The organism is Candidatus Cloacimonadota bacterium (genome assembly GCA_016932035.1).
Classification (GTDB): Bacteria; Cloacimonadota; Cloacimonadia; order JGIOTU-2; family JGIOTU-2; genus Celaenobacter.
Genome location: JAFGDR010000001.1, coordinates 1 through 57671, shown reverse-complemented (window position 1 = coordinate 57671; position 57671 = coordinate 1). Strand labels below are relative to the sequence as shown.

Annotated in this window: 49 protein-coding genes and 4 tRNA genes (1 of these 53 running past the window's edge); 11 read left to right on the top strand and 42 right to left on the bottom strand. The window is 39.4% G+C overall.

Annotated features, from left to right (window positions below):
• The 18 genes from JW794_00265 to JW794_00180 form a co-directional block, all read right to left on the bottom strand.
• Window positions 1-1197, bottom strand: the beginning of a protein-coding gene (locus tag JW794_00265; GenBank protein MBN2016564.1) for a BamA/TamA family outer membrane protein. Its footprint begins 1767 nt before the window's first position; the window shows 1197 of its 2964 coding nt (coding positions 1-1197); the start codon lies at window positions 1195-1197; its stop codon lies beyond the left edge, outside the window.
• A gap of 13 nt (window positions 1198-1210) precedes the next feature.
• Complete coding sequence (locus JW794_00260; GenBank protein ID MBN2016563.1) at window positions 1211-2077, bottom strand: MCE family protein; 867 nt, start codon at window positions 2075-2077, stop codon at window positions 1211-1213.
• A 9-nt stretch (window positions 2078-2086) separates the two neighbouring features.
• The gene (locus JW794_00255; protein MBN2016562.1) at window positions 2087-2806 is read right to left on the bottom strand and encodes an ATP-binding cassette domain-containing protein; all 720 of its coding nucleotides are present in this window, start codon (window positions 2804-2806) and stop codon (window positions 2087-2089) included.
• Complete coding sequence (gene mtaB, locus JW794_00250; protein ID MBN2016561.1) at window positions 2799-4079, bottom strand: tRNA (N(6)-L-threonylcarbamoyladenosine(37)-C(2))-methylthiotransferase MtaB; 1281 nt, start codon at window positions 4077-4079, stop codon at window positions 2799-2801. Before mtaB ends, JW794_00255 begins: the two co-directional genes overlap by 8 nt.
• Before the next feature lie 11 nt (window positions 4080-4090).
• A complete protein-coding gene (locus tag JW794_00245) occupies window positions 4091-4690 on the bottom strand; it encodes a phosphoribosylglycinamide formyltransferase (GenBank protein ID MBN2016560.1) in 600 nt (199 codons plus the stop codon).
• A gap of 6 nt (window positions 4691-4696) precedes the next feature.
• Window positions 4697-5785 carry a bifunctional phosphoglucose/phosphomannose isomerase gene (locus tag JW794_00240; protein MBN2016559.1) on the bottom strand — a complete coding sequence of 363 codons (1089 nt, stop codon included), beginning with the start codon at window positions 5783-5785 and terminating at the stop codon, window positions 4697-4699.
• A gap of 35 nt (window positions 5786-5820) precedes the next feature.
• Window positions 5821-7539: a phosphoenolpyruvate--protein phosphotransferase gene (gene ptsP / locus JW794_00235; GenBank protein ID MBN2016558.1), complete on the bottom strand. Its 1719-nt coding sequence runs from the start codon at window positions 7537-7539 to the stop codon at window positions 5821-5823.
• Entirely contained in the window at window positions 7539-7805 is a 267-nt protein-coding gene (locus JW794_00230; GenBank protein ID MBN2016557.1) for an HPr family phosphocarrier protein, read from the bottom strand. Before JW794_00230 ends, ptsP begins: the two co-directional genes overlap by 1 nt.
• Window positions 7806-8774, bottom strand: coding sequence for an HPr(Ser) kinase/phosphatase (hprK, locus tag JW794_00225; GenBank protein MBN2016556.1), 969 nt, complete (start codon window positions 8772-8774; stop codon window positions 7806-7808). It lies immediately after the preceding gene.
• Between the two features lie 11 nt (window positions 8775-8785).
• Entirely contained in the window at window positions 8786-9295 is a 510-nt protein-coding gene (gene raiA / locus JW794_00220; protein MBN2016555.1) for a ribosome-associated translation inhibitor RaiA, read from the bottom strand.
• A gap of 16 nt (window positions 9296-9311) precedes the next feature.
• On the bottom strand, window positions 9312-10187 hold the full coding sequence (lipA, locus tag JW794_00215; protein ID MBN2016554.1) for a lipoyl synthase: 876 nt from the start codon (window positions 10185-10187) through the stop codon (window positions 9312-9314).
• Window positions 10188-10231: 44 nt separating this feature from the next.
• The gene (gene lptB, locus JW794_00210) at window positions 10232-10978 is read right to left on the bottom strand and encodes an LPS export ABC transporter ATP-binding protein (protein ID MBN2016553.1); all 747 of its coding nucleotides are present in this window, start codon (window positions 10976-10978) and stop codon (window positions 10232-10234) included.
• A gap of 4 nt (window positions 10979-10982) precedes the next feature.
• On the bottom strand, window positions 10983-12080 hold the full coding sequence (locus JW794_00205) for a hypothetical protein (protein MBN2016552.1): 1098 nt from the start codon (window positions 12078-12080) through the stop codon (window positions 10983-10985).
• On the bottom strand, window positions 12058-12594 hold the full coding sequence (gene lptC, locus JW794_00200) for an LPS export ABC transporter periplasmic protein LptC (GenBank protein ID MBN2016551.1): 537 nt from the start codon (window positions 12592-12594) through the stop codon (window positions 12058-12060). The genes JW794_00205 and lptC overlap by 23 nt, the downstream gene beginning before the upstream one ends.
• Window positions 12587-13105, bottom strand: a complete 519-nt coding sequence (locus JW794_00195; protein MBN2016550.1) for an HAD hydrolase family protein — start codon at window positions 13103-13105, stop codon at window positions 12587-12589. The genes lptC and JW794_00195 overlap by 8 nt, the downstream gene beginning before the upstream one ends.
• Before the next feature lie 77 nt (window positions 13106-13182).
• The gene (gene kdsA / locus JW794_00190) at window positions 13183-13974 is read right to left on the bottom strand and encodes a 3-deoxy-8-phosphooctulonate synthase (GenBank protein ID MBN2016549.1); all 792 of its coding nucleotides are present in this window, start codon (window positions 13972-13974) and stop codon (window positions 13183-13185) included.
• Between the two features lie 2 nt (window positions 13975-13976).
• On the bottom strand, window positions 13977-15617 hold the full coding sequence (locus JW794_00185) for a CTP synthase (protein MBN2016548.1): 1641 nt from the start codon (window positions 15615-15617) through the stop codon (window positions 13977-13979).
• 97 nt (window positions 15618-15714) lie between these two features.
• A complete protein-coding gene (locus JW794_00180) occupies window positions 15715-16641 on the bottom strand; it encodes a pseudouridine-5'-phosphate glycosidase (protein ID MBN2016547.1) in 927 nt (308 codons plus the stop codon).
• 184 nt (window positions 16642-16825) lie between these two features.
• On the opposite strand from JW794_00180, the gene JW794_00175 reads away from it, so the two are divergent.
• Window positions 16826-19792: a hypothetical protein gene (locus JW794_00175; protein ID MBN2016546.1), complete on the top strand. Its 2967-nt coding sequence runs from the start codon at window positions 16826-16828 to the stop codon at window positions 19790-19792.
• Here the strand turns inward: JW794_00175 and JW794_00170 are convergent.
• The gene (locus tag JW794_00170; GenBank protein ID MBN2016545.1) at window positions 19783-20550 is read right to left on the bottom strand and encodes a hypothetical protein; all 768 of its coding nucleotides are present in this window, start codon (window positions 20548-20550) and stop codon (window positions 19783-19785) included. The two genes, JW794_00175 and JW794_00170, sit on opposite strands and share 10 nt — an antisense overlap.
• 143 nt (window positions 20551-20693) lie before the next feature.
• Here JW794_00170 and gdhA point away from each other — a divergent pair, with 143 nt between their 5' ends.
• Entirely contained in the window at window positions 20694-22025 is a 1332-nt protein-coding gene (gdhA, locus tag JW794_00165; protein MBN2016544.1) for an NADP-specific glutamate dehydrogenase, read from the top strand.
• 70 nt (window positions 22026-22095) lie between these two features.
• On the opposite strand, the gene JW794_00160 is transcribed toward gdhA, so the two are convergent.
• The 6 genes from JW794_00160 to JW794_00135 all read right to left on the bottom strand — a co-directional run bounded on the left by JW794_00160 (window position 22096) and on the right by JW794_00135 (window position 29921).
• Complete coding sequence (locus tag JW794_00160; GenBank protein MBN2016543.1) at window positions 22096-25626, bottom strand: FAD-dependent oxidoreductase; 3531 nt, start codon at window positions 25624-25626, stop codon at window positions 22096-22098.
• Between the two features lie 9 nt (window positions 25627-25635).
• Window positions 25636-27414, bottom strand: a complete 1779-nt coding sequence (nuoF, locus tag JW794_00155) for an NADH-quinone oxidoreductase subunit NuoF (GenBank protein ID MBN2016542.1) — start codon at window positions 27412-27414, stop codon at window positions 25636-25638.
• Window positions 27415-27453: 39 nt separating this feature from the next.
• Entirely contained in the window at window positions 27454-27912 is a 459-nt protein-coding gene (gene nuoE / locus JW794_00150; protein ID MBN2016541.1) for an NADH-quinone oxidoreductase subunit NuoE, read from the bottom strand.
• Window positions 27913-28037: 125 nt separating this feature from the next.
• Window positions 28038-29108 (bottom strand): hypothetical protein, encoded by a 1071-nt coding sequence (locus JW794_00145; GenBank protein ID MBN2016540.1) that lies wholly within the window; start codon window positions 29106-29108, stop codon window positions 28038-28040.
• Between the two features lie 224 nt (window positions 29109-29332).
• On the bottom strand, window positions 29333-29530 hold the full coding sequence (locus tag JW794_00140; protein MBN2016539.1) for a hypothetical protein: 198 nt from the start codon (window positions 29528-29530) through the stop codon (window positions 29333-29335).
• A 16-nt stretch (window positions 29531-29546) separates the two neighbouring features.
• Window positions 29547-29921 (bottom strand): SDR family NAD(P)-dependent oxidoreductase, encoded by a 375-nt coding sequence (locus tag JW794_00135; protein MBN2016538.1) that lies wholly within the window; start codon window positions 29919-29921, stop codon window positions 29547-29549.
• Between the two features lie 272 nt (window positions 29922-30193).
• Between JW794_00135 and JW794_00130 the strand changes: the two genes are divergently transcribed.
• Window positions 30194-33118: a T9SS type A sorting domain-containing protein gene (locus JW794_00130; protein ID MBN2016537.1), complete on the top strand. Its 2925-nt coding sequence runs from the start codon at window positions 30194-30196 to the stop codon at window positions 33116-33118.
• 112 nt (window positions 33119-33230) lie between these two features.
• Here the strand turns inward: JW794_00130 and JW794_00125 are convergent, their stop codons facing one another.
• From JW794_00125 to JW794_00080, 10 genes are all read right to left on the bottom strand, one after another.
• Entirely contained in the window at window positions 33231-33443 is a 213-nt protein-coding gene (locus JW794_00125; protein ID MBN2016536.1) for a GIY-YIG nuclease family protein, read from the bottom strand.
• A 21-nt stretch (window positions 33444-33464) separates the two neighbouring features.
• Window positions 33465-33539: transfer RNA gene (locus JW794_00120), tRNA-Asn, on the bottom strand.
• Between the two features lie 239 nt (window positions 33540-33778).
• Window positions 33779-35023 carry an ATP-dependent Clp protease ATP-binding subunit ClpX gene (gene clpX, locus JW794_00115; GenBank protein MBN2016535.1) on the bottom strand — a complete coding sequence of 415 codons (1245 nt, stop codon included), beginning with the start codon at window positions 35021-35023 and terminating at the stop codon, window positions 33779-33781.
• Between the two features lies 1 nt (window position 35024).
• Window positions 35025-35609, bottom strand: coding sequence for an ATP-dependent Clp endopeptidase proteolytic subunit ClpP (gene clpP, locus JW794_00110; GenBank protein MBN2016534.1), 585 nt, complete (start codon window positions 35607-35609; stop codon window positions 35025-35027).
• On the bottom strand, window positions 35606-36925 hold the full coding sequence (gene tig, locus JW794_00105; protein ID MBN2016533.1) for a trigger factor: 1320 nt from the start codon (window positions 36923-36925) through the stop codon (window positions 35606-35608). The genes clpP and tig overlap by 4 nt, the downstream gene beginning before the upstream one ends.
• Window positions 36926-36954: 29 nt before the next feature.
• A tRNA-Leu gene (locus tag JW794_00100) sits at window positions 36955-37041 on the bottom strand.
• Between the two features lie 46 nt (window positions 37042-37087).
• Window positions 37088-39748 (bottom strand): valine--tRNA ligase, encoded by a 2661-nt coding sequence (locus JW794_00095; GenBank protein ID MBN2016532.1) that lies wholly within the window; start codon window positions 39746-39748, stop codon window positions 37088-37090.
• Between the two features lie 158 nt (window positions 39749-39906).
• On the bottom strand, window positions 39907-40791 hold the full coding sequence (locus tag JW794_00090; protein MBN2016531.1) for an RNA polymerase sigma factor RpoD/SigA: 885 nt from the start codon (window positions 40789-40791) through the stop codon (window positions 39907-39909).
• 76 nt (window positions 40792-40867) lie between these two features.
• Complete coding sequence (locus JW794_00085; GenBank protein ID MBN2016530.1) at window positions 40868-42328, bottom strand: trypsin-like peptidase domain-containing protein; 1461 nt, start codon at window positions 42326-42328, stop codon at window positions 40868-40870.
• Window positions 42329-42347: 19 nt separating this feature from the next.
• Window positions 42348-42536, bottom strand: coding sequence for a 50S ribosomal protein L28 (locus JW794_00080; protein MBN2016529.1), 189 nt, complete (start codon window positions 42534-42536; stop codon window positions 42348-42350).
• Window positions 42537-42656: 120 nt separating this feature from the next.
• Here JW794_00080 and rimO point away from each other — a divergent pair, with 120 nt between their 5' ends.
• From rimO to JW794_00040, 8 genes are all read left to right on the top strand, one after another.
• Entirely contained in the window at window positions 42657-43964 is a 1308-nt protein-coding gene (gene rimO / locus JW794_00075; protein MBN2016528.1) for a 30S ribosomal protein S12 methylthiotransferase RimO, read from the top strand.
• Entirely contained in the window at window positions 43961-44959 is a 999-nt protein-coding gene (gene trpS, locus JW794_00070; GenBank protein MBN2016527.1) for a tryptophan--tRNA ligase, read from the top strand. Before rimO ends, trpS begins: the two co-directional genes overlap by 4 nt.
• 91 nt (window positions 44960-45050) lie before the next feature.
• Window positions 45051-45425, top strand: coding sequence for a preprotein translocase subunit SecG (gene secG, locus JW794_00065; protein ID MBN2016526.1), 375 nt, complete (start codon window positions 45051-45053; stop codon window positions 45423-45425).
• Between the two features lie 7 nt (window positions 45426-45432).
• A tRNA-Leu gene (locus JW794_00060) sits at window positions 45433-45519 on the top strand.
• Between the two features lie 19 nt (window positions 45520-45538).
• A tRNA-Arg gene (locus JW794_00055) sits at window positions 45539-45612 on the top strand.
• A gap of 96 nt (window positions 45613-45708) precedes the next feature.
• A complete protein-coding gene (locus JW794_00050) occupies window positions 45709-46344 on the top strand; it encodes a hypothetical protein (GenBank protein ID MBN2016525.1) in 636 nt (211 codons plus the stop codon).
• 147 nt (window positions 46345-46491) lie between these two features.
• Window positions 46492-47226 carry a hypothetical protein gene (locus JW794_00045; GenBank protein MBN2016524.1) on the top strand — a complete coding sequence of 245 codons (735 nt, stop codon included), beginning with the start codon at window positions 46492-46494 and terminating at the stop codon, window positions 47224-47226.
• A 28-nt stretch (window positions 47227-47254) separates the two neighbouring features.
• Window positions 47255-47992, top strand: coding sequence for a transporter substrate-binding domain-containing protein (locus JW794_00040; protein MBN2016523.1), 738 nt, complete (start codon window positions 47255-47257; stop codon window positions 47990-47992).
• A gap of 98 nt (window positions 47993-48090) precedes the next feature.
• On the opposite strand, the gene JW794_00035 is transcribed toward JW794_00040, so the two are convergent.
• From JW794_00035 to JW794_00005, 7 genes are all read right to left on the bottom strand, one after another.
• Window positions 48091-48840: a hypothetical protein gene (locus JW794_00035; protein MBN2016522.1), complete on the bottom strand. Its 750-nt coding sequence runs from the start codon at window positions 48838-48840 to the stop codon at window positions 48091-48093.
• 11 nt (window positions 48841-48851) lie between these two features.
• Complete coding sequence (locus JW794_00030) at window positions 48852-49493, bottom strand: hypothetical protein (protein MBN2016521.1); 642 nt, start codon at window positions 49491-49493, stop codon at window positions 48852-48854.
• Window positions 49494-49522: 29 nt separating this feature from the next.
• Complete coding sequence (locus JW794_00025; GenBank protein ID MBN2016520.1) at window positions 49523-50014, bottom strand: metallophosphoesterase family protein; 492 nt, start codon at window positions 50012-50014, stop codon at window positions 49523-49525.
• A gap of 65 nt (window positions 50015-50079) precedes the next feature.
• Window positions 50080-51858 (bottom strand): outer membrane protein assembly factor BamA, encoded by a 1779-nt coding sequence (bamA, locus tag JW794_00020; protein MBN2016519.1) that lies wholly within the window; start codon window positions 51856-51858, stop codon window positions 50080-50082.
• Entirely contained in the window at window positions 51855-55865 is a 4011-nt protein-coding gene (locus tag JW794_00015; GenBank protein ID MBN2016518.1) for a translocation/assembly module TamB, read from the bottom strand. The genes bamA and JW794_00015 overlap by 4 nt, the downstream gene beginning before the upstream one ends.
• A 14-nt stretch (window positions 55866-55879) precedes the next feature.
• Entirely contained in the window at window positions 55880-56719 is an 840-nt protein-coding gene (locus JW794_00010; protein ID MBN2016517.1) for a mechanosensitive ion channel family protein, read from the bottom strand.
• Complete coding sequence (locus tag JW794_00005; GenBank protein ID MBN2016516.1) at window positions 56719-57429, bottom strand: DUF432 domain-containing protein; 711 nt, start codon at window positions 57427-57429, stop codon at window positions 56719-56721. Before JW794_00005 ends, JW794_00010 begins: the two co-directional genes overlap by 1 nt.
• Window positions 57430-57671 lie beyond the last annotated feature (242 nt).

Here is a 57671-nt window from a genome sequence, read left to right as displayed (position 1 = left end):
CGGAGATACATCGATCTCGAAAATACTTTTAAAATCCAGTGTGATCCTCTGCAATTCTTTGCCGTCACTAACTCTTGCTATGACAATATCATCACCGTCTGAGGTCTTTGCTACAAAGGAAAAACGCTCGCCATCAGGAAAATATGAGAGAGAAGTCTTAAGATAGTGAAATCCCTCATAATCATCATTATAGCCGCTTGTAATGATCTTCTTGGGTTTGTATAATCCAAGCGTTGATCGTTTATAAATACCAAGTGTATAATTTTTATTTGAATAATAGAGTATCTGGGTTCCATCTGGAGAAAACACAGGATCCCAATTTGCATTAGATTCGTGAGGATCATGTTTTGTGAGTTGCTGATATTTAATATCCGGAAGAACATTTTCATCAATGATCGTGCTATATTTTTTTTGTAGATAATAGCGCCACTGCTCCTCAAGACTTTTTATCCCGAACCCAAATGTGCGTTTCGCACCTTCATCGATACTTTTATATAACCTGAAATTATAGAGGAGTTCAATGATGCTGTTGGAGCCAAACTTTTCTTCAAGGAATATTAGGAAGGATTCGCCTTCACGATAGGCATAGTAACCTGAAACATATTCGAGGGGAACCAGTTTATCATTTATAATAAGATCTCGGATATACATCTCATTACTGGCTGATCCATGTTCTGATGACCATTCCGGTAATCCTTCCGAAAACCAGAATGGTAATGAATAGAACAGACCGCTCGCAACATTCGCAAAGCTCCCACCCTGCATGCTGAAATACATAAATACATGGCAGAGCTCGTGTACGACTGTTGTTTCAAATATTTTATAGTCACCGTCAAACGGTACGACGACACGGTTTTTGATAAACTCAGTAAAACCCCCAACTCCTTCTTCGATAATCTGATAGAGTATATTTGTTTCTTCAAATTCATTGTGGGAATTATAGATCAGTACGGGAATTTTGTGTGGCAGCGAGTATTCAAACAGGTCCTGAAATCTATAATATGCATTTTCAACGATCACTGTTGTTATCTGACCAACAATGTCGAGTCCCTCTTCATAATAAATATCAAAATGGGTTGTCTTCATGACAGACCATTTCAAGTTTGGAAGATTCGTCTTATTCTTTCCAAAAAAAGCAGCATTCAATGACGAAGTTAATACTATCAGCAAAGTTAGCAGGACAATATATTTTTTCATTAAAAAATTCCTTTTAAAATAACCTAAAATAGTGCTTCGGATTTTCTTTAATATCTGTTACTAATGAATCAAAATGAGCTATCGTCGAATTGATCTTATTATAGAGTGAATCATTTGCTGTAAGTCGTCCAATATCTGTGTCTTCTCTTTCCAGCTTATCAAGCAGAGTTTGCATCTGACTAAGCATACGTTCGATTTGAGGAACTTTGTCATCTGCAAAGGTGAGTATCCTTTCGACTTTTTCATCATTAGAAGAAATAAGTGAATCAAGGTTTGAGATAATGTTGTTGATATGTTCGAAATCTATCGTGAAATCTTCATTATTAATAAAAATCTTGTTCATATTTACCAGGAGTACATCCAAATTTTTTATCACATCCTGGATTGTTTTAGTTTGTGAATCGTCTCCGATAAAATCTTCCAGTTTTTGTGAGAGTTTATTAATGTTCTGAATGGTCACGCCAATTTCTGATATCGTTTCATTAAACCCAACACTATATTGACCTTGTAAAATGCCCGAGACATCCAATTTGTTATGCGAGTTACCGGGATCGATCGATATCTCTCTTTCACCCATCATTCCTCTTTCAGATATAACAATCCTGGCATCTTCTTTCATGGATATTTTCTTATTAATATGAAGCTTTACTACAACTCCATCCTGTTGAAGATCTATATCAGCAACCTTACCTGCACGAACGCCATGGATAAAGACTGAATTTCCAACATCCAGTCCCCCGATCTGTGGGAACTGTACGGTTATCTCCGTAATTTCAGATCTCTCCTGAGTTCCAGAGATTATTACTTTTCCAACAATCACGATCAAAACCGCAATAATAATAATAAAACCGACGATAAATTCACTTTTTTTCGTTTTCATACTATTTTCTCATCTTGAAATAAATTTTTTTATATATGTATTTTCTACATTCCCGAGTTCTTCGACCGAGCCCTGGAAAATGATCCTGCCTTCTTTCATCAAAGCCACCTTGTCAGCAATCCTAAAAACAATACTGATGTCATGAGACACGATAAGCGATGTTGTATGATATACTTTTTTGAAGGTGGAGAACAGTTCGATGATATTATTTGCTATGATGGGATCAAGTCCGGTTGTAGGTTCGTCGTAAAGTATGTATTCAGGATTGATGACCATAGCCCGTGCAAGACTCACTCTTTTCTGCATACCAAAGCTCAGATCTGCCGGCATCTTCTGTTCCTCACCAGACATACCCACCATTTCCAATTTTTCTTTCACCTGATTGACGATTTCGTTTTCTGGAAGACCATTCTGTTCACGAAGTGGAAGCGCAACATTATCATAAACACTCAGCCAATCAAAGAGAGCAGAGTTCTGGAAAACCATTGTCATCTTTCGTCTAATGTCATTCCAACCTTTCCATGAAAGGGTATCGATTCGCTCTCCGTCACAAAAAATTTCACCTTCATCCGGTGTATAGAATCCAATAATGTGTTTGAGTAATACTGTTTTCCCGCAGCCGCTTTCGCCGATCACGACTGTGGTTTTATTCTTATCAATAATTAGGTCTATACCCTTAAGGATAGGGACGCCATCGAGTTCTTTTTTAAGATTCCTGATCTCAATCATGATATGCTTCGACGATCAATCCCTCGTTATCGGGCGACATACTTTTTGCAATGACGGTTTTCAACATTCCGTTTGAAAAACCTTTATCATCTTCTAAAAAAATACGAAGATAGTGATCTGAAACCGAGGACCAATACTTCTGTTCCCTGGTTTCAAGTACAGCTCTCATTGGAACCTTCTTTTCAATGATATATTTTGAATAATCACTTTTCTTACATTGCCCCAATTTTTGCAAGCTTTGCATTCTTTTTTTGCTGACACTCCCGTCAACGTGTCGTTTCATCTTATACGCTTTTGTAAACTCTCGAGGAGAATATCGAAACACATGAAGATATGCTATCGGCAATTTTTCGATAAAATCATAAGTGGCATTAAAATCATCCTCCGATTCTCCGGGGAAGCCAACAATGACATCACATCCGATTGCTGCATCAGGAATTGCTTCTTTTACATTATGGATTATCTTATCAAACTCATCTCTTGTATAAGTTCTGTTCATATTAGTAAGTACTTTGTCAGAACCGTTTTGAAGTGGAATATGAAAATGAGGACATATCTTTTTCTGTGATGCAAGGAAACCAATCAAGTCGTCATTAAAGAACATTGGTTCGATCGAACTCAAGCGTATTTGAGAAATATCAGTCCTGACCATTGCTTTCAAGAGTTCGAGCAGAGACACATTTTCCTTATCCACGCCATACAGTCCCAGATTTATTCCTGTAAGAATGATCTCTTTTGTCCCCTTTTCAGCGAGAGTATTAACCTGATTTATGATTGATTCGAGAGAACGGCTTTTCGGTTTGCCGCGAACATACGGTAGAATGCAGTATGCGCAGAAAAAATTGCATCCATCCTGAACCTTTACCGGTACGCGAGTATGCAAATGATAGGAGTCTGTTGACAGATCGAGGAACTCTGGATTTGTATTGTTTGTAGTCTGAGTTATATTTTGAAGAACAAGATGTTTTTGGTCATTGAGAACAAGTAATACGTTTTCCGGTAAAGATTCAAAATATGAACTTCCCTTATTGACATAACAACCCATTACAATAACTTTTCCGTCCGGGGAGATACTCTTGAGCGCTTTTCTGATGGCATAACGTGTTTTATATTCTGCTCGATTCGTAACACAGCAGGTGTTTATGATCGCAATGTCCGGCTGGTCATTGAAGTTACACAAAGTATAACCCTCTTTAATAAACTGGTTAAGAATAGCTTCTGACTCGAACTGGTTCGTTTTGCACCCGAGGGTCACGGTGGCAAGCTTCTTCACGATGTGCTGATCTATTTGTGGTTAGCGAGAAAATCTGCAGCTAATCTCTCGATCACTTCCGGGTAGAGCTCGTGCTCGATCTTGAGTACTTCATGCGCAATCTCATCTGGTGTTTTGCAATGTTCGATAGGTATTCTCCGCTGATCTATGATCTCTCCCTCATCATACCGTTCATTGACATAATGAACCGATGCTCCGGAATATTTTTCGTTCGCAGCGAAAACTGCTTCGTGCACCTTCATCCCATACATTCCTTTACCGCCGTAATTAGGAAGCAATGCCGGATGTATATTGATAATATCTCCAGAAAAATTTGTCAGAAAATTTTCCGATAGTTTTCGCATAAATCCTGCAAGTACGATAAGATGAATATCTTCATTATTTATGTGAATCAGCAACTCATTCTCAAATGATGCATTCTCATCAAGCAGAATATATGGAATTCCAAACATGTCTGCACGGTGAACTATCGGTGCATCAGAACGAGTGATTACAAGAAATTTTACTTTAATCGGTACTTGAGATTTCCGGATATATTTTATGATGGATTCGAAATTTGAACCCCTACTTTTACCAGACGTGAGAAATGCAATGTTGAAAGTTGCTGACATGATGATTTATAGAGATTTCTTCAACATATCGATAAAATTGATCTCGTTCGGATTGACTCTGTTCAAGATTGCAAGATAATAACTGATCATATCACAGAGAAGTATGGTGGAGAACATCTTACCCATCATGGTCTTCCCATCGGTAAATATTTCAAGATATTCGACCTCTTCGTGGGCAGGATTATCCTCTTTTTTCTCTTCTTCGGACAATCGTAAAATATCTTTGAATACCTGCATACGTTTAAGATATTCCTTTTTCTCCTCGAAATCACTAATGAAAATGGGTACGAGCGGAAGATTATAATCACTCTCCCAGCCCTCGATTTCATTATGATTCATTTCTGAGAAAGTGTTACAAAATGCATGGCATTTCGCATTTTCATTGATCTGGCATTTGAACCTGTATGCAAGAGGAAAAAGTTTTGGATTGCTACTATAAATGACCGGTATCTTTTTATATATTTTTTGGGCTAATCCCTTCGCCAGATTTTTTGATTCTTCCACATCTCTATTGATGAGCTTTAGTTTGGTCGTTATGTTCAGATGTGTCAGTTTTGCATTGATTGTTTGATCTTCAATCAATCCTAATTCCTCAAGGATCTTCACGATCGAGAAAAACAGGTAACCGATTGCTGCACGGGGCTGGTATCCGACTGGGATCATTTTAATAAGATATCCTTCCTCAGAACCATAATGCTTGAGGATACCGCCTGATGTTATCATGGCGATCTGAGCTCCGGCTTCTTTGAGTGTTTCAAAACACGAAACAGTTTCGGATGTATTTCCTGAATAGCTGCAAACGATCCCCAATGTTGATTCGTCGAGAAACGCCGGAATGTTATAATCTTTGAACACCCGTATCACGAGCTTATCGCCAAAAAGTGTTTTCGCGATATCACCTGCAATTGCAGAACCGCCCATCCCGCAAATATAGATTTTAGAGATGTTCTTGTAGAACCTTGCAATATCACTCTTCTCCTGGTCAAAATAACATTCTTCGATCTGCTGTGGAAGAGAAATGATCTGTTCATACATCTGCTCAGGATCAAATCGATTGAAATTACCAGTATAATCTAAACTTATTGATGAAGACATTACTCTCCTTTCTTCATAAAATATATGAAATATAATTATTTTTTTACAAGCTGTTTATAAGCGTGTTGTAATGTTTCTTGTGATAAATTCTGATGTTTCTTATAAAATGTTTCAAGTTCCGCGATTGAGTATCGGGCAAGTATCTTCTTCACCTGAAGGATGCCGGCGATATTTACACTGAATGACCTTAGTCCTAAACCAATCAACAAGGGTACTGCCATAGGATCACTTGCCATCTCTCCGCACAATTTAACGTCGATATTATGCTTCTTCCCTGCATCGATGGTCATTTTTATGAGCTCAATAACAGCAGGATCAAAATAGGTAAACTCATCGGAAAGAGCTTCGTTATTCCTGTCTGCAGCAAGAACATATTGCGTTAGGTCATTGGTACCGATACTGAAAAAATCTACATGTTGAGCAAATCGGTCAGCTAAGATTGCAGAAGAGGGAATTTCGATCATAATACCGACTTCAATATTTTCATCAAAAGGAACTTTTTTCTTTTTCAGTTTAACTTTTTCCTGTTCTATCAGCTCCTTAACCTCAACCACCTCTTTCATCAACGAGATCATCGGTAGCATGATCTTAAGATTACCAAAAGCAGAAGCCATGAGAATGCCCTGAATTTGTTGTCTGAAAATTTCTTTGTATTTTAAAAGAAATCGTATCCCTCTGCACCCAAGGTTTGGATTAAGTTCTTTTTTAAGTCCGAACTCCCGTTGCAGTTTATCTCCACCAACGTCAAAAGTACGAACATAAATCGGTTTGTCTTTCGGTAAATTTTGAATTACCTGTTTATATACGGCAAATTGCTTTTCAGCAGAGGGAAATGAATTTTCCATGAAATACAGAAATTCCGTTCTGAAAAGTCCCACACCATCAATAAATTGTATTTCCGGAATTTCACACTCCTCAGGAAATTCGATGTTCCCCATGAGTTCAACGCTTACTCCATCCTTGGTTGCTGTCTCTTTTTTAAGTAGTGCGATTTTCTTTTTAAATTCTTCTTTTGCCTTCTTTTCGAATGCTTTATATTCAATAAGACTTTCATCGTCAGGCTCAAGAATTACTTTACCTTCTTTGCCATAAACAATAACAAAATCACCTTCTTTGAACTCATTGAGTGCGTTTTCAATATTAAAGATCACAGGGATACCAATTGATTTTGCTATGATAGCAGAATGCGAATGAGGAGAACCTTTTTCAACAATAACTGCAAGCGGATGAGATTCTTTGATACTCAGCACCATAGATGGGATTATCTCTGAAAGAACGACAACACGCTTCGGTTTCACATAATCATGAATATGGAAATTCTGGTGATGCATGTTGCGGATAAGGCGTAATTTTATATCTTCAAAATCTTCCTGCCTCTGGCTCAGTATTTGATCTTCGATATCAGATAGATGGTCGATCATTTTGTTGAAATAATCCTGAACAGCTCTATCAGCTGGTTTGAGCTCGTTTTTTATGATCTCAGCAATATCCTCAATCAGGACAGCGTCTTTTAGAATTTCCTGGTGGGATTGCAATATCTCTCTTTCCTCTATCGCTCTAGTTTCAAGATAGGTAAGCAAGAGGTCGATCTCATTGATTGAGAGTTGAACTGCCTTTTGAAAACTCCTGATTTGTCCCTTTACTTCTGATGCTTTGATGTGCCCTTTCGAAACCGTGAAGAGATCACCTTCAACAAGGGTGATCTTTCCTGCAATGACACCCGGAGCAATAGGATATCCTCTATATTCTTTCATCATTCTTCTCCAAATTTTTCCTCAAAGAGTTCAACGATCTCTTCCATCATTTCCTGTTCATCAACTCCATCAAAGACAAGTTCAAGAGCCGTATCCTTTCCTGCACCAAGCATCATGATACCCATGACGCTCTTTCCATTTATCTCCATATCATCCTTTCTGATAATGAAACTGGCTTTATATTTGGAAGCAGTTTTAGAAATAAGCGAGGCAGGACGAACGTGTATGCCAAGTTTATTGGTCAGTATAACAATTTTTATGATCATTTATTCTTTATCAGTCTCCAGGTAGGTTCGAATGCGATTTTTTCTTTCTATCTCTTTCTGAACTCGTTCATTAAATACTTCAGCAGCGTTGTGTCCATACACCTTGAGCATGTGGTTCATTGCAATGACTTCGACAATAGCAGCAATACTCTTTCCTGGTGAAACCGGTAAGTATATGATGGGGACCTCAATATCGAGAATGCGATTATAACGCTCTTTTAGCCCGATCCTTTCATAGTCCATATTATGACGCCATGGGATTAGCTCAACTTGTGTCTCAATGCGCTTCTGCATCCTGATAGCTCTAATGCCGAACATTGTTTCGATATCAAGAAGTCCAATGCCACGGATTTCCATAAAATGCCCAAGCTGCATGTTCGCTTCACCCATAATAATATTCATTTTCTTCTTGATATGCACAACATCATCAGAGATTAACCGATGTCCACGCGATACAAGTTCGAGAGCACATTCGCTTTTCCCGATTCCGCTTTGACCGGTAACGAGAATCCCGACACCAAACACATCAACAAGCGTTCCATGAATAGATTTTGACGGTGCGAACCAATCCTGCAGGAAATTTGTAAGAGCATGATACAGATTGATCGTTGTCATACGGGATTGGATAACAGGTATATTATGTTCGTCAGCAAGAAAGACAAGTTCTTTTGTTGGAAAAAGCCCTTTTGATACCACGAAGCAGGGAATTTCAAATTGTGAAAAAAGCTCTTTGATCTTATCATATCTCACCGATGGTTCAAGTGATTTCAAATACTGTACTTCCGTTTCGCCGAGAACCTGGATCCTATCATACGCATAAGTATCTGTAAAACCTGCGAAAGCAAGGCCTGGGCGTGACAATTCGGGTGTTGTAATTTCTTTGGTCAGCCCCTTCTTTTTTGAAATGAGCGTTAGTGTCAGATCTTTCTGCTTGATCTCGAAGAGCTTTCCAACTGTTAATGCATTCATCATTGCCTCATTTATTGAATTTCTATGACTTCATATCCGTCATCAAATTTTTTAAGAATCGAGTATTTCTCGGTGCTGATATCCTTGAAAAGGAAGAAGCCATTATCTCTTTTATTGAACTCGTCAATTGCTCTATCGAGGTCAAGTTCTACAGGTTTAATTGTTTTTTTGATAACATTGAGAGCTGCGATCTCGGCTTTTTCAAGTTCCTTCAGTGCAACCTTATCATTCGAATGATGCCGCTTCATCTTCCCAACCTGTTTTTTTATCTGCCGTTCAACCTTCTTGATTACACTGTCGATGGCAGTATACATATCCTGTTCGCGAGCTTTTGCAACTAAATTCAGCTTTTTAACACTGAGATTTATTTCAGCAATATTCCTATTTTTCTCGACCCTGAGTATCATCTCAGCTACGATGATATGGTCGAAATACTTTTTAAGTCCTCTCATTGCGCTTTCCGCATAATCCTTGATAGGATCGGTTAACTCGAAATGACGTGCTGTAATTGTGATCTGCATAGTTACGTACCTCGCTTTATTTATTTTGTAGAATGGTTGATAAATCTGTGGAATAGTAGGAACTTCTTACCAGAGGAGCAGACTCAATGTAGAGAAATCCCATATCCATTCCATCTTTTCTATACTCATCAAAAACGTGCGGATGAATATATTCCTGAACTGGATAATTTTTGGTTGTTGCCTGTAAATACTGACCAATAGTCATCATATCTACACCTGCGTTGCGAGCATCTTCCATTACCTGTATCACTTCCGGTTTTGACTCTCCAAGCCCGACCATGATGCCTGTTTTTGTTCTAATGGCAGGATGTGTTTGTTTCACTCTTTTCAGAAGGGACAAAGATCGATCATAATCTGCTTGAGGTCTAATAGTTGGATACAGACGATGTATTGTTTCAATATTATGATTGAATATTGTTGGTTCTTCATCTGCCACAATATCAATAGCTTTTTTATCACCCTTGAAATCAGGAGTAAGCACTTCTATATAGACTTCATTACCAAGTAGATCTCTGACCTCTTGGATCGTTTTTCGAAAATGATCAGCTCCACCATCAGCGAGATCATCCCGTGTAACCGAAGTGATGATCACATGTTTCAAGCCGAGTTCTTTTGACATTTCTGCAATTCTTCTTGGCTCATCAGGATCGAGTGGTTCTGCATGTACCGTTGTCGGGATTGCACAAAACCTGCAATTCCTCGTGCATTCATTTCCCATAATAAGAAAAACTGCCGAACCTCTTTCGAAGCACTCTCCTCTGTTTGGACATCGAGCGCTTTCGCACACTGTATGAAGTTTATACTCTGAAAGCATTTTCGTAAGATGTGCCGTGTTTGATGCCCCAAGCATTTCAGCTCTTAACCAGGATGGTTTTCGTTGAATTCTATTCATGTATTTTTATTATAGAGATTTATGTGAAAATGTAAATGGAAAATTTAATCAAAATCATATTTTAAAAATCTTTCACCTAAATAAATTTTCCGTGCTTGCGGATCATTGACCAATTCCCGGGATGTACCCGAAAGAAGGACTTTACCTTCATAGATAATATATGCTCTATCCGTGATTTGTAAAGTATCAAGCACATTGTGATCTGTTATCAGAATACCAATATTTTTCTTCTGTAATTTTTTGATGATATCTTGAATATCTGAAACTGCAAGTGGATCAACACCAGAGAAAGGTTCATCAAGAAAAAGGAACTTTGGTTTTGTGATGAGCGAACGGGTAATTTCGAGTTTTCTACGTTCCCCTCCAGACAGCGAATATGCTTTTTGATTCGATAATTTCGTAAGATCAAGTTCATCTAGAGCTTCTTGCAGAATGGCTTTTCGTTCCATCCGCGTATAATTCTGGGTTTCGAGGATTGCCATCACATTCTGTTTTACGGTGAGTTTGCTGAAAACAGACGGTTCCTGAGAAAGGTAGCTGATGCCCATTCGTGCCCGTTTATACATCGGCATCTTCGTGATATCCACATCATCGATGAAAACATGACCGCCATTTGCTTTTATGAGTCCGATCATCATATGAAAAGTTGTTGTCTTACCTGCGCCGTTTGGACCGAGCAACCCAACGATTTCCCCTTGTTTGACCTCTATCGAAACCTGCTTTACGACTTTTTTCTTTCCGTAGATCTTCACGAGATCCTGCGTGCGTAGTATGCTTTCCTTTTGTATCATATGCTTATTTCAAGATTTGATCCGAGCTTGAAAATGTATAAGTTCCCTTTATATCATCTTCAGCAATGATCGTTTGTATGTTTTCTCTTTCATCGAAGAAAACCTGTAGTTGTAAGGTTGCGAGTTTGTTTTCCAGAATATCATTATCTTTTCGTTCTTCAAAAAAACTTTTTGAAACCTTCTGAGCAAGCAAATATCTCAGCCTATCATTGGTAATATCCATTCTTACTTTTTCAGCGTAAAGGTAGTTTTCCTTACCAACACTTTTTTCTTCCTTAAAATGTATGACAGCATTTTTTATAAGATGAAGTTGACTGATCTTCTTATCGTGAAAAAAAACCTGGAACTCATCTGCTTCAGCTGTTGAAAGGTCACTGGAAAAATAGGGATTGCCAAGCATGACTGCTTTCTCTTCATCATTAAAATAAATGAGAAAATTCGAAGTCGCCAGGGTTTCTTCTGTTTCCACTTTGACATCATACGTTGCAGTAAATTTCTTCTCTTCAGCGAAAAGTTCCATCTGCCTGCTGTATATCTTCAATTCGTTATCCTGTTTAAAAGTGAGGACTGGATTGTCCATTGCAAGCCCATAATCTGTTTCCAGATTATATCTGAACTTCCCGCATGTACAGGTCACATCTTCAATAAAATCTGTTGCAATAATATTGTTCAAGGCATGAACTTTCTGTTCATCTTTTTGATATTCGATGAACTCAGCAGTTACTTTTTTAAGGAGTGTATCCTTCGAACTTTCTAAGAAATATGCATCTTCCTCGAGTTTTAATATAGTACCTACATGAGAATAGGTGGCTTTTTGTGCTCCAGCTTCAAGCGTATCATCGACAGCTCGGACATTTCCGAAAAGTTTTACCAGCCGATCTCTCTGGAAGATTTGGGCATTATCTGCAAAAAACTCGATCTCGTCATATATCAGATCGACATCTCCTTTGAGGGTTGTGATCGTGTCATTCTCGACAATATCCAGTTTTACAATATTAGCATTTTTGAGAATATAATGATGACTGTTTTCTGCTGCAGATAATTCAATCGAAACAGCGAACATACAAACAAGGAGAAGACTACCAAAGAACTTTTGATTCATCAACTTCTCCTTCTGCGCTTGCAGTATGTAGGGTAACGTGTTCAAAACGTGCATCACTGGTAAAGCTTGAACCGCGTATCACATTGCCTTGCTGTATGACTTTTACAGAATCATCGGAAAATATCTTATCATTCCTTCGCTCCCAGGTAAGTGATTCGCCAAAAATATCACCTTCCTGCGAGTAAATTTCAATATTACCTTCTGCATAAACCTCTTCAATATCATCATTCACAACTGCACTATCTGCAAAAATGGTTGCAGCTAAAGTGCCATCTTTATTCATAAGTTTAAGCTCAATATCACTGAAATAGATTACGTTATCCTTTGGAAATTTTTTCAGTCTAACAGCTTGTAATTCCCAAAGTGTAATATCTTTTGACGAACTATAAATCACGATAGAATCTGTAATTTCAACACTTTGCTTGCCCATATCCTTGAATGTTACAGGTCCTTTACTATCAGAACATGCTGAAAGTATTATGATAACAATAATCAAACCAAATAATTTATTCATTCTTCTGTAAATAGGAAACAAACGATTTAACTGCGTTGTCAAAGAGATCCTCTCTTTTCAATACCCATTCGATAGCCTCGCGCACAGCACCATTACCACCATGATTTTCCGTAACATAATCACACACTTCTTTTATTTCTTGAGATGCTGCAGGTACTGTAATTGCACAACCAACTTTTTTGAGTAGTGCCATATCATTCCAATCATCTCCCATAAAAATAACTTCATCAAAAGAAGCATTGCACTCTTGCATGATTTTCTCAACAGTTCTGAGTTTATGACGAATTCCAAGATACACATGTTCGATTTTTAAGATCTTCATTCGTGCTTCGATCGTGTTAGTTTTTTTGCCGCTTACAACTGCAGGAATTATCTCAGTTTGTTGTAAAAGGCGAATACCGAGTCCATCACGGACATTGAATTTTCGCGCAACTTGCCCATTATCCAAATAATACAATCCCCCATCAGTAAATACACCGTCAATGTCAAAAATAAATAATTTATATCTCATGTAGCTCCAATGTAAATTTATAAACTTGAGAAAAAAAATGCAACTTTTTTATTATAGGTTGGTGAAAAAAATATGGTTTAAATCAAATCTAACAATTTTCTTATTCTAATCAATACCCTTTCTAGTTCATGTAATGGGAGCATTGAACGTGCATCGCTCTTTGCTCTTGATGGTTCAGGATGTGTTTCTATGAACAATCCCGACACATGCCCTGTTGCAACAGCTGCTGAAGCCATGCTCAAAACAAATTCAGGAGTTCCACCTGAAGTCGTATCCACAGAAGGCTTTTGAAGACTGTGCGTAACATCATAAATCACAGGAATTCCCCACGAATCAAGAAGTTTGAAATTCCTGAAATCAACAACAAGGTCGTTGTAGCCAAAGAAGGTACCTCGCTCTGTAATATATACCTTTGATGCACCTGCCTGTGCTGCTTTTTCATAGGCAAATTGAGCGCTTTTTGCAGACATGAATTGTGCCTTTTTTATATTGATTGACCTTCCACTTTTCGCTGCAGCTTCGATAAGCTCTGTCTGCCTGGAAAGAAATGCAGGGATCTGGAGAATATCAGCAACTTGGGATGTCGGTTCAACTTCATAAGTTTCATGCACATCGGTGAGAATAGGAACAGAAAATCTATCTTTGATGTCAGCCAGAATTTGTAGTCCCTTTTCAATCCCTATTCCACGAAAAGAATCACTTACTGTTCTATTTGCTTTTTTGTATGATGCCTTAAAAATATAATGAAAACCATACTTTTCACATAACGATTTGCATGTCTCTGCTATACATTCGCAATCTTTGAGAGTCTCAATAGCGCAAGGACCGGCAATAATTAAAAAATTCAGTTGTTTATTTTTATCTTTCATAATTAGGATGTCTTTTGTTTTGCATGATATGTCAATGCAGCTTTTACAAAATTATGAAATATCGGATGGGAATGCTCGAGTCTCGACTTGAACTCAGGATGGAACTGCACTCCTATAAAGAACGGATGGTCAGGGATTTCAACGATCTCAACGAGTTTATTGTCTGGGGATATCCCGGAAATAACCATTCCCTTTTTCTCAAACTCTTCTCTATATTCATTATTGAATTCGTATCGATGTCTGTGTCGTTCAGAAATTTTTTCATTATCATAAATCGAATGAGCAAGCGAATCCTTTTTCAGAACACAGGGATATGCACCGAGACGCATTGTACCACCCATATCTTCGATTTCTTTCTGTTCAGGCATAAGATCAATGACCGGGTGGGTCGTTTCAGGATCAAATTCTGCGCTGTTAGCATCATCATATTCTAATTCGGTTCTTGCAAATTCGATGACTGCACACTGCATACCCAGACAAATACCAAAGAATGGAATTTCATGTTTCCGGGCATAGTTGACAATCTCGATCTTACCTTCGATACCGCGCACACCAAAACCGCCGGGAATTAGTATACCATCAACATCTTTAAGGATTTCTTGAAGATCTTCATCAGTTACGATTGTATCCTTAGGGAAAAGTCTATCAGTATCAATGCTTTTTATCACTACCCGTGTTGAGAAGTCGACTCCTGCATGTATCAGACTTTCTGTAATACTTTTATATGCATCCTGATGCCTGACATATTTTCCGCAAAGAGCGATCGTTATAGTTCTGCTGGGATTGGTAAATTTTGAAATATATCCCTTAAGTTTATCAAAATTAACATCACTTGTGGGTATATCGAAATAATCACAGATGATATTGTGCACTCCCTGTTCATAATACAGAATTGGAATATCATATATGCAGGAAGTATCACGTCCTTCGATCACATTTTCATGAAACACATTCGTAAACAGTGAGATCTTCTTTATCATCTCTTTAGTGAGACGTGTACTTGTTCTGCAGATAAGCATGTCCGGTTGAATACCGATCTCGCGAAGTTTTATGACACTATGCTGTGTCGGTTTTGTTTTAGACTCACCGGCAACAGTAATATATGGCACCAGTGTGAGATGGATGAAGAAACAGTGCTTGGCACCATAGGTCAGACGGAATTGTCGAATCGTTTCGATAAATGGCAGACTCTCGATATCACCGATCGTTCCCCCTATCTCGGTTATAACAATATCTGCTTCGTTATCCAGGCTGGTAATACGGCGTTTGATTTCATTCGTGATATGTGGTATGACCTGAACAGTCTTCCCAAGATACACCCCTCTTCTTTCATTTTGGATGATCGTGTCGTATACCTGTCCTGCTGTATGATTGCTCATCTTATTAAGAGAAATATCGAGGAATCTCTCATAATGACCAAGATCGAGATCAGTTTCTGCTCCATCGTCAGTCACAAAAACTTCACCATGCTGGAATGGACTCATCGTGCCGGGGTCAACATTCAAATAGGGATCCAATTTCTGGATTGTAACTTCATATCCGAGTTTCTTTAATAGAAAGCCAATTGAGGCGGAAGCAATCCCCTTTCCCAGAGACGACACCACTCCTCCGGTGATGAAGATGTGTTTCGTCTTTATTTTCATTTGCGTGTAAATACCATCACAAAAATTTCTTTTGTCAAGAGGATTGAAAATTTTTATGATTTTTTTTCAGATTCAGATTTCTTTGATAAATTGATGGTCAATCTTCATCATAGAGAGAAGTAAGTTCACAAGCTATTTTACTTCCGACCTCTGCATTATTTTTCACCAATTCAATATTGGAAGCGAGACTTTTCCCACCTGTTATATTTTTGATAGAATCCAGCAAAAAGGGTGTTATATTTTTACCAGTTATTGTATTCTTTTTTGCGTTATATAATGCTGAATCGATCGCTTGATCAATAATTTTCTTGTCCATCTCGAATTCTTTTGGGATAGGATTTGCAATAACGACTCCTCCATTGAGACCAAGATCCCATTTTGTTTTAAGCAACTCGGCAATTTCCTTGGGTGTATCGATCCTGACATCAACCTTGAATCCGCTGGTTCTTGAATAAAACGCAGGCATATCATTTGTTTGAAAACCGATAACAGGCACGCCATATGTTTCAAGATATTCGAGTGTAAGCCCGATATCGAGAATTGCTTTGGGACCAGCAGAAACCACTGCAACATTCGTTTTTGTCAGTTCCTGCAGATCAGCTGAAATATCAAAAGTATCTGATGCACCTCGATGCACACCGCCGATCCCACCCGTCACAAACACTTTTATTCCTGCCATCTCTGCGATGATCATCGTTGCTGCAACAGTTGTTGCACCATACAGTTTTTGAGAAATTATAAAGGGAATATCTCGTCGTGAAACTTTGTGTATATCATTACTTTTCGCCAGAAATTCCAATTCCTCATCTGAAATTCCGACCTTCATTTTTCCTTTGAGGATTGCAATTGTTGCAGGCACTGCTCCATTTTCTCTGACCACCTGCTCGACTTCCTTTGCGGTCTTGATATTTTCCGGATAGGGCATGCCGTGAGCAATGATAGTCGATTCAAGCGCAACAATGGGTTTCCCAAGATTCAATGCTTCCTGAACTTCAGGAGAGATTTCAAGATATTCGTTCTTCATTGTTCTCTTTCAATGTTACTTTTGATGACAATCATAATTGGAAGAAAATATGTCAAAATTTATAGGTTTATTAGAGTCGTCGAAGACCACTCTCTGACGGAGTAACTTCACAAATTTTACAAAAAGATTGCATGTAAAATTAGATTCCGGCTTATATTGTTTGTATTCTTTTTCAGGAGTATGCATGGACCTTTCGAAAATCAATTATTATTATAATAAATTCAAGTTCGGTGAAGATAATTTTCACAACCTGATGAAGTATCGCATCAAAGAGATACTTCTCGTTTCCACCTTTTATGATGCCTTCATCTTCGAGCAGGACGGACGTCTCTCGGAACAGATCTTCGGTGAATATCGCCAGCTCAATCTCAGTACTGCTCCGCGTGTGACTAGTGTACCAACCGGAAGACAAGCCCTCGACTTACTGGAGGAACGTTCATTCGATCTGGTCATCACGATGATGAGAATTGGTGAGATCAGCCCATTCGAGTTGAGCAAACGCATCAAAGAACAAAGTCCAAACATGCCTATCCTTCTCCTTCTCAATGTTCAGTCAGACATCTCAATTATTGAAAAGAACAAACATGAACTGAAGCACATCGATAAAGTTTTTTTATGGAATGGGGACACGAAACTCTTTCTTGCGATGATCAAAATGATTGAGGATTCCCAAAATGTGGAGTATGATACCAAACAAGGATATGTTCGAGTGATTTTGCTTATCGAGGATTCAATTAAATATTATTCTATGTTCCTGCCCCTGCTCTATGCAGACATACTCAAGCAGACGCAGCGCCTTATTAATGAGGAGCTGAGTGATATTGATAAACGCCTTAAGATGCGTGCACGTCCCAAGGTTCTACTCGTCCAATCCTACGAAAAAGCAGTAACCTATGTAGAAAAATATAAAGATTTCCTTGTTGCTGTTATCTCTGATGTAAAATTCTTCAACAATGGAGTTCTGGACGAAAATGCAGGCTTCAAGCTTATTAATAAGATGAAAGAGCAGCATCTTGAAATACCTGTTGTTTTGCAATCTTCAGATATTGAAAATGAAGAGCAAGCCCGGAACCTGCATGTAAATTTCTTGAATAAAACTTCTAAGACACTACTTCACGATTTAAGGAATATTATAACGAATAATCTTGGATATGGTGATTTTGTTTTTAGAGATCACGAAGGTGCCGAGATCGGAAGAGCTGCAACGATGCTTGAATTTGAAAAGAAGATCAAAGCTTTACCCGGCGAATCAATCCTCTATCATGGTGAAAGAAATCATTTCTCAAGCTGGCTTGTAGCACACGGAGAAATCCAGGTGGCTAAGAAAATCCTCCCGGCAAGAATCGAGGATTTTAAGGATGTGGAAGAACTGAGATCATACCTTCTCGAAGTATTTAAGACAGTTAGGAAGAAACGCACACGTGGAAAGATCATAAACTTCGATCCATCTGCGCTGACCATGAATGACCGCATCATTCGCCTTGCGGAAGGTTCATTAGGTGGCAAAGGACGTGGACTTGCTTTTCTCAACGCACTCCTTGTCACGATGGAATTCGAAGAGGAATTTCCGAATGTACATATCGCCCTCCCAAGTACTTCCATAATCGGCACTTCCGAGTATGATAGATTTATCGAAAAGAACAAGATAGACGAATGGATCATTACGAAATCAGACATCGAGATCCAGGAAATTTTCCTGCAAGGTGAATTATCAAAAGAACTCGTTCGAAAACTCGAGATCATCATCCAAGAAATCACCAATCCACTTGCCGTACGATCTTCAGGACTTCTTGAAGATTCACAATCTCAACCTTTTGCGGGTATCTATAAAACCTTCCTGATCCCTAACAATCATCCAGATAATTCAAAACGCTTGAATCAGCTTTGTAATGCCATCAAACTAGTTTTCTCTTCAGTCTATCTTGAAGGTTCTCGCGGGTATATAGAAAGCATCAATTTCAAGGTTGAAGAGGAAAAAATGGCGGTGATCATCCAGGAAGTCGTTGGTTCAGCTTTTTTTAATGAATATTTTTACCCACATTTTTCAGGTGTTGGTCAGTCGCATAATTTTTATCCTGTCTCTTACCTGAAAAGCAGCGATGGTGTTGTTTCTCTGGCAGTTGGACTTGGTAAGACGGTTGTTGAGGGAGATCGGACATTCAGATTCTGTCCGAAACACCCAAAAATGTCAATCTCCTCCCCTGAAGAACAGGTTAAAGAATCACAGGATTTTATGTATGCAATCTCGATGGACATGCCATCTTTCAACCTTCTCGAAGGAGAAGATGTTACCCTTGCAAAACTCCGCATCAGCCAAATTGAGGATCACGGATCACTTATTCACATGACTTCGACATGGGATCATGAAAACAAGCGTCTTGTCGATGACACGACGAAAAAGGGATCGAAGATTGTAACATTCGCAGACATCCTTAAGTATAATTACTTCCCCCTAGCACAGATTCTGGAAGAAATTCTGGATATTGGAGAAAAAGCTCTCGGTATGCCCGTCGAGATCGAGTTTGCTGTGAATCTCACCAAAGATGAAACAATGGGCATCTATCCGACTTTTTATGTTCTTCAAATCAGACCACTGACCATCAATACAGAAACCATTACCATTAATACTGATCATCTGAATCGTGACGATCTTATGCTGTGTACTGAAAACGGTATGGGTAACGGAATGATCGATTCTGTTCATGATGTTGTTTTTGTTGATATTGAAAAATGGGACAGAACACAAACAGAGAAGATGAGAGATGAGATCATACAGATAAATAAAAAAATGAGGGCTGAAGGCAAACACTATATCCTGATCGGTCCCGGCAGATGGGGTTCACGCGATCGATTCCTTGGCATTCCGGTAAGATGGATGGATATCAACATGGCAAAGATAATTGTCGAAACTAGTGTGAAAGGTTTTACGGTCGACCATTCACAAGGAACTCACTTCTTCCACAATCTCGTGTCCATGGACGTTGGATATTTCAGTATTCCATATAATTCGGATGCTGAATGCCTAGATTGGGACTGGCTCAGAAAGCAGGATTTCGTAGAAAGAACTGAGCATTTCTGCCACATTCATTCTGATCATCCGCTTGTTATAAAAATGGATGGGTACAAGGGTATAGCTGTTATTTATAAATAGTCCGAAATCAACGATTCCATCATTTCTTTGACTTTGTTAATGACTATTGGAGCTTTTACTTTGAGGTCTTCAAAATCTTGAACGAATAAATATGTTTTCACAAATTCAAAATCTTCTTTTGCCCAATCCCGATATGAGTATCGCAGTCCAAAATCGTGTTTTGCAGGGCAGTTCTTCACATTGAAAAGAAATGCTAGTCTTCCCATAATGAGCTTGTTATAGCCATCGAGAGCATCGACTTCTCTACCACGAGCGATTGCTTTCTCAAGTTCAATTTGCATGATAAAAAAAGATTTTTTATGATATGTAAGTTTTGAAATAATTTGCTTATTAATTTCTTTTTCAGGCATCGGAGTCCCATCCATAAGTCCTTTTTTATCGAACCACACATACGAATAACCATGACGGTTTGATTCCATAAATCTATTGCCTGATGATAGTTTTTCGATGAGAAGGTCCACATAAAAGAAAGGTGGAGAATCTTTCAATAAATAGAATGTCTGAGAATGTCCATGCCAAGATGGTTCCGGTATGCGGATTTTCTCCTTGATCCCAAACTGTTCTGCAAGTAATTGCTCTGTTTTTTCAAATAATTCATCCACATAATCATCATCACAGATCAATGCCATATCAAGGTCAGAATAGTCATCATCAAATCCAGTTGCAACCGAACCGCCTTCCCATGCAGTATACACTTTTTCGTCAGATTCCCAAAGTTTTTTTAATTTTCCAGAGAGTATTTTTTTATATTCAAGCATGTGCTCCCCTTAGAATTTTTGTTGTTTGTGTGCTTCTTCACTGGCTCGGTCAATGTTTTTGAATTATTATTTGACAAATAATTATAGGGTTCATTTTTACGCCAAATCATACTTTATGCAAAAAAAATCTGGAGGTATCTCTCATGGGTATGAAAGAATTCATGAATCAGGTTGAAGCTCGCAATCCTAATCAACCTGAATTTCTTCAAGCAGTACATGAAGTGGTCGAATCACTGTGGCCTGTTTATGAAGCTAATCCCCGATATCAAGAAGCAAAGATCCTCGACAGGATCGTCGAACCAGAGCGCGTTATTATGTTTCGTGTTCCATGGACTCGTGACAATGGCGAAGTCATGGTCAATCGTGGTTACAGAGTCGAATTCAATAGCGCAATCGGACCTTACAAAGGCGGACTTCGATTCCATCCAAGTGTTAACCTGAGCATCCTGAAATTCTTAGGTTTCGAACAAGTATTTAAGAACAGTCTTACCACACTCCCAATGGGTGGTGGCAAAGGTGGTTCGAATTTTGATCCTAAGGGAAAATCTGATAACGAAGTTATGCGTTTCTGCCAAGCTTTTATGTCTGAACTTTTCAGTCATATTGGAGCTAATACAGACGTGCCAGCCGGTGATATCGGTGTTGGCGGTCGTGAGATCGGTTTTATGTTTGGCATGTATAAGAAACTCAGAAATGAATTTGTCGGTGTGCTTACCGGTAAAGGTTTGAACTGGGGTGGCAGCCTTATTCGTCCTGAAGCAACAGGATTTGGCGCAACCTATTTTGCTGAAGAAATGCTCAAAACCCGTGGCATGAGCTTTGATGGTAAAACCGTAGCAATCTCCGGTTCTGGAAACGTTGCACAATATGCAGTTCAGAAGGTAAATCAGCTTGGTGGTAAAGTGGTTACACTTTCAGATTCCAGCGGTTTTATTTATGATCCGAATGGCATTAAAGGTAATAAATGGGACTATCTTATGGAACTCAAGAATGTCAAACGCGGACGCATCAAAGAATATGCAGAAGAGTTTGGTGTTGAGTATCACGATGGCTTACGTCCCTGGGGTGTTAAATGCGACATTGCTCTTCCCTGCGCAACTCAGAACGAAGTCAATGAAGATGAAGCAAAGATGCTGGTTAAAAATGGCTGTATCTGCGTTTCTGAAGGTGCAAACATGCCTTCAACTCCTGGTGCGATCAATGTCTATCTTGATAACAAGATCCTCTATGGTCCTGGTAAAGCTGCTAATGCCGGCGGTGTTGCAGTTTCAGGTCTGGAAATGTCACAGAACAGTCTTCGTTTGAGCTGGAGCCGTGAAGAAGTCGATGATAAACTTCATAATATCATGAAGAGTATTCATTCACAGTGTGTTGAACACGGCAAAGTTGGTGATTTCGTGAATTATGTTAATGGTGCAAACATTGCAGGATTCATCAAAGTTGCTGACTCAATGCTCGATCAAGGTATTGTATAATTTAGTAATACAAAAAACAAAGCCCTCTAATTTTGAAGAGGGCTTTTTTATTTTGGGGAATTAAGAAGATTTATTTTTTCCCTAACATTTTTTCTTTGAAATCACTGATCTTTTTTCGTGTCGCATTCAGCTCTATTGTTGCATTTGCTGTAGATGGCTTATTTGAAAAGGTTAGTCCGATTTTCTTATCATTATCTGAGAAATTATATCTGCTCTCAACCGAAAAATCTAACACGCCTTCGCCGTTAATTTCAGCCGAAATCTTATCCAATGAGGAATCAAGTCCGAGAAGTTCTTTCAGCAGATACCAGTTTTCTTTACCTGTTACAGTATTACGAACCTTTGATACAACCTGAAGTGCATTATTGTCATTGACAATTGTACCCTCAGATTCGATGAATGAATTGAACGGAAGTACCACATGCGCAATCTTGGCTGTTTCCGTCATAAAGCAGTCAGCAACGAGAAGGAATTCAAGATTGTTCAACCATTCATAGGTTTCCATCTTATTATTATAAAGAGGATCTTCCCCAAAGATCGCTGCAGCATTCACTTTCTGAATATTTTTGGGTATAGTGAAACCTAAGTCTAATAAGGTCGGTTTGTTTGCAAGTTCTGAGCAGCTCAGGATACCATTTCCGGGAATTCCGAGATTGCCGCGCAGCATACTCAAATTGAAAATCGCATTCTGAGTTTCGTAATCCAGATCGCTTTCAGAATAGACGAACATAACTTTTTTAAATCCGAGAAACTCACGCGCATAATCTATGAACTCATCTGTTTGGATCGTGTGTTGGAGTTCATGATTGAAATCAACAAAATTCTCGATATAACGCGCCACATAATCGATATTATGATGACGATATTCAACAAGATATTTTGAAAATTCGTTGATGACCTCGATATAGTAATTGGTAGGAATATGGAATTCAGCACGTCTTGAAAATCTGTTTTCATCAGGATGTATAAGCATCAGTTTAGCACCATTATTGAGTGCTTGCATGATCTTCACACCAACTGTATGGGTAACATCGCCGATCATAACAATAAGGTCTGCTTGATCCAGATCTGCACTTGGATTTGGAGAATATCCAATATCGAGTTTATCCAGTATGACCGACCCGTTCAACTCCCACGAGAATTTCTTATTACATTTATATTGCTTTGCAAGCCTGGTAATAAGATAGAATTCTTCATTAGTATAATTTCCATTGGTGAAGAAGGCAACTTTTCTCTCCAGCTCGGTAAGCTTATCTGTAATTAAATCGATCGCTTCTTCCCAGTCGACGGGCTGGAGTTTGTTGGCTTTTCTGATCATCGGCTGAGTGATACGTTCTTCATCCTGAAGCACTTCGTAACCAAAATGCGCATTGAAGCAGACATTGTTACCTGTTATCGGACTGTCAGCTGCTTCAGCTTTCATAATGATATCGTTTTCCTTCATGTATGAAACACTGCAGCCAGCACCACAGAGAGCACAGGTCGTCTGAATTGCATCAAGATCAAGAGGTGCCAGCTTATACTGTGTATTTCGAGGAGTGAGAGCACCGACAGGACATACATCAATACATTTTCCGCAACTCATGCATGAGGTATTCATAAGCGATTCACCAAACTCAGGTGCTACGAGTGTTTTAAAACCACGATAGATATAACCAAGCGCACCAACTCCTTGTATCTCTAAACAGGTTCGCACGCAACGACCACAGTTCACACACTTGTTTGCATCACGCAGGATAAACGGATGAGTTTTATCTATTGGATGGTTATTAACTTCTCCAACAAATTTGGTAGCGATCACATCATAATCGGTTGCATATTTTCTAAGCATACAGGTTCTATTCACATCACATCCACATTCGATACAACGAGCAGTCTCTTCATGAACCTGTTCATCAGTAAAGATGTTTTCTACTTCCAGGAAATTCGAAATTCGATCATCTGCGATGAGATGTCCCGAAGAAACCCGGGGTGTTTTATCGTAATCTTTGAGATCATCAGGAGAAATATCTTTATAGGATTCTGCTTTTCTGCTGTTGAATTTTTCTTTCTCAGGTTTGATCTTTTCACCTTTGAGGAATGAGTGAATGCTCTTTGCAGCAAGGTGGGCATCAGCAACACTTTCTATCACGGTTGATGGTCCGCGAGTGAGATCACCACCAGCAAATATCTTATCGATATTCGTTTGCATTGTTGCTTCATTGACTTGGATCGTACTCCACCTTGTGAGTGTCAGACTCTCTCCATTTATCTTTGCTATTTCATCAAGCAGGAATTGAGTATTTGGTTTCTGGCTTACTGCAGGAATGACCATGTCGACCTGCATAATGAATTCGGAATTATCTATTGGAACAGGTCTTCGTCTTCCGCTGCTATCCGGTTCGCCAAGTCGCATTTTTATGACTTGCATTCCCTCTACTTTGCCATCTTTTCCAATGATCTTTGTCGGATTCTGAAGAAGATGGAACTCGACACCTTCTTCTTTGGCATCATTGACTTCAACAGGATCAGCCGGCATTTGTTCTTCAGCTCGTCTGTACACGACCATAACTTTTTCTGCGCCAAGACGAACTGCTGTTCGAGCTGCATCGATAGCAGTATTGCCACCACCGATAACTGCAACGGTCTTACCAACTTTTTTTATCTTACCTTCGACAACATCTTTCAGGAAATCTATCCCAAGATGACATCCCTTAAGATCTTCACCTTCGATGTTCATGCTGACCGCAGTCCATGCACCGATCCCGAGGAAGATCGCATCATATTCTTTATAGAGGAATTGCAGTGTGAAGTCCCTGCCCAATCGCTCGTTATTATGGATCTCTACACCCATTGTTTTAATGAGATCTATTTCCTTATCGAGGATCTCTTTCGGTAAACGATATTCTGGAATTCCATAACGAAGCATACCACCACTTTCCGGCATGGCTTCATATATTTTGCATTTATGCCCTTGCTGTGCAAGATAATAAGCAGCTGTTAGACCAGCAGGTCCTGCACCAACGATTGCAACTTCTTTTCCTGTTGCAGATTTGCATTCTGGAATGTAAGTATTTGCTAAATCTTCAAGATCTTTATCTGCTGCATAGCGCTTGATCTGTCTAATTGCAATCGGTTCATCAATGATCTGACGACGGCATTCTTTTTCACAAAATGCCGGGCAAACACGCCCTACGGAAAGCGGTAACGGGAGCTGTTCTTTGATAAGTTTTACGGCTTCATGATAAAGTCCGTCATTGACAAGCGCAACATATCCCTGCACATCCACTCGAGCTGGACATTCCAATATACACGGAGCAGTACAATCTGCATAATGATCTGAAAGCAGGAGCTCGAAAGCCATCTGTCTGGCTGCTCGTACTTCGTCGGAATCAGTGAAGATCTCCATACCTTCATACACTTTGGTAGCACAGGAGGGAACAAAGCCCTTTCCACCTTTGACTTCAACCAAACAGACCCAGCATGAGCCGTAAGGTTTCAGATATTCGTCGTGGCATAGGGTTGGAATTTCAATACCATATTCTGTTGCAACTTCAAGGATTGTCTGCCCTTTTTGAGCGATCACTTCTTTTCCATTTAATAAAATTTTTATATCAGCCATAACACCCGCTTATGATTTTTTTACTGCATCAAATTTACATGCGGTCATACAGGCACCACACTTTATGCAGGTATCTTGATTTATAATGTGAACTTCTTTTCTTTCACCGGCAATCGCATCAACCGGGCATGCACGCTTACATGCACCGCAGCCGATACATTTATCTTCGATAATCTCATATTTGATAAGATCTTTACATAGACCAGCAGGACAGGTCTTGTCTTTAATATGGGTTTCATATTCATGTCTGAAATATTTGATTGTTGTAAGTACTGGATTAGGAGCAGTTTGACCCAATCCGCAGAGAGAACCTTTTTTGATCTTTACAGAGAGCTCTTCGAGTTTTTCGATATCTCCTTCTTCACCTTTGCCCTGGGTTATTCTGTTAAGAATTTCGAGCATTCTCTTTGTCCCAATCCTGCAGAATGTACATTTTCCGCATGACTCATCCTGGGTAAAGTTCAGGAAAAAACGAGCCATGTCAACCATACATGTCGTCTCGTCCATGACCACCATACCGCCTGATCCCATGATCGCACCGGTTTTTACAAGTGAATCATAATCAACAGGTGTATCGAGTAGACTTTCAGGGATACAACCGCCAGAAGGTCCACCAAGTTGAACAGCTTTGAATTTCTTATCATCAAGTATACCACCACCGACTTTATAGATCACATCACGAAGCGTCATGCCCATCGGGACTTCTACCAAACCACCGTTTTTGATCTTACCTGTGAGTGCAAAAACCTTGGTACCTTTGCTCTTTTCAGTTCCAAATTTAGCATACTTCTTTGCACCATTTCTCATTATCCAGGCAATATTTGCATAGGTTTCGACATTGTTATTATTCGTTGGTTTTCCCCACAATCCGGACTGTGCAGGATAGGGAGGTCGGATTCTCGGCATTCCTCTTCTACCTTCGATAGAAGCAATGAGGGCAGTTTCTTCTCCACATACAAATGCACCGGCTCCTTCATAAACAGTAAGCTTGAAGTTAAATCCGGAATCGAGAATATTTTCTCCGAGAAAACCGCGTTCTGTAGCTTTGTCGATAGCCAGTTTTAATCTCTTTACCGCGAGAGGATATTCTGCACGACAATAAATATAACCTTCATCCGCTCCTACAGCATAACCAGCAATGAGCATTCCTTCGAGAACACAATGTGGATCGCCTTCCAGAACACTTCTGTCCATAAAAGCACCCGGATCACCTTCGTCTGCATTACAAATAATATACTTTTTATCAGATTGCTCTTTATAGGTGAGTTCCCATTTAATACCTGTTGGGAATCCTCCGCCACCTCGCCCGCGAAGACCGCTTTGCTTGATCTCTTCTATGACATCAAAAGGTGATAAATCCGTTAGTGTTTTCTTCAGAGCTTCATATCCGCCACGAGAAATATACTCGTCTATTGATTCCGGATCGATAACACCGCAGTTACGGAGCACAATTCTCGTCTGATAATCGATAATCTCTTTTTCCGACCCACCGAACTTCTCGGAGACAACGATGTGCTCTGGAAGGGGTTTCTTATCTATTAAATGGGCATGTAAAATATCATCAACATCATCTGCACTGAGATATCCATACATTGTGCTGCCGAAATCTTCATCTTCAATCTCCATCAGCACTTCTGCATAACACATACCGGCACAACCTGTATGATCCAGTTGTGCTTCAACCTGATGATCTTTGAGGAAAGCTTCAACCTTCTCTAAGACATCCAAACCGCCAGCTGCAATTCCGCAGCTTGCTAAACCGACTTTTATTCTTAATGCTTTTTCCAAATTCTCTCCGATCTGATTAAATTTGGTTCGTTATTTTGTTTAATATTGGGCTAATATATCTTTGATCTTACCGGGTGTGAGACGACCATAGGTTTTATCATTGATCATGATCACCGGAGCAAGACTGCAGCATCCAAGGCATGCCACCTCTTCTACGGTAAATTTCAGATCTTTAGTTGTTCCACCGGGTACAATTTTCAATTCTTCATAGAGTGCTTCTGAGATCTTTGAAGCATTTGCAACATGACAGGCAGTTCCATGACAGATACGAATGATATTTTTACCTATAGGTTCAAGACGGAATTGTGCATAAAATGTGGCAACACCATAAATTTCGGCAACTGGAATTTTAGTTTTTTCTGAGATGTATTCCAGTGCTTCTTTCGAAAGGTAACCAAGTTGTGCTTGCGTATTCTGTAGGATGGGAATGAGAGAACCTTTTCTGCCTTTAAATTGAATGAGTACGGCATCAATTTTATCGAAATCACTCTCTATCATGTATGAAGTCCTCGTACAATTTTTGACACCTTGAAGGGAGCACCCCAAGAGCAGTCAAGTTATTTGGGAAATTGCCCGATTTCTAATGAATTTCTTGAAAATAGCTGAAAATACTGGATAATATATTAATGATTTGACCCGACAAAAGAGACATCATTGAGCATTTCATCAGGCGAGTAATCTTGTTCTGTCCACTGCTCACCTCCATTGGTAGTATAAAGGATAACACCATCACCTATACCGGTTCCAATGATCCAAACGATATCTTTCGTAACAGGACTTACTCTATAAAGATAAAATCCGGCTGCATTACCTGGTTTGTTTTTTTGTTCAGTCCATATCAATCCACCATCAGTCGTATTCCTGATAATTCCAGTATCTTCCGCAGTCCACGCAATTTTTTCAGAGATAGCAGTAATTCCATTTGCATCCCATGTAGGATTAATTAATGCATGTTGAATTTCCCAGTCTTGCCCAGAATTGTTGGTATGCAATATCGTTCTTCCATGACCAACAACCCATACACAACTATCAGATGGTGCTGAGATATCGATCATTCCTCTTGCGTCGAGGAAACTACTCTGTGCTTCTTTCACCCACGAATCTCCTCCATCAATAGAATGGATGATCACCCCACCTTGATTACCAGTTCCATTTCCGCAAGCCCAGATGTGTTGATCAAAGATTTCTAACGATGTTATATCATAATATGAAAATGAGGTATCAGCTTTTGATGTCCAGGTATCACCTCCATCATCAGTCATTATTACTGCACCATGAGCACCAACTACCCATATAGTATTGTTATCAACAACATGTAAACCGAGTAATTCAACATTATCCAGTGCACCTCTACTACCAATCCGCTGCCAGTTATTACCGCCATCTACAGTGTTAAGAATTGTTGCATACCCATCTGACACACCCCCAACAACCCATGCTGTAAGACTATCAACGGCTTTTACGGCATTAAGTTCAGTAAGTGGAACGGTCAGACTGTCACCTTGCCTCAACCAATTCTCTCCGCTATCAGTCGTTTTCCAGATCAATCCATATTTTGTACCTATGCCGGGGGTTCCAACAATCCAACCGACATATTTAGTATCATTGCTTGGGCTAGTGCTTTTTTCACAGCAGGTTGAGATGATGATGAGTGTTATCGTTATTGAAAAAATAACTAATACAATTTTTTTCATGTGTCCTCCTGTTTTCATTGAAATGAATGAATAAAATTAACACTCATTAAGTACGGCAATTCGTTGTGATACCTGTCAATAATTTTTTCATATTGCTTGCTTACCATTTAAAAAAAAGCAACCGGCAGGTGATGATTTGGGCATCATACCTGCGGACCTAAAGGAGGGAATTATGAGGAATGAGTATAAGATATACTTATTTCGTCATTTGTCAAATCAAAGCACTACTCCACAGTGAAGTATCTTCCTACAATTTTGAGAACATTCTTCCAGCCCTTGAGCATCATCTTTACACTTGTTCCATACAATACCTCGACAATACCTCTTACACCGTTATAGATTTTTTTACTATAAGGATGCCACCAGATATTCTTGCGTGCAAAAGGCAGGATATCATTTACAATGACCTGCGGTTGTGTCATTTCGTCGAAACCTATCTTACCGTGTGTTCGTCCAAAAGTGTGCCATCAGGTTGATCTTAATCGTTCTCTGAATATCTTCATCAGAGTATTCCCAGTAAGATTTTCCAAACACAATACCAGCATTGTTCACCAGGATATCTACTTTTCCGATCTCATCTTTGACTTTCTGAGCAATGTTATCGATTTGGTTTTTATCGGAAACATCGCAGTAATAACCAGTCGCAAGACAACCCTTCTTTCGTATTGCTTTTACCACTTCATCGAGATGTTTCTGATTGATATCCCAGATGATGACATGCGCACCTTCGATAGCCATTAAATAAGCAAGCTTCTTTCCAATACCGGATGCTCCTCCTGTTATCAAAACATTTCTGTTCGCAATAATACTCATTCGATCCTCGTTTCCTTTTGTTAATGGGACTGTGAAAAAGTGATATATTTCGTTAATAAATTTGTTTTGAAGTATGGAATGTAACAACATCGTTGTTGCATACAAGATCTCAGATTTTTCATTCCAAAAGTTAAATTTATCTGAATGGGTGATAAGGGTAAAGAAAATTCAGCAATTTCAAAATAATTGAAACAACAACTTTAAGACAAATTAATTGACAGGATTCACCTATATAGCTCAGTTCTCAATGAGAAATTTCAGCGAGGATTCTTATGATAAAAAAAATAATTTTGTTAGTTCTCTTCTTACTAGTTCCTGCCATTATCATCTCAGCCAATACTCTTTCCTATCCAGATTACTCAAGATTAATCGAAAAAACCAATCAGAATCTACATCAGCAAGCAGATTATTACGAACAATTCAGAGAGATACTCATAGATTCAAAGGAAATGGAAAATTACGATGTCACGTATTATAAAATTGATATCGATATTGATATTGATGAAGAATTTATTGAATCTGAAATTACTATGCGTGCTCGCATTTGTGAAGACCAAACATCTCAGATACAAATGAACTTCACGAACAATCTCACAATTAATAATATTACTCAGAATAGTATCCCTCTTTCTTACACACATGCCGAAGACATCATAACCATTCAACTATACGAAACATATAATACCGACGATATGATTGAGCTTGTCGTTTCTTATGATGGCAACCCGGATTCAAAACTGAGTGACGGCATGAAATTTGAGTCACACAGTGGTACACCAAATGTATTTACAATGTGTTCTCCAAAAGGTGCACGGAAATGGTGGGCATGCAAAGACACACCTGCAGATAAACCGGACTCGCTTGATCTCTGGATCACCTATCCTGATGAGTATGTGTGCGCTTCCAACGGATTACTCGTAGATCAAATCGATAACGGAAACGGTACAGTTACAGATAAATGGCATGAATCGTATCCTGTTACAACGTATCTGACATCTCTTGCGATCTCAAATTACCAGATCTATTCCCAGTCATATACATCATCAAACGGGACTATGCCCATCGATCATTATCTCTTTCCAGAACTGTATTCTACCTGTGAAGATCTTTTCAGTATTACTCCGACAATGATCACTTTTTATGCTTCGATATATGGCGAATATCCATTCCTCGAAGAGAAATATGGACATGCACTCTGTGCAAACTTGAGCTGTCTTGCAATGGAACATCAAACCTGCACCTCTTTTAGAAGTGCTTATGTAGGAGATCCTGATGCAGAATCAACCGTTGCTCATGAACTTTCTCACCAATGGGCTGGTGATTGCCTTTCGATCGGTTCGTGGGAACATGTATGGCTTAAAGAAGGTTTTGCACGATATAGCGAAGCGCTTTGGGCAGAATACCTCTATGGATCACAGGGTTTGCATGATTATATGAATGCACTCGACACGGGCACTGACCTTGATGCCTGCCTGCGCCGTGATCCTGATGGAACTGCATCGCAGATTTTTGATATTGTTATTTATTCCAAAGGCGGGTGGACTATGCACATGCTGCGAGGTGTGCTTGGCGACACAGATTTCTTTGCAACTGTATACAATCTTATGCAGGATCCACAATTCAAATACGGCAATTTACTTACTGATGACCTGAGAGACATCGCTGAAAACACAAGCGGTATGGAACTCGACTGGTTTTTCCATGAGTGGTTCTACAACGAGGGTCGTCCCTATTATTTCTACACAACTTACACATCTGACAGCGAAGATTCATTGATAATCGCTACACAATCAGAAGGTACATTTGGTCAGAATTTTGCCATGCAGCTGCCCGTTTGTGTGAATGAGACAGACTATAGCATTTTTGCTGATTCAGGTTTCTGTTATAATAAGCTTCCTCTGACCGGCACACTCAATGATCTCATATTCGATCCGGATAACTGGGTATTGGATGGCGGATATAATGAGAAAATTCCTATACTTGATGAGATAGAAGCGACTCGTGGAGCAATCTTGCTGGTTTGGGATGAGTTCTTCGATCAGCAAATTGAAGGATTTAATATATACAGAAAGCAAATTGCTGGAGAATATATAAAGATAAATGACGAACCGATTTCTGGTTTGTTTTATTTTGATGAAAATGTCGTTGCTGGGGTTGAATATTATTATAAGATTGCAGCAGTCCTTGATAATAATCGTAACTATATCAGCAAATTTTCAAATGAAGTACACGGAACATCTATTGATTTCTCTCTTGATCAGGGAATACTTGTGATAGACGAGACCGATCAGATAAACCCTGCATTCCCATCAAATGCTGAAGTTGATTCATTTTATTGTTACCTTTTGCAGGGATACGAATTTACAGAATGGGATGTTGATGATCAAGGAGATTTACCTCCACTCTCTGAGATGGCGAAGTACAGCAGCATTGTTTGGCACTCTGATGAGATGTTTACCTCACAGTTCATCGGATCGGTTTATCCTTTGAAAAGTTACTTTATCGCAGGTGGGAACATGTTCATATCTGGATGGAAACATTTGCCCGGACCATCAGAACTTTTTGTTGATTATCTTCATACAACGCTACCAACCTACAATTCAGATGATGATTTTGCGGGTGCATTCGGCATGAACGGATTGCCCTATCTTGATGTGGTTGAAGGCAAGGTTCCAATAATCACATGGGGTGATAATCTCAGCTATATTTATAAATTATTTCCACTTGAAGATGCGGATACCCTCTATACCTATGACTCTTCTATAGACGCACCTGAATGGGAAAATAAACCCTGTGCACTTCGGTATGATAGTGATTACAAACTCTATCTTCTCGGATTCCCACTTTATTACATGGATGAAGAAGGTGCAAAACAGCTTATGCACCAGGCGATGCAGGATTTCGGGGAAGTATATAGCGTTGATCAAAACCACTATGATGAGTTCTCCATTAATGTATTTCCGAATCCTGTGAGGAATGTATGTGAGATATCGTATTATTTAGATAAGAAATCACATATCAATATTGAAGCATATAATATTAAGGGACAACTCGTTAAGAAAATCAAAGATGAAATGCAATCTCCAGGTGAGTACAATTTTGATTGGAATACTGAAAAACTTGCTAATGGCGTATATCTGTTAAAGATGGTTATCGAGAAGACAATCTCGAATCATAAAATTTTGATACTTAACTAAACCTCCCAAAAAATGGCTCTACGGGAGGGATTTGAACCTCGTCCGCCAGCTGGCGGATAACAGACACCTGCTTTTACCTCTGAGAAAGAATTTCTTCTCGGATGAACTTTCTTCATTGGTAAGACTTCAATTCTCTTTCTCGTTTCGTTGCATCAGATTTTGAATCAAACTCTTCGTGATAAACCAATTCCCATGGAATATACTTTGCAGTCCAACCTTTGATGCCTTTGTTATGGAAATAGAGTCTTCGCTCTAAGTTATTTGTATAGCCAATGTATATACTATCGTACTGCTTCGAGTACAACACATATGTATAATATTTCATCTCAATGCCCTCATAAAAAAATGGCTCCACAGGAGGGATTTGAACCCCCGGCCAAGTGGTTAACAGCCACCTGCTCTACCGCTGAGCTACTGTGGAACGCGTGGAGTCTTACATCCGAGGATCGCTCCATGATGTCAAGAAAATCAGTACCTATATATCACTTAAAATTCTACATAACAATTAAGAAACTAGTAAGCTGAAATGGCTTGAATAATGGATTGGAATCCCGTCCGCGAGCTGGCGGATAACAGCCATCTGCTCTACCGTTGAGTTACTGTTGAACGAAGTGAAGACTTACATCTCGTGATCGCTTTATCGTGTCAAGAAAAACGAAATCATGCGATCATTTGATCCTGATCCTTCTTATCCTTTGTCTGTAAAAATTGGAAAACCGGAGTTCCATTTTCAACAATAACATCATGGGTAATAATGCACTTATTGACATCCTTCATATCAGGAAGATTGTACATAATATCTTTCATGACATTTTCCATGATCGCACGAAGTCCCCGCGCACCCGAATTTCTCTTAGTCGCAATTTCTGCGATCGCTTCAAGTGCCTCACTGTCGTACTCAAGATCGACATCTTCAAGGCTGAACAATGCCTGATACTGCTTGACGAGTGCATTCTTTGGCTGGGTAAGAATTTTTACGAGTGCATCCTTATCAAGTTCTGATAATGAAGTATTAACCGGAAGTCTTCCGATAAGTTCTGGTACAAGACCGTATTTTAAAAGATCCTGTGGTTGCACTTTACTCAGTATCTCGCTTCTCTTATCATCATAAAGCCCAAGCAATTCAGAACCAAAGCCAACAGTTTTTTTGTTAATGCGTCGCTCGATGATCTTTTCCAAACCATTGAATGCACCACCGACAATAAACAATATATTTTTTGTGTTGATCTCAATAAATTCTTGATGAGGATGCTTTCTGCCACCTTTAGGAGGAACATTGACTTTTTCACCTTCAAGAAGTTTGAGGAGTGCCTGCTGGACACCTTCGCCAGAAACATCACGTGTAATCGAGGGAGCTTCAGATTTACGGGCAATTTTATCGATCTCATCCAAGTATATGATCCCCCGTTCAGTTTTCTCAATATCATAATCTGCAGCTTGCAAAAGACGGACCAGAATATTTTCGACATCTTCTCCAACATATCCAGCTTCGGTTAGGGTGGTTGCATCGGATATTGCAAAGGGCACTTTGAGAAATCTTGCAAGTGTTTGAGCTATCAGGGTTTTGCCTGTACCGGTTGGACCGATCATTATGATATTACTCTTCTCAAGCTCAACATCCTTAACCAGCTTCTGTTTGAAAATTCTTTTATAATGGTTATATACAGCAACAGAAATCGTCTTCTTTGCATTTTCCTGCCCGATGACATATTCATCGAGATATTCTTTTATCTCACGGGGAGTTGGTAATTCAAAATTATCATCGACCTTTTTTTCACGTTCCTTCTCGAGAATTGTATTACATATGGTTATACACTGATCACAGATGTTTCCGTCAACACCACGAACCAGTTTACTAACCTGATCACGAGTTTTTCCGCAAAAGGAACATTTTTGTTCTTCCATACTACTTCCTTTGAGTTATCACCTCATCGATGATACCATATTTGAGTGCTTCTTTGGCATCCATAAAAAAGTTTCGATCAGAATCTTTTTCAATTTTACCGACCTTCTGACCGGTATGTTTACTTAAAATCTCATTAATGCGTTCTTTGATCTTTACAATCTCTTTTGCATGGATCTCAATATCTGCTGCCTGACCCTGTACTCCACCGAGAGGTTGGTGGATCATGATCCTTGAATTGGGTAGTGCAGAACGCTTTCCATGTGCTCCTGCCGCCAATAGAAGTGCACCCATACTCGCTGCCTGACCTAAACAAATCGTACAAATATCTGGTTTGATGTACTGCATTGTATCATAGATCGCAAGACCTGATGTGACCACGCCGCCAGGTGAATTTATGTACATGTAAATATCATTTTTCGGATTTTCCGCTTCTAGATGCAGAAGCTGGGCGATAATGATGTTTGCCACATCATCATTTAAAACAGAGCCCACAAAAACAATACGATCCTTTAATAAACGGGAGTAGATATCATACGCTCTTTCAGCTTTCCCCGTTTGCTCAATGACCATTGGAATCAGTGTCATTTTTCCTCTTTTTTACTTTTATTCTTATTCGCTTTTTCCTGCTTAGGTTTTTCTTTTTTCGGTTTTACAAACTCAACTGTTTTCTCGATGCTCTTTATAACCTTATCACTTATGATATGATCCTTGATCTCTTCTTTATTGATCTGCTTTTTATAGAGCTCCTTGTACTTGTCGATATCCATACCCATTCTCTGTGCTGCCAGCTTGATCTCATTCTCAATTTCATCATCAGTTACTTCAACTTTTTCAAGCTCTTTTAACTTATTCATGACATAATATACGCGAATTTCATTTTCTGCATAGCTTTTATAGATATTTTTCATCTGCCCCATGGCTTCTGCATTGAGATTCTTCTGCTGTTTTGTATAATTTTTTATCATTTCTTCAGCATAGTTATCAACAAAACTTTCGGGCACTTCAAAGGGATTCTTCTCAATGATCTTCTGTATGATCAGCGATCTAATTCGATCATTATTTCTTTGTGATATTTGCTCATCAAGGCTCTTATTAATTTCATCCTGAAGTTTTTTCAGAGATTCGAAGTCGCCGACTTCCTTTGCGAAATCATCATTCAACTCGGGTAGATCTACATTCTTTACCTCATTAACGACAATGACCATCTCTTTTTTCTGAGGTTTATCTTTATCATCTTGAGGTCCAAGATCGACCATTGCTGTTATCTCATCACCCTTTTTAGCTCCTAAAAGTGCATCATCAAAAGCTTTTCCATATGTACCCTGACCGACCTTATATGAACTCTCATCTTTCTTTGTTACGTCTTTTCCGTTATATTTCAGAACTCTATAATTGATGACATCACCTTTTTCTGCAGCACCTTCTTTATCAGAAATGGTTGCATAACTTTCCTGCAGTCGTGCGAGTTCTCCATCAATCATATCTTTGGTTACTTTTTCCGGTTCGAACTCGATAGAAAGATTCTTATACTCTTTCAATTCAATTTCAGGATTCACTTCGAATACAAATTCTAACTCCATGTCTTTTCCAGTTTCCCAGTCTGATTTTTCAAGCACACCTTGATTGATTGGTTGGATGCTCATTTTTTCTAATTCCTGCAATGCATCTTTATAGTATTTGGGCACCGCATCTTCCAAGAAAGCCTGTTTGATCTGGTCGGCATACATCCTTTCGATCATCTTGATGGGAGCTTTACCTTTCCTGAATCCGGGTAATGATATATACTGACGGAAGCCATTCAAGGTTTTGTTATAATCTTCCTGAGCTTCATCTGCTGGTATTGACAGTATCATCTTCTTCTTTGTTTGACTCAGAGTCTCAATTTTCGGTTTCAATTCCATTCTATTTTCCTTATCTATATTTTCGATATTGGTGCGAAAGAGGGGACTCGAACCCCTACAACCTTACGGCCACTGGATTCTAAGTCCAGCGCGTCTACCAGTTCCGCCACTTTCGCACATTATGATATGATAATGCCACTTTTTTAAACCGTCAAACAGAACCTACTCGAGGAATGAGATATTCGCTTTCAGCTTCTCGATCGTATTTTCAAGCTGTTCTTTTCGTTCTTGTTCCTGTTCGATTATCTGAGAAGGTGCATTATTTATAAAATTATCATTATTAAGCTTTCCAACACATTTTATCAGACTATTCTCGACCTTTGACAACTTTTTCAAAAGCCGTTCACGCTCTTTTTCTAGATCGATGATACCTTCTAAAGGCATGTATATCTCGATGTCATCAACAACAGTCGTTGTCGATTTTTCAGGTTTGATCGCATCGTCACCGATATAGATATCTTTTACTTTTGCCATCACTTTAATGTAATGCCGATTATCCTGCAGCACAGCGCAACGTGCAGGAAGTACGTCTTTTACAACGATCTCAACCATTTCTCCCGGAGGAACGTTCATATCCTTTCGAATGCTTCTAATAGCAGTTATTATTTTGAAGATAAGCTGCATCTGTTCTGCTTCTTCAGGATATTCATCTTGCTTTGTAGCAATAGGAAATTCCGCCAGCATGATCGATTCTGCTTTTTCAATTGGATAGAATTCTTTCACACGCTGCCATATCTCTTCTGTAATAAAAGGCATGACAGGATGAAGCATTTTTAATGACTCATCAAGAACCTTCAACATAAGATACTTCGCCATTCTTCTTGATGCCTGATCATCGGAATTGTAAAATCTATCCTTGATGATCTCCAAATACCATGCACAGTATTCATTCCAGAAGAATTCATAGAGTTGATGGGTTACATCAAGAAACCTGTATTCTTCATATGCTGCAGTAACTGATTTTTTTACTTCATTCAAACGATGAAGAATCCATTTATCGGTCAGTTCAGTTTGTTCATCTTCCTCATCGGGCAAAACTGTGATCTCAGCTGCATTGGTCAGTGCAAAACGCGCTGCGTTCCATATCTTATTGGCAAAATTCCTGCCTGTTTCTATAAGACTATCAGAATAGAGTACATCATTTCCTTTTGGAGTATTAAAGACCATGCTGAATCTCAGGGCATCTGTGCCGTATTTTGCCATGATGTCTATTGGATCGGGTGAGTTTCCAAGAGATTTACTCATCTTTACACCATTTTCATCCAGAACAAGCCCATGGAGGTAAACAGACCTAAATGGAATCTCATCCATCATTTCCATACCACCCATGATCATTCTGGAAACCCAGAAAAAAAGAATGTCATACGCAGTGACAAGTAGATCGGTTGGATAGAAATATTCAAGCTCAGGTGTTTTTTCAGGCCAGCCAAGCGTTGAAAATGGCCACAGCCATGAAGAGAACCATGTGTCGAGAACATCAGGATCTTGATGAATATGTCTGCTTCCGCACTTGGAGCATTCTTCAGGTTCTTCCTTTGCAACCATGATCTGACTGCAATCATCACAATAATAGACAGGAATTCTGTGTCCCCACCAAATTTGACGGGAGATACACCAATCCCGGATATTTTCAAGCCAATTGAAAAATACCTTTTTATATCGGGGTGGATGAATTGCGATCTTACCTTCTTCGACAACCTTCATCGCTTTCTCTGCAAGAGGTTTCATTTTAACGAACCATTGGTTAGAAAGGTAAGGTTCGATTACTGTATGACATCTGTAACAATGCCCGACATTATGCTGATAATCCTCTATTTTTTCAAGTAACTTTCTGTCACGCAGGTCCATAATGACCTTTTCGCGACACTCAAAACGATCCATACCCGCATATTCATCACCAGCATTTTCATTCATAATACCATTCTCATTGATGATTGTGATCTTCGGTAGATCATGGCGCATCGCCATATCAAAATCATTTGGATCATGGGACGGAGTTACTTTAACACAACCGGTTCCGAATTCTTTATCAACAAACTCATCAGCAATAATCGGTATCTCCCGATTGACAAGGGGAAGAATGAGTGTTTCCCCGATATATTCTACGAAACGGGGATCTTTTGGATTTACTGCTACAGCCGTATCTCCGAGCATTGTCTCAGGTCTGGTCGTAGCAACAGTTATAAATGTATGTTTAATATTTTTAAAAGGATACTTAATATACCAGAGATGGGATGCTTTATCTTCATGTTCGACTTCATCATCAGATAAAGCCGTGTTGCATCTCGGGCAACAGTTTATGATATATTTGCCACGATAGATCAAACCTTTATCATATAAGCTAACAAATGCTTCTTTAACTGCATTGGAAAGACCCTCATCCATAGTAAACCGTTCACGTCTCCAATCACAGCACGCACCAAGTTTTTTTAGTTGATCGAGTATTTTTCCGCCTTTGGTTTCACGCCATTTCCAGATTAGTTCGATCAACTTGTCGCGACCAAGATCATGACGATTACTGCCCTTTTTTTCGAGATCACGTTCAACGACATTTTGCGTTGCTATACCGGCATGATCTGTTCCTGGAAGCCATAACGTCTCATAACCCTGTAGCTTCTTAAACCGGATAATGATATCCTGAAGTGTATTATTGAGCACATGCCCCATATGAAGTATATCCGTAACATTTGGAGGAGGTATAACGATTGTATAAGGCTTTTTCTTAGGATTTACTTCTGCATGAAAAAGTTCCTTTTCGGTCCAGAAATCATACCATTTCTTCTCGATCAAATGAGGATCATATACTTTTTCCATTTCTTTCATGGCTACTCCTTTGATGTTCAGCAACAAAAATCGGATAGAAGCCCGATTTTTGACAGCGCTATATGCTGTCAAGTTTTGTTCACATGCCCATCATCTAACTTACGTATAAAAAAAGAGCAGTTTGTAACTGCTCTCTGCTAGGGACGAATTTTAAGGTATTAAATCCCTAACAGATAATCTATATCTACCTCGCTAACAGCTTCTTTTCGTAGCTCTTCAAGTATCTGTTTGAATATCTGGCGGACGCGTTCCCGTGATAGTCCAAGCTCCCGGGCTATCTGAGCAAAATTCTTACCTTTGTCCTCTTCACCAAAGCCGAAATATTCTTGGATTATCCTAGCATCTCGTGGATTGAGTTTTTCGAGCTTTTTATTGATCTTCTCATGAAGTTTTTTTCGATAATAAATTTTCTTAGGATCGATAAGGTCTTCTTGGAAGGACGGAGCAGCGACTTTTCTTGCAGCCATCCTGGAAAGAGCATCTGTATCTCCATACATACTTTCAAGAGGAACAATGTCCGTGGTGGTATTCATGAGTTCAAGAGCTTTTTCCTCTTTAACATCCACTTTTTCTGCAATTTCTTGAGCTGTTGCTTCTTCGCCGCTTTTCGCTCGGTGTTTCCTTCGTGCATCCTCTATCTTGCTGATGGTTGTAATAGTCTTAGCAGGAATTCTGATCAGTCGGTTCTTCTCATAGATCGCATATTGGATCGACTGCTGGATCCACCATACTGCATAGGTTATTAGTTTTGTTTCCTTGCTGAGGTCGAATCGCTTGATCGCTTTAATGAGACCAAGATTACCTTCGCTAATAAGTTCGGATAAGCTGAGTCCTTTTCCCTGGAATTTACTGGCAACTTTCACAACAAATTTGAGATTGCTTTCAATAAGTTTGTTCATAGCTTTCTCGTCACCGGCTTGGGCTTTTGTAACCAGCTCACGCTCTTCTTCGCGGCTTAGTGTGGGAAAATCTGCAATATCAGAAAGATATTTTTGCAGTCCCCTATCCTCAGCAGGATTCATTGGAATTATTTTTGCTGCCAAAAGTTTCTACTTTTCGTTGAAAGATACTACCAATTAACGCTTTTTCCAGTTCCCTTAATGTTTGATTTTCTCTATCTTATTGAACTTTAATCGCTACATAATGATAGAACTGCGGAGGGGTGAGTACATAGAGAAGCACGGATTCAGTATCGCTGTCTTTCAACTTTTCAACTGCCTTATTATAATCTTTCGTACTTTCTATCTCCTCGTCTCCGAGTTCAAGAATGACATCGCCAACATTGAGATTTGAATCATACGCAGGAGAATCAACGTCAATCTTAGAAATGATTACTCCTTTGTCAATTTTCAAATTCAACTGTTTTGCAAAATCCGAATCGAGACTTTTTACTTCGATGCCCAGCCATGCTTTTCCATCTTCCTTGGATGGCGATTTTGCTGCAACAACCGTGTCTGGATATGCTTCAAGCTGTGCAGTCTTGGTGATCTTTTTTCCATCACGTAAAATTGTCATGGAAATCTTATCACCGACCTGTTTGTTGGCTACCATAAGTCTAAATTTATTGATGTTCTTCACCGGTTCTCCATCGAACTCGATGATCACATCACGTTTTTTCAATCCAGCTTTTTCTGCGGGTGTATCATCCTCAACCTTTCCAATCAGAACACCTTCAAGATTCGGGAGATCCAAACTTTTCTGCAACGCAGGAGTCACTTCCTGAGGTAAAATCCCAAGATATGCTCTCTCGACAAATCCCTTATCGATCAGATCGTCAATAAGAGCTTTTACAATATTGATTGGAATTGCAAATCCGATACCAATATTTCCACCACTCACTGAAGAGATCGCAGCATTGATACCGATCACATTACCATTGATATCAACGAGAGGACCTCCGCTGTTACCAGGATTGATAGCTGCATCGGTTTGAATATAATCCTGATACATCGGTGAATCTTCTCCAAAATTGAGATTCGCCCGTCCTTTTGCACTCACCACACCTGTGGTTACCGTACCCTGCAAATTTTCCGAGAAAGGATTACCAATTGCTATAACCCAATCACCAACTTTTATCCAATCAGAATCACCAAGTGGTGCAATAGCGATGTCAGCACCCTTTTCAACTTCGATCTTTATTACCGCAACATCTGTTTTGTCATCCAAACCAACAACTTCAGCATTATATTCCATCTGATCGTGCAGTGTGACAGTGATCTTTGCGTCATCACTTTTTCCAACAACATGATTGTTGGTGAGAATATACACCTCTTTCCCCTCTTTCCTGAAAATAAAACCGGAGCCGTATCCAATGGAACGTCTTTTATTATCCGGCTGTGGAAAGAAAAACTTAAAAAAATCATCATTGAAAGGAAAAGGTGACGAATATTGTTTATAATTATTCGAAACTTCCCATTCAACTTTGATATTGACAACAGTCCCGATAAGATCATCAACGATCTTTACAAAGGGACTATGCCCATCATTATCAACGAGTGGAATCGATGCGAATGCGCTTGTTGAAAAACACATTACCAACAAAAGAATGATCAATGAATATTTCACTCTTCGGCTGAACATATACGTAACCTCCGTTTCGTTATGCTTTTTTCACTTTCCCGCTTTTTATACAGCTTGAACATACAGTCATCTTCTTGACTGTTCCATCAACCTCGACCGAAATCTTTTGCAGATTAGGATCCCAGCGACGGTTCGTACGTCTATCTGATTTACTTCTATTATGTCCAAACATCGGGCTTTTTCCGCATATTTCACATTTCTTTGACATAAAAACCTCATATTAGTTTAATTCGTTTTCATTTTAGATGACATTTTTCTGAGACCTGAAATTTTGAAGCAAGTTTTTTATTTCTTGCTTCTCTTACATATTTAGGTTTAGGTTCTATTCATGGCAAGAAAAAAAAGATCATTCTACATAGAAACACTCGGATGCCCAAAAAACCTGGTTGATAGCGAGGTGATCGTTTCAAACCTTTGCGATGCTGGTTTAGAAATAACACATGATCCAGAAAAGGCAGAAATTCTGATCGTGAATACTTGTGGATTCATTGAACCTGCAAAAGAGGAATCAATTGATGTAATATTGGATTTTGCACGTTTAAAAAACAAGGGTATGGGTCAAAAGCTCATCGTCACTGGATGCCTTGTTCAAAGGTATAAAGAAGATCTGCAAAAGTCCTTATCGGAAGTCGACTACTTTTTTGATCTAGATAATATTTCAGGTATCACTCGAACTCTCAGTTCATATAAACAATTTGAAGATAAACGTTTCATTCTTACTCCCAAACATTATGCCTATCTGCGTATCAGCGATGGCTGTGAAAATTTTTGTTCGTATTGTGCAATTCCATACATTCGAGGACCTGTTCGAAGCAAATCAATTGAAGATATTATTGATGAAGCCCAGCAGCTAGTTGATCAAGGTGTTAAAGAAATAATCGTTATTGCACAAGACATCGGAAATTATGGGATCGATATTTACGGTGAAAGCCGGCTGGTAGAACTTCTACAAAGATTGGACAATATTCAAAATCTGCATTGGTTACGATTGCTCTATGTAAATCCCCAGCATGTGACCGAAGAGTTACTTGTAACGATCAGGAATAGCAAGCATATCCTCAAATATATCGATATCCCTATTCAGCATATCAGTGATAACATTCTTCACTCGATGAACAGGAAAACATCAAAAGAGGATATTCTGCTTGCACTTTCTTTGATCAGAACCATTGTGCCCAACATATCAATCAGAACTACTCTCATCGTTGGATTTCCCGGTGAAACCGATCAAGATTTCCAGGAACTCCTCGATCTTGTCAAAAAGGAACAGTTCGATCATCTCGGAGCATTTACCTATTTTCAGGAAGATGGAACACAAGCAGCCTTGTTACCCAACCAAGTTCCTGAGAATGTAAAACAAAAAAGATATGATCGTATTATGGAAACCCAGAAATCGATTTCTCAAGAAAAACTACAGGGCTTTATCGGCAATAAATTGACTGTTATAGTTGACAAGAAAATCAAGCCAAAAATCTATGAGTGCCGTTCCCAATTCGATGCACCGGACATCGATGGAATTATTTATCTTGAAAAAGCAGAAGTTGAGGTCGGTGATCTTGTTGAAGTTGAGATTGTGGATAGTCTTGAGTATGATCTTATTGCTCTTCCGGTAAAAAAATACAGGAGTAACACATGAGAAAAAGAATCTTTAGCGGCATACAGCCCAGCGGAAAATTGCATATTGGTAACTATCTTGGTGCGATCAAGAACTGGATCGGGTTGCAGGACGAGTATGACTGCATCTGGGGTATTGTCGATTATCACTCTATGACCATTCCTTACGATCATGAAGGCATGGAAGAACGAGTGCTTGATTGTGCTGCCACGTATCTCGCTGCAGGTCTAGATCCGGAAAAATGTATCCTCATGATCCAGTCCAAAGTAAAAGAACACACTGAACTTACCTGGATATTAAATACTGTTACTCCAATTTCATGGCTTGAACGAGTCCCGACTTTTAAAGATAAATCAAAGCGTTTTACTGACAATGTCAATATGGGTTTGATGGACTATCCGGTACTCATGGCTGCTGACATAGTCTTATACAAAGCTGAAGCAGTACCTGTTGGAGAAGACCAGCTTCCACATCTTGAATTGACGCGTGAGATCGTTCGCAGATTCAATAATGTTTTCGGTGATACATTTCCCGAACCAAAAGCCATTACGTGCGAAGGTGCACTGGTGCGTGGCCTTGATGGACAGGCAAAGATGAGTAAATCACTCAATAACTGCCTCTATATCGATGAAACACCTGATGAAATTTGGAAAAAAATATCTGTCGCAGTTACCGATCCTCAAAGAGTAAGAAAAACTGATCCGGGCGATCCAAAGGTCTGTAACATCTTTTCGTTGCATCAACTCTTCTCAACAAAGGATCAGATCGCACATTGTGCTGAAGGATGTAGAAATGCAGGTATCGGTTGTATCCAATGCAAGAAGATCCTGGCTGAAAATATTGCCAACGAACTTGCTCCGATCAGGGAGAAAAAACTCAAACTCCTTGATGATATCGGGTATATCCGAGATGTTCTTGATGCAGGAATCGCTCATAGTCAGAAAATAGCTACGCAAACAATCCAAGAGGTGTATGAGAAGATTGGAACGAATTATCAATTCATGAAAAATGAATAGATATTCATGGATCCAATTTCTTTAAATAATTTGACAGTAAAATACCACACATTGCTTTTATGTTCCAATAAAATGACTTAGGTTGAAATTTATGTACACGTTCTTACTTATAATACATGTTATTGTGTGTATCGCATTGGTGATCTCAGTGCTTTTGCAGTCAAGCAAAGGTGGAGGGCTCGGTGGTGCTTTCGGTGGAGGTGGTGGTGACACCGTTTTTGGCGGACAAAGTGCTTCCAATTTCTTAAAAAAAACCACCCGTGTTCTCGGCGGTGCATTCATGGTGCTAACCATCTTACTTGCGCTTACGCTTAAGCCGACCCAAATGCAGAAAGAAGCCGGGCAGGTTTCAGAAGAACTTCAAAAGGAAATTGATCAAAGTGACCAAACTCCTCAAGATGCACCTGCAACACTCCCCGAAGGTTTTGAAGTAATACCTGAAGAAACAGGAACTCAAGAACAATAAATTTCGTGCAGAAGTGGCGGAACTGGCAGACGCGCAAGACTAAGGATCTTGTGTCCGCAAGGATGTAGGGGTTCGAGTCCCCTCTTCTGCACCACTCATTCATACAATCATCTGCGCCCGTAGCTCAACTGGATAGAGCACCTGACTACGGATCAGACGGTTCCCTGTTCGAATCGGGGCGGGCGCGCTTTCTATCAATTACATATAAAATAAAATACTATTTACTTGACCTTTTCAATGTATCAAATTTGAAAAATGCTATTATTATGTTGGAGATTTAACTATGAAAAAAATAATTTTAGGTTTAACATTACTCAGTCTTGCTTTCCTTATGTCATGTTCATCAAGCACAGGTTCAAATGAATCACCTACTATTACATTTGTTCATCCACAAAACAATGAAACGATCAATGACTCGATTTACACCATTGAGGTGTCTGTAGAAGATACTAAAAGTATTGTCTCTGTGTCGATTTATGCTGACTCAGTTTGCCTGTACCAATCAACAGATAGTAAAAATTATACATGTGAGTGGCATACATATTGGTTCACAGATTCAGCGGATCATACTATAAAAGTGGAAGCTACCGACAGTGATGATAAAACAACAACAAAATCTGTCGATGTTACTCTTTCCGAACAAGCATACATAACACCAAAACCATTGACACCAGCCAACAATGCAACCCTTCAGTATCCTGTTAATCTTACCTGGACTGCTATTGATAATGCTTTATCATATGAAGTTGACCTCGTTATCAATAGTGTAACATTCCCCCTCACTCCTGCCACCAATTCACAAACGATCGATTACACAATTTACGGTGCAGCAACGTGGAAAGTAAAAGCAGTCGATGCCTTTGGAATGAGTACAAAGTACAGCGAAGAATATCATTTTACTGTAACGGAAACAAAGTAGTAGCTTCAATATTTCTAAAATAGAATATATTTCACTGGCGAGAATACTAATTCTCGCCTTTTTATTGACATCATTTTCTATGAAACATCAGTCTCATTAAGTTTTTTGATTTAATATTAATGATTCAGTAAGAGGAAAATTTACAGTATGATCTGGTTACAGGCAATTATAACAGTCTTATTTGTGCTAATCCACCTGTTTGCAGAAAGATTTCATGTAACAAAACACGGTTCGCGTCGTGCATGGCTCTCTTTTGCAGGTGGAGTCTCGGTCTCATACGTATTTATTCATATCTTTCCTGAGTTGGAGCTCACTCAACAGCATCTCTCCACACATTGGAACTTCATCCCATTTATCGAACATCATGCATATCTCATTGCATTAGTAGGATTGATCGTTTTTTACGGACTTGAACGAGGGGCGAAGCTTTCACAATCGAAACAGAAACTCCAGCACAATCATACGAAAACAACAACAAGCCAGGGTGTTTTCTGGCTGCATATAGCTTCATTTGCACTCTACAATGCCTTGATCGGATACCTCCTTGTTCATAGAGAGGAACAGGATTTATACGGACTGATTTTCTTCTCCATTGCAATGGGACTGCATTTTTTTGTTAACGACTATTCACTACGGCAGTTTCATAAAGATACTTACCAAAAGTATGGCAGATGGGTCCTGAGCGGCATGATCTTCATTGGCTGGTTGGTCGGACTTGCAACAAAGATAAGCGAAGCAATGACCGGCGTGCTTGTTGCCTTTCTTGCCGGTGGCGTGATCCTCAATGTGCTCAAAGAAGAATTACCAGAAGAAAAACAGAGCAGTTTTTGGGCTTTTGCATGCGGCGCTGCTGTGTATACGGTGCTTTTACTATTGTTATAATGACCATAAAATCTGGAGGAAGATTATCATGAAAAAGATCGTATTTATTATGATTGTTTGCATACTTGTTCTTTTTATAAGCTGTTCTCAAAAACCTATGATATTTACTTACCTGGACTATCCACCCTATTGCTGGACAGATGCAGAAGGTAATGCGCACGGCATTTATATCGATATTATTAATGAAGTTGTACGAGATCGAATGGGAATTCCTGTTGTATATCAAGAACATTCATGGGATGTTGCCCAGAAACTGGTTCAAGACGGAGAAGCTGACGCATTCATCACAGTTCCTACCCCAGAGAGAAGGGAATACACAGAAATCAGCAATGAGCCGCTTGTTTCGGATGGATGTGTTCTCTTTACTCAAAAAGACAACAAACGTTTGGAAGAAATTCAAAAAATCACAAACCTCCCCGAGTTGAAGGATTTTACATTACTCGACTATACGGGCAGCGGATGGGCAAGACAGCATCTCGCAGATTTTGATGTCGAATGGATGCCGGGCATTAAACAGGTACTGATCGAACTTGCAAACGGGAAGGGTGATATTTTTGTTCAGCCCCCTATCTTGACCAAGTACAACATCAAAGAATTGAAACTTGAAGACAAACTTATTGAGATCCCTAACTCTCTTGATGAGATACATTTCTATTTGTGTGTAGGAAAAAATTCATCATTTGTCCATATTCTTCCTGAATTTGATAGGATCATTACAGAAATGAAACAGAACGGTTCGCTGCAGAAAATTATTGATTCGTATTAATGTTTAAAACATAACGCGATATTGATTAATATCGCTTTCGAAGATTTGATAATTATCTTTGTGTCAGGGAGTGTTCCCTGACACCTCGTTTATATTAATTACTGATTACTCTGCTCCTCAAGATCATCACGAACAAGTAAACTGGTAGACATACCTGCAATTAAAAGTTTCTGATCATCGGAAATACCATTCTTTATCCACACTGCCCCGGCATTGATCGTGGAAACTGCTCCGATTGTCTGGTCATTATACACAAACTCATATCCATATACATCGCCCTGGAATATCTTGGGAATATTCTGCCCTTCCACCTGAAGAATGCCCTTAATTGTGATCACTTCTCCCTTATCGTTTTTGGCTTCTCCCATCGTAAGATTTTTCGGAGAACCCTGATCAGGATTATTTACGACAAAATTCCAGATATCCATTCCCTTGTCGAGAAGCACACTACCGTAAAAATAATTCTTATATGACAGATCGATCGAGAAAAAGTCATTAAGCACACTCACATCGGATTGTTCGAATTGACCTGCACAGACCACTTCTGCCTGAGTTCCATCAGGGGTGTATTGGATAAAATTGAATTTCTGTTTTGCAGATTTCATTTGAAGAACATCGGAAGTATTAGATTCAGAGGTAGTCCAACCCTTGTTAAATTTTGATGTTTTATAGTCACCAAAGGTAATGACCTTATTCCAGCTGAAACCATACCTTCCCTTGACGGGGTACATGGATGTGTCGCTCTGAAGGGCTGATGGAAGTTTGATTTGAGGAACAGAACATCCGATAACCATTAAAATAGCAATAATAACAGCACAAATTTTAGATATAACTTGAGATTTATTCATGTAAAAACTCCTTAATATTTAATGACTAATGCACCATCTGAGGAAGAGGAAATCCAGTACGCAAGCGGAACTTCGATGATAAATATATCGGACAACTCGACGAAGGAAACATCAAAAGACTCGTCAGCATTCGTGAATGAAATTGATTTGATGTTCTTCACAACATTTCTGTTCATGGTCAGTTGGTACACAGCACTGGCCATAAAACCGGCTGCCATCTGATCATCTTCCCCTTCTTCATCATCTTGAGGAAAAGCAATGTAGATCTCATTCTTGTCAATAAGCGGAACGAATGCTGGAGCATCGTCTTTCTTCATCTTCTTGTAATCTTTGCTGTTCGTATCGATGGTAAGATACATCTCGTACCCGCATTCGAGCTCAGTATCGACTTTCTTACAATCTGCCTTAACACTCTTCGGGAACGTGTCTATGATCTGTTTCTCATTGAATGTGTAAATATCTTCACATGGATTCTCATTAGACTTTCCACCCATGCTTTTAGACATCTCGAAAATACTTTTACTTACAGAGAATTTAATAAATACTTCCAAATTATCACCGTCTTTAGAAATATGCTGGGTGATATTAAAACAGCCAGCCATAACAAGTATGGTCAAAACGACCAAACCCAAACTAATCCATCTTTTTTTCATGTCTTCTCCTTCCGAAGTTGTGAAATATACTATTGTTTTTCTAATGTTGCTTCTGCAATTATTTTATGTTGAATATTCAGTATTTTGCACGTCATTTTGTCATCGTAAACATCGATAATGCCGTATGTTGCAATACGTCCCTTATCCTCGGCAGCTCTCAAATGCCCTGGATTGAACATCAAGCCCCATATACTGTTTGCACATTCCCAGTTATGTGTATGACCAAACAACATTGCATCCGCAGAATGAGTCAGGTCGTCTGGTGAATGCGCAATGTGCAGGTTCCAGCCATCGATCTCAATATCGAGAGTGTGCGGCAAAGAACCATTCCGGTAATCCTTATGAAAGATACCTGGAACCCGATAGACTTTTCTTCCTCTTCTGTTGTAAACACAGTTATCCAAATCTTCATAATTATCGCCAAGATGAATGATCACATCAGCAAGGATGTTGCTGTCCAGCACATGCTGTAGCAGATCGTAATTTCCGTGTGTGTCACTAACGACTAAAACCGTTTTCATGTATACACCTTTAACCGCAAATCAATATTCAGAAAATTTAACGTCAAATAATTAATAGAACCGTTTTAAAATGCCTGCCCAAGACTAAAATAGAACTTTCCGGATGGTTCACCTGCTTTGGGAAACCAATTAAATCCATAATCACATCGTACCACGCCAAGAGGTGTATTTACCCGAAGTCCGATCCCGGGACAGCTTCTCATTGGTTGCTTTTTTACATCTTTGAGATATTTCCACACATTCCCAAAATCAAAGAATGCAACGGCACCGACAATCTTATAGATCGTCTGTCTTAGTTCGAGATTTCCCACAAATTTATACCTGCCGCCGAGAGGATTTCCACTGTCATCCAACGGTCCAACTTTCCTGTAGCGAAAGCCGCGCATAGACTGCGGTCCACCGGCATAGAATCTTTCGTTAAGGGGTACATAGGTAGAATTGCCAAACAGCGTTAAGCCCCCTGCTTCAAAGGAGGTGGCAAGAATTGTGTTAGGGGTCAATGACCAATAAAATCTACTCTTTGCTGTCATCTTGCCGAAAAGACTGCTGCTCTTTTGATAGGATTCTGCAAGTTCATTATCGATAGACAGCATGTAACCCTTTGTCGTATTGAAGATATTATCTCTTTTATCCTGGATCGCTGAAAGGATGAGTGAATTCAAGTTAGACTTATATGTATCCGGGATTTCCTGGACTTCTACCTTAGTGAAATGAACTCGTTCATACCTGTAGGCAAACGAAATGCTGGCATAATGGGTAAAGGATTTTCCAATGATCAGCTTGGCACCATATTGAGATACATCATATCCCGGCTCTTCATTGAAACTATCAAAGATATTAATGTCAGTCTTCAATCGGATCCCAAATGTCCACGGCTCCGTATAAGATGCTTCAATTTTCCGTGTTATTGAACTCAACCTTCCATTCAAACTTATCTTTTGAGCCGTACCCCACAGGTTGCTGTTCTGCAGTTCTGCAAAGATGCGTGCACGTTCCAGGGAGCCATATCCAACACCAATATTGAATTCACCGGGTATCTTCTCTTTAATCTCGACGAGAACATCTTTCTGAGATGAAAGTGAGTCAAGAGTAACGGGTCGGATGAATACACTTTCAAATAATCCGGTGAGATATAATGAGCGCTGGGAAGCGAGGAGCTTTGAATAGTCCACGATCTCATTCTGTTTGAACGTGATCTCCCTCATGACGATCTTCTTTTTTGTGACATCCAATCCTTGTACGATGATATCCCGGATTGAATATTGTTCATATTCGGTTATTCGAAAATCAATCAATGCGCGGTGATATTCCTCATTGATGCGGATATCCGGCACAACCTCAGCGTCGAGATATCCAAGATTTGCATACATGGTCAGAAGTTTATAGGTGGCGTCCTGAACCCTCTTTTGTTGCAACAGGTTATCTTTTTTCAACCCGATTTCTTTCATCAGCGTAGAATCCGAGAAAACCGAATTACCAAAGACCTCGACTCCTTCGATATAGGTTGGTTCTCCTTCAGATATGATTATCGTAATGGAAAGTTTCTTTTTCTCCTCATTTCTATCAACGGTATAATCGACGATCTTTGCTTTAAGATAACCGTTCTGGTGATAGAACAAAGCAAGATTTTTTAGGTCATCGCTGAAGATTTCAGGATAGTAGTATCCCGGACTAAGAAATTTTGAGGAACGCGTAACCATGACTTTTCGCAAGGTGCCGGAACGATATACATTGTTTCCTTCAAAGGTTATGGATGTTATTTTGAACGCCTCTTTTTTAGCATACAGAAATGATGCCGTCATACAGAAAACAAGGATCATCAGGATGCATTTTTTTAATCTCATTTGAAATTCATCCTGTAGATCACATCGATGCCGGCATTACCGTCCTGGTCTGCCTGTCCTTGCAAATAAAAATGGTCGGTTAGTTTATAATCAAGCTCGATGCTTTGTTCGTTCATATACCCGATACGTGTCGAATAGGTAACTTTCATTCGTTTTGACAGCTGTTTTGAAGCAACGAGTTGAGGACCCCATGAGTCACCGAACTTGAAAAGATTTCCCTCGATCGACACATCGTCAAGATCAAACATCTGCGCCATCCTGCTTGCGACAAATCCTGATATCTTCTGGCTGGAATACTGTTCAGCGCGTTCAAGGAGTATATTCTTTAACGAAGTATCATACTTGTCCGGATCCTGGGTAAATATCTGATCCCTGGTAGTTCCGAACGTGAGGAGCGAAAGTATATTTGCTTCATCCAGTGCAGGCACTGATTGAAGAGATATCTTCGCTTTATCTGCAGGTCCGGTAACCGCAAAAATAATGTGATAGGGATCAACATCAGGTTCTGAGTAGTTTTTAATATCTGTTTCAGCCTGAATGTCGAGGATAGGATTGATCATATTCGAATCTGTAAAATCAAGAACACCCCGTGTGATGTTGAATTTTCTATCCAGATACACAATATAGCCGTCCGTGATCTCAAGACGTCCTGCAATATTCGGTTGCGCAAGAGTTCCGATCACAGTAATGTCTGCCTTTGCACGGATCCTTGCAAGATTATTCTCGACCCATATATCTTTGCTTTCCGTAACTCGAATATTGAGCTTCGTCTGCATCATCACAGGTGACGGTTTTTTAAATATCTTCGGTTTGCCGATTGAAGCCAGCACCTTTGAGATCTGGACATCCTCAAGATATTTTGTTTTACCGAGAATAATTGTTCCATCGATTTGATATCCGGTCTTTTGCTGCGAATACTTCATATCGATACTTTTTACCAAAACTTGGAATTTTTTTGGTTCTCTAAACGAGATATCCTCGGCGTGAATATTGAGGGCAATATCACTTATTGTGTTATTTGTGTAGGAAACATAACCCTTACTCGAGATCGTTCCATCACCAAATTTGCATGACAAGGTATTAATGTCGAAACGTTCGTCAGTGGCAGTGATATCAAGCATACATTTGGTGAGCGGTATTGGAATATCTTCCATCAGCAATTCAAGGTCGGATGCCTTCAGCCATCCTCTTAACCGAGGATTTTGTGGTGAGCCCAGCACATGGATGGAAGCATTCATGAGACCCTGTGCATTCATGATCGCAGGTACGACTTCAACGAATGAAACATCAAAATCATCAGCATTCAAAGTAACATTTATTCCTTCAGGTTTATAGTTTCCTTTAACGGTAATTGCCTGAAGTCCGTTTATTGAAAGAGCAATATCAGTCGAGATTGCACGCCAGTCCCGGGAAGTGACACTTCCGGAAAATGAAAAATTCTTCTTCTCATACAAACCAGTGAATTTATTGATGTTCAGGGTACTATCTGCAAAGATAATGATTGCACTGAGATTCTCTATGGGTGATTTATGCGAGTCTAGCTGAACAAAACCGTCTTTTATCCTCAATGAACCATTTATTTGGGGATTGCCAAGCGTTCCACCTACTTGTCCTGAAGCTGTTACTATACCCTTGGTTTGAACAGCATCCAGAAACTCCTCAGCAAAATCTGCCAGTGCAACATCTGTCATAGAAACTTCCCCTTGAATCGAACATCTCGGGCTTATCGTAATATTTCCATCATAACGATCCAGACCAAGTTTCCCACGAAAACGAATGTCATTATTAAAAAGCTGTACAAGACCACTGCTGAGAATAAATTCACTGGGAGTAAGCTGTCCCTGCAGTGTTATTGCATCAATAAAAATATCTTTGTACGATGGCTTATCAATTGCCAGCTGTATTGAACCTGTCGGGTTTTGCAGATCACCCTTAAAGGAAATACTGCCGGAAATATCTCCCTGCACGCCGGTTAGCGAATCTGATACAGCACCAAGCATAGTAAGTGATATATCTTTTAACTGGGCATCGAATGTCATCATATCATCGAGAATGAAGTTAGTTTGGATTGTTCCCAGATGCTTTTGCTCACGTTCCATCTCATCGGTAAAATCAATGGTTAGAGATCCACTTCTATTATTTACTGAGACGTCGCCTTGGGCATCACAACTGATTTTATCTGTTTTAATATGAAGTTGATCGATGGTCACATCAGAGTTTTTTGCGCGGCACAATACAGAGATAACCGGCACGGAGAAATCTCTATACTGAACACTATCCGCATGAATGGTCAATGAGCCGGAGAAATCCTCCATCGAGCCTGTTAAGGATCCTGCATACTGAACTCGCCCTTTGATCTGCTCACCCATCAGCTTTTGTGCAAGCGGCTCAAGAGAATCAAGTGCACCTTTAAAAGAACTCTTGAGTATCATAAGTGAACTATCAACATAAGAAACATCTGCATAAAGCGAATCCAAGGGCACATTCATATATGAAAGACCTTTTCCTTTGATAGTTGCCCGAACTGATGGATTATCCAGACTTCCATTGAAATCTGCTTCTGCAAAAACAGCGCCTGCTGCATCAGGTATATTGAAAAGCCCTGCAAGATGCTTGATATCATCGATGGTGACTTTCGCAGTACCGCGTATAAGAGAATCATGTATCGACAGATCGCTTTCTATAGAAGACAAGCCCTGAGTTACCCGCAAGGACGCCTTACCTTCTTTATAGGCAAAGGTGCATCCCAAAGGATCGATTCTCTTCTTATGAAAGACAAGTGATCCCAGCTTAATGTTACCGGAAAGACTCGATGAGAGCATTGCATTCATCTCACCCGAAGCATGTAAAGATCCGTTGATAGAGCCCGAATACGGTGACTCGTTATCATAAAGGAAATCCCAGAGTTGTGAATAATCAATATTCGCAATTTGAAGCTCGGTTTGATAGGATTCTGATTTTTGGGTTTCTAACCATCCCCGTGCAGAAATTGTACCACCGAAAACCTCGGTTGATAGGTTTTTGATTCGAAGAGAATCGCTCTCGAATGAAAGAGTAATAGTTGTATTCTTGAGATTTATTTCTTCTGCTCTTACATCGGGAATATTGATCACAGCTCCAATGTTTGGTTTCGATGGCGTTCCATCGACGTGAACATCAAGCGTAATATTATTTAATTCCAGCCGCAATTTATCAGGAAGGTCTTTCCCGAAGATCTGCACATACTCAGATGGATCTCCATCGATTGTTATGTTTGCCAGAATTTTTGTATCCTGTTTTGTGATATGAACTTCTGCGCTTCCCGAACACGTCATTCCTTTTGATGAAAACGAAATATCAGAAATATTATAAACATCAGATGAAATGGTTCCTGAAACAGCAAAGTTTTCTATTCCGTACATTTGATCATTTTTTTGTATTGCTGCTGAATTAAATTGTACAATAAATCCATAGGTTTGATGCATATGTTCAGATGTAAGCGTCAATAAGAAATCCCGGATTGTTGCATCGAGTGGGATTGCCTGGTCATCATAGGATATTGAAGAATTGGTTAGCTCTATCTTTCCAAGAACAAGCTGCAATGTTTTTTTGGATGGCTCTTTTGCTGCCGGAAGTTCAGGCAGTAAAAAAATACCATCTTTATCTCGGAGTAATGTGGCATCCAGCCCTTTAATGAGTATCTCTGAGATAGATAGTTTATTTGATATCAAAGCAAAAATATTATAGTGAACTTCAATTGATGAGACTGATAGTGATGACATGCTCGAAGGGGGATCGCAATAAATATTGAGACTGTTAATCTTGATATGAGAAAAAACATTCGTTCTGAATTCTTCAATAGACACTGTCATGCTCAATGTTTTAGATACATTTTTCTCGATAATGTTCTTAATAAAACCCTCACCAAGAGGTGACCCTGCAACCAATACAAGTATTACACACAACAGGAGCAGACTTGCTAATGTAATAAGGAATATTCTCAGGCTATTCTTAACAACTTTGTTCATCACCAGAAAAAGTACTACTCTTTCTTTTCGGATTTAGTAATTGGCAATATAGTATTATCAAGTCTTCGGTCACCAAACCATACAATTCGTTGTGGGAATGCGATCTCAATACCTTGAAGTTCAAGTGTTTTCTTGATCCTCCAAAGCATACTTGTTTTCAGTGCCCACCATTCACTCACAGGAGCCCATATCTTCACATTTACATTCACTGCATTGTCACCGAGTTTATTAACCCAAACGAGGGGTTCAGGATTTTTGAGTGCGAAGGGTTCGTTATTGATAAGCTCTTTAATGATTGCAATGGCTTTATCTGCATCGTCGTTGTATCGGATCCCAACATCATACTCAAATCGACGCGCTACATTTGAAACATAATTAGATATATTCGCAGTAAAGACTTTTTCATTGGGAATTCTCACCTGATATCCATCGAATGTTCGAATCGTGGTGGAGATGATCCTGATGTCCTCCACAATTCCAGTGATGTCATCAATATTTACGGTATTCCCGATACGAATTGGACGCTCGATCATAAGAAATATTCCAGAAACCAAATTTCCAACAATGCTCTGACTTGCGAAACCAATAATAATACTGATGATCCCACCTGCAACAAGAAGCCCGGAAAGCTTCAGTCCAATGATAGAAAGAGCCCAGATCAACCCGATAAGAAGTATCAGGTAGGATACAATTTTGACAACCACTTCCATGCTGTCTTTCGACGTCTTATTCTTTAAAGCACGACGAACATAAAGAGATAGAATCTTGGAAATTATTATTGAAAGTATAAAAATTGAAAGAGCTATTATCAATCTCAGAAGCGTGACATTTCCCCAGACGATCGTTTTAAGCATTAGAGTCCTTCCATCATGACAAATTTAGTTGAAAGCATAGCTAGCTTTCTGCTTTTATACAGTTCCATCGCTTTTTTGAAGCCTTTCTCGGACTGAGGTGCATAACAGTCCGTTTCCGCGGTGATTTCGTTGGCGATCTTCATCGTAGCATAGAGCTGAACTAATTTATCATTATAATAAAGCTTCATCGCATAAGCATTAAATACTATTTTTGAAATTGTGTTCCACTGCGTATCTGTATTTTTTACCGTTACATGCACAATACCTTGATGAAGCAGATCGACCTGAGGAATATCGGCATAGATCGAAGATTTATGATATCTCGTCACAATGCCGTTACGGGGATCTCCATACAAAGAATATTTTGCTGGAACCAAACTGATATCATCGAAAGGTTCGAAATCCTGCTTTTTGAAAATAAACACACCAATTTCTATTGGAAATGTTGCATAGAAGCTCTCCTGCCGATGGGGTGCAATGGATAGTGTCCTGTCAAACTCCAGAAGCAAATAATTGGTAATGTGTTTTGGATGATTCAGCGGTTCTACCGGATTGATGATGATGCGAGATTTGTCTGATAAAATAATCTTCTCAACTGGAGGTTTGTCAGCAATCTGGCGGGTATAGCAAAATCCGTAACTTGCTTTACTCACTTCGATCGAGAGGTCGTTTTCTTTTATAGAAAACGGAACATTATTTGTTCCATACATAGAATCTCCGATTTAGTTTATACGTTACATTTGAGTATTTATTTTTTCTTTAATTGATGTCAATAATTTTTCTGTTACAATCGTGTCTTATCCAATTATGGTTTTGGTACATGAGCCGGTACTAATGATTCGAGGACCATTCGTTTACCATTCTGTATCTTAATCAATGTGATAACTTTTTGAGGTATTCTCTGATCATTATAATAGGACAGTATACCTGTCACACCCACAAAATTGTAAAT

Coding starts and splice junctions, on each gene's coding strand:
- JW794_00260 (MBN2016563.1), bottom strand. CDS start 2,077: ATGAAAACGAAAAAAAGTGAATTTATCGTCGGTTTTATTATTATTATT.
- JW794_00255 (MBN2016562.1), bottom strand. CDS start 2,806: ATGATTGAGATCAGGAATCTTAAAAAAGAACTCGATGGCGTCCCTATC.
- JW794_00245 (MBN2016560.1), bottom strand. CDS start 4,690: ATGTCAGCAACTTTCAACATTGCATTTCTCACGTCTGGTAAAAGTAGG.
- JW794_00240 (MBN2016559.1), bottom strand. CDS start 5,785: ATGTCTTCATCAATAAGTTTAGATTATACTGGTAATTTCAATCGATTT.
- ptsP (MBN2016558.1), bottom strand. CDS start 7,539: ATGAAAGAATATAGAGGATATCCTATTGCTCCGGGTGTCATTGCAGGA.
- JW794_00230 (MBN2016557.1), bottom strand. CDS start 7,805: ATGATCATAAAAATTGTTATACTGACCAATAAACTTGGCATACACGTT.
- hprK (MBN2016556.1), bottom strand. CDS start 8,774: ATGAATGCATTAACAGTTGGAAAGCTCTTCGAGATCAAGCAGAAAGAT.
- raiA (MBN2016555.1), bottom strand. CDS start 9,295: ATGCAGATCACAATTACAGCACGTCATTTCGAGTTAACCGATCCTATC.
- lipA (MBN2016554.1), bottom strand. CDS start 10,187: ATGAATAGAATTCAACGAAAACCATCCTGGTTAAGAGCTGAAATGCTT.
- lptB (MBN2016553.1), bottom strand. CDS start 10,978: ATGATACAAAAGGAAAGCATACTACGCACGCAGGATCTCGTGAAGATC.
- JW794_00205 (MBN2016552.1), bottom strand. CDS start 12,080: ATGAATCAAAAGTTCTTTGGTAGTCTTCTCCTTGTTTGTATGTTCGCT.
- lptC (MBN2016551.1), bottom strand. CDS start 12,594: ATGAATAAATTATTTGGTTTGATTATTGTTATCATAATACTTTCAGCA.
- JW794_00195 (MBN2016550.1), bottom strand. CDS start 13,105: ATGAGATATAAATTATTTATTTTTGACATTGACGGTGTATTTACTGAT.
- kdsA (MBN2016549.1), bottom strand. CDS start 13,974: ATGAAAGATAAAAATAAACAACTGAATTTTTTAATTATTGCCGGTCCT.
- JW794_00185 (MBN2016548.1), bottom strand. CDS start 15,617: ATGAAAATAAAGACGAAACACATCTTCATCACCGGAGGAGTGGTGTCG.
- JW794_00180 (MBN2016547.1), bottom strand. CDS start 16,641: ATGAAGAACGAATATCTTGAAATCTCTCCTGAAGTTCAGGAAGCATTG.
- JW794_00175 (MBN2016546.1), top strand. CDS start 16,826: ATGGACCTTTCGAAAATCAATTATTATTATAATAAATTCAAGTTCGGT.
- JW794_00170 (MBN2016545.1), bottom strand. CDS start 20,550: ATGCTTGAATATAAAAAAATACTCTCTGGAAAATTAAAAAAACTTTGG.
- gdhA (MBN2016544.1), top strand. CDS start 20,694: ATGGGTATGAAAGAATTCATGAATCAGGTTGAAGCTCGCAATCCTAAT.
- JW794_00160 (MBN2016543.1), bottom strand. CDS start 25,626: ATGGCTGATATAAAAATTTTATTAAATGGAAAAGAAGTGATCGCTCAA.
- nuoE (MBN2016541.1), bottom strand. CDS start 27,912: ATGATAGAGAGTGATTTCGATAAAATTGATGCCGTACTCATTCAATTT.
- JW794_00145 (MBN2016540.1), bottom strand. CDS start 29,108: ATGAAAAAAATTGTATTAGTTATTTTTTCAATAACGATAACACTCATC.
- JW794_00140 (MBN2016539.1), bottom strand. CDS start 29,530: ATGACACAACCGCAGGTCATTGTAAATGATATCCTGCCTTTTGCACGC.
- JW794_00135 (MBN2016538.1), bottom strand. CDS start 29,921: ATGAGTATTATTGCGAACAGAAATGTTTTGATAACAGGAGGAGCATCC.
- JW794_00130 (MBN2016537.1), top strand. CDS start 30,194: ATGATAAAAAAAATAATTTTGTTAGTTCTCTTCTTACTAGTTCCTGCC.
- JW794_00125 (MBN2016536.1), bottom strand. CDS start 33,443: ATGAAATATTATACATATGTGTTGTACTCGAAGCAGTACGATAGTATA.
- clpX (MBN2016535.1), bottom strand. CDS start 35,023: ATGGAAGAACAAAAATGTTCCTTTTGCGGAAAAACTCGTGATCAGGTT.
- clpP (MBN2016534.1), bottom strand. CDS start 35,609: ATGACACTGATTCCAATGGTCATTGAGCAAACGGGGAAAGCTGAAAGA.
- tig (MBN2016533.1), bottom strand. CDS start 36,925: ATGGAATTGAAACCGAAAATTGAGACTCTGAGTCAAACAAAGAAGAAG.
- JW794_00095 (MBN2016532.1), bottom strand. CDS start 39,748: ATGAAAGAAATGGAAAAAGTATATGATCCTCATTTGATCGAGAAGAAA.
- JW794_00085 (MBN2016530.1), bottom strand. CDS start 42,328: ATGTTCAGCCGAAGAGTGAAATATTCATTGATCATTCTTTTGTTGGTA.
- JW794_00080 (MBN2016529.1), bottom strand. CDS start 42,536: ATGTCAAAGAAATGTGAAATATGCGGAAAAAGCCCGATGTTTGGACAT.
- rimO (MBN2016528.1), top strand. CDS start 42,657: ATGGCAAGAAAAAAAAGATCATTCTACATAGAAACACTCGGATGCCCA.
- trpS (MBN2016527.1), top strand. CDS start 43,961: ATGAGAAAAAGAATCTTTAGCGGCATACAGCCCAGCGGAAAATTGCAT.
- secG (MBN2016526.1), top strand. CDS start 45,051: ATGTACACGTTCTTACTTATAATACATGTTATTGTGTGTATCGCATTG.
- JW794_00050 (MBN2016525.1), top strand. CDS start 45,709: ATGAAAAAAATAATTTTAGGTTTAACATTACTCAGTCTTGCTTTCCTT.
- JW794_00045 (MBN2016524.1), top strand. CDS start 46,492: ATGATCTGGTTACAGGCAATTATAACAGTCTTATTTGTGCTAATCCAC.
- JW794_00040 (MBN2016523.1), top strand. CDS start 47,255: ATGAAAAAGATCGTATTTATTATGATTGTTTGCATACTTGTTCTTTTT.
- JW794_00035 (MBN2016522.1), bottom strand. CDS start 48,840: ATGAATAAATCTCAAGTTATATCTAAAATTTGTGCTGTTATTATTGCT.
- JW794_00030 (MBN2016521.1), bottom strand. CDS start 49,493: ATGAAAAAAAGATGGATTAGTTTGGGTTTGGTCGTTTTGACCATACTT.
- JW794_00025 (MBN2016520.1), bottom strand. CDS start 50,014: ATGAAAACGGTTTTAGTCGTTAGTGACACACACGGAAATTACGATCTG.
- bamA (MBN2016519.1), bottom strand. CDS start 51,858: ATGAGATTAAAAAAATGCATCCTGATGATCCTTGTTTTCTGTATGACG.
- JW794_00015 (MBN2016518.1), bottom strand. CDS start 55,865: ATGAACAAAGTTGTTAAGAATAGCCTGAGAATATTCCTTATTACATTA.
- JW794_00010 (MBN2016517.1), bottom strand. CDS start 56,719: ATGCTTAAAACGATCGTCTGGGGAAATGTCACGCTTCTGAGATTGATA.
- JW794_00005 (MBN2016516.1), bottom strand. CDS start 57,429: ATGTATGGAACAAATAATGTTCCGTTTTCTATAAAAGAAAACGACCTC.